This is a genomic window from Providencia sp. PROV267 (genome assembly GCF_028477825.1).
Taxonomy (GTDB): domain Bacteria; phylum Pseudomonadota; class Gammaproteobacteria; order Enterobacterales; family Enterobacteriaceae; genus Providencia; species Providencia stuartii.
The window spans coordinates 1-57,671 of the sequence record NZ_JAMPLX010000021.1 but is presented as its reverse complement, the minus strand read 5'-3'; the positions used below and the strand labels follow the sequence as shown (position 1 = coordinate 57,671).

The 57,671-nt window shown below is 40.7% G+C and carries 52 protein-coding genes, 1 tRNA gene and 2 pseudogenes (1 of these 55 running past the window's edge); 27 read left to right on the top strand and 28 right to left on the bottom strand.

Annotation, left to right across the window (positions count from 1 at the left end; genetic code table 11):
* Window positions 1-1,147 carry the 3' portion of a glutathionylspermidine synthase family protein gene (locus PR709_RS14240; RefSeq protein ID WP_004915847.1) on the top strand. 50 nt of this gene lie to the left of the window's left edge, so only the last 1,147 of its 1,197 coding nucleotides appear in the window; its start codon lies off the left edge, out of view; it ends in the stop codon at window positions 1,145-1,147.
* A gap of 138 nt (window positions 1,148-1,285) precedes the next feature.
* On the opposite strand, the gene PR709_RS14235 is transcribed toward PR709_RS14240, so the two are convergent.
* Window positions 1,286-2,161: a U32 family peptidase gene (locus tag PR709_RS14235; RefSeq protein WP_014657333.1), complete on the bottom strand. Its 876-nt coding sequence runs from the start codon at window positions 2,159-2,161 to the stop codon at window positions 1,286-1,288.
* 13 nt (window positions 2,162-2,174) lie between these two features.
* Window positions 2,175-3,170 (bottom strand): ubiquinone anaerobic biosynthesis protein UbiU, encoded by a 996-nt coding sequence (gene ubiU / locus PR709_RS14230; protein WP_004915849.1) that lies wholly within the window; start codon window positions 3,168-3,170, stop codon window positions 2,175-2,177.
* A gap of 347 nt (window positions 3,171-3,517) precedes the next feature.
* Here ubiU and ubiT point away from each other — a divergent pair, with 347 nt between their 5' ends.
* Both ubiT and PR709_RS14220 read left to right on the top strand, forming a co-directional pair.
* A complete protein-coding gene (ubiT, locus tag PR709_RS14225) occupies window positions 3,518-4,042 on the top strand; it encodes a ubiquinone anaerobic biosynthesis accessory factor UbiT (protein ID WP_014657334.1) in 525 nt (174 codons plus the stop codon).
* Complete coding sequence (locus PR709_RS14220) at window positions 4,036-4,539, top strand: GNAT family N-acetyltransferase (protein ID WP_036942691.1); 504 nt, start codon at window positions 4,036-4,038, stop codon at window positions 4,537-4,539. The genes ubiT and PR709_RS14220 overlap by 7 nt, the downstream gene beginning before the upstream one ends.
* Here PR709_RS14220 and PR709_RS14215 read toward each other — a convergent pair.
* A complete protein-coding gene (locus PR709_RS14215) occupies window positions 4,512-4,823 on the bottom strand; it encodes a GIY-YIG nuclease family protein (RefSeq protein ID WP_004915852.1) in 312 nt (103 codons plus the stop codon). The two genes, PR709_RS14220 and PR709_RS14215, sit on opposite strands and share 28 nt — an antisense overlap.
* A 296-nt stretch (window positions 4,824-5,119) precedes the next feature.
* Between PR709_RS14215 and PR709_RS14210 the strand changes: the two genes are divergently transcribed.
* Both PR709_RS14210 and PR709_RS14205 read left to right on the top strand, forming a co-directional pair.
* A complete protein-coding gene (locus PR709_RS14210; RefSeq protein WP_004915853.1) occupies window positions 5,120-5,371 on the top strand; it encodes a DUF1471 domain-containing protein in 252 nt (83 codons plus the stop codon).
* Window positions 5,372-5,485: 114 nt separating this feature from the next.
* A complete protein-coding gene (locus PR709_RS14205; protein WP_060561476.1) occupies window positions 5,486-5,923 on the top strand; it encodes a YhbP family protein in 438 nt (145 codons plus the stop codon).
* On the opposite strand, the gene nrdG is transcribed toward PR709_RS14205, so the two are convergent.
* Window positions 5,920-6,384 carry an anaerobic ribonucleoside-triphosphate reductase-activating protein gene (gene nrdG, locus PR709_RS14200; RefSeq protein WP_014657338.1) on the bottom strand — a complete coding sequence of 155 codons (465 nt, stop codon included), beginning with the start codon at window positions 6,382-6,384 and terminating at the stop codon, window positions 5,920-5,922. The genes PR709_RS14205 and nrdG overlap by 4 nt on opposite strands.
* Before the next feature lie 4 nt (window positions 6,385-6,388).
* Window positions 6,389-8,527 (bottom strand): anaerobic ribonucleoside-triphosphate reductase, encoded by a 2,139-nt coding sequence (nrdD, locus tag PR709_RS14195; protein WP_014657339.1) that lies wholly within the window; start codon window positions 8,525-8,527, stop codon window positions 6,389-6,391.
* 1,778 nt (window positions 8,528-10,305) lie between these two features.
* Here nrdD and PR709_RS14190 point away from each other — a divergent pair.
* The 8 genes from PR709_RS14190 to PR709_RS14155 all read left to right on the top strand — a co-directional run bounded on the left by PR709_RS14190 (window position 10,306) and on the right by PR709_RS14155 (window position 17,650).
* Window positions 10,306-10,857 carry a fimbrial protein gene (locus PR709_RS14190; protein ID WP_004915868.1) on the top strand — a complete coding sequence of 184 codons (552 nt, stop codon included), beginning with the start codon at window positions 10,306-10,308 and terminating at the stop codon, window positions 10,855-10,857.
* A 214-nt stretch (window positions 10,858-11,071) separates the two neighbouring features.
* On the top strand, window positions 11,072-11,650 hold the full coding sequence (locus PR709_RS14185; protein WP_004915870.1) for a fimbrial protein: 579 nt from the start codon (window positions 11,072-11,074) through the stop codon (window positions 11,648-11,650).
* A gap of 57 nt (window positions 11,651-11,707) precedes the next feature.
* The gene (locus PR709_RS14180; protein ID WP_272570954.1) at window positions 11,708-14,233 is read left to right on the top strand and encodes a fimbria/pilus outer membrane usher protein; all 2,526 of its coding nucleotides are present in this window, start codon (window positions 11,708-11,710) and stop codon (window positions 14,231-14,233) included.
* A 28-nt stretch (window positions 14,234-14,261) separates the two neighbouring features.
* Window positions 14,262-14,993 (top strand): fimbrial biogenesis chaperone, encoded by a 732-nt coding sequence (locus PR709_RS14175; protein WP_014657341.1) that lies wholly within the window; start codon window positions 14,262-14,264, stop codon window positions 14,991-14,993.
* A gap of 31 nt (window positions 14,994-15,024) precedes the next feature.
* Window positions 15,025-15,453 (top strand): hypothetical protein, encoded by a 429-nt coding sequence (locus tag PR709_RS14170; RefSeq protein WP_014657342.1) that lies wholly within the window; start codon window positions 15,025-15,027, stop codon window positions 15,451-15,453.
* Complete coding sequence (locus tag PR709_RS14165; protein WP_272570953.1) at window positions 15,446-15,979, top strand: fimbrial protein; 534 nt, start codon at window positions 15,446-15,448, stop codon at window positions 15,977-15,979. Before PR709_RS14170 ends, PR709_RS14165 begins: the two co-directional genes overlap by 8 nt.
* Complete coding sequence (locus PR709_RS14160) at window positions 15,979-16,512, top strand: fimbrial protein (protein WP_272570952.1); 534 nt, start codon at window positions 15,979-15,981, stop codon at window positions 16,510-16,512. Before PR709_RS14165 ends, PR709_RS14160 begins: the two co-directional genes overlap by 1 nt.
* A 13-nt stretch (window positions 16,513-16,525) precedes the next feature.
* Window positions 16,526-17,650: an adhesin gene (locus PR709_RS14155; protein ID WP_306169839.1), complete on the top strand. Its 1,125-nt coding sequence runs from the start codon at window positions 16,526-16,528 to the stop codon at window positions 17,648-17,650.
* Between the two features lie 604 nt (window positions 17,651-18,254).
* Here the strand turns inward: PR709_RS14155 and PR709_RS14150 are convergent.
* From PR709_RS14150 to PR709_RS14110, 9 genes and pseudogenes are all read right to left on the bottom strand, one after another.
* Window positions 18,255-19,208 carry a hypothetical protein gene (locus PR709_RS14150; RefSeq protein WP_036942710.1) on the bottom strand — a complete coding sequence of 318 codons (954 nt, stop codon included), beginning with the start codon at window positions 19,206-19,208 and terminating at the stop codon, window positions 18,255-18,257.
* Between the two features lie 165 nt (window positions 19,209-19,373).
* The gene (locus PR709_RS14145) at window positions 19,374-19,541 is read right to left on the bottom strand and encodes a hypothetical protein (protein WP_004915890.1); all 168 of its coding nucleotides are present in this window, start codon (window positions 19,539-19,541) and stop codon (window positions 19,374-19,376) included.
* Window positions 19,542-19,960: 419 nt separating this feature from the next.
* Entirely contained in the window at window positions 19,961-20,410 is a 450-nt protein-coding gene (locus tag PR709_RS14140) for a GNAT family N-acetyltransferase (RefSeq protein WP_004915894.1), read from the bottom strand.
* A gap of 278 nt (window positions 20,411-20,688) precedes the next feature.
* The gene (gene ridA / locus PR709_RS14135) at window positions 20,689-21,075 is read right to left on the bottom strand and encodes a 2-iminobutanoate/2-iminopropanoate deaminase (RefSeq protein ID WP_004915899.1); all 387 of its coding nucleotides are present in this window, start codon (window positions 21,073-21,075) and stop codon (window positions 20,689-20,691) included.
* A gap of 104 nt (window positions 21,076-21,179) precedes the next feature.
* Window positions 21,180-21,644 carry an aspartate carbamoyltransferase regulatory subunit gene (gene pyrI / locus PR709_RS14130; protein WP_004915901.1) on the bottom strand — a complete coding sequence of 155 codons (465 nt, stop codon included), beginning with the start codon at window positions 21,642-21,644 and terminating at the stop codon, window positions 21,180-21,182.
* 13 nt (window positions 21,645-21,657) lie between these two features.
* Window positions 21,658-22,593, bottom strand: a complete 936-nt coding sequence (gene pyrB, locus PR709_RS14125) for an aspartate carbamoyltransferase (RefSeq protein WP_004915903.1) — start codon at window positions 22,591-22,593, stop codon at window positions 21,658-21,660.
* A 15-nt stretch (window positions 22,594-22,608) separates the two neighbouring features.
* Window positions 22,609-22,758 (bottom strand): hypothetical protein, encoded by a 150-nt coding sequence (locus tag PR709_RS14120; protein WP_004915905.1) that lies wholly within the window; start codon window positions 22,756-22,758, stop codon window positions 22,609-22,611.
* A 469-nt stretch (window positions 22,759-23,227) separates the two neighbouring features.
* A pseudogene (locus PR709_RS14115) lies at window positions 23,228-23,364 on the bottom strand (IS6 family transposase); the annotation flags it as partial.
* 170 nt (window positions 23,365-23,534) lie between these two features.
* Complete coding sequence (locus PR709_RS14110; protein WP_105874313.1) at window positions 23,535-24,524, bottom strand: LacI family DNA-binding transcriptional regulator; 990 nt, start codon at window positions 24,522-24,524, stop codon at window positions 23,535-23,537.
* A gap of 347 nt (window positions 24,525-24,871) precedes the next feature.
* Between PR709_RS14110 and PR709_RS14105 the strand changes: the two genes are divergently transcribed.
* The 4 genes and pseudogenes from PR709_RS14105 to PR709_RS14090 form a co-directional block, all read left to right on the top strand.
* Window positions 24,872-26,116 carry an MFS transporter gene (locus PR709_RS14105; RefSeq protein ID WP_060561471.1) on the top strand — a complete coding sequence of 415 codons (1,245 nt, stop codon included), beginning with the start codon at window positions 24,872-24,874 and terminating at the stop codon, window positions 26,114-26,116.
* Between the two features lie 30 nt (window positions 26,117-26,146).
* Window positions 26,147-27,355, top strand: a complete 1,209-nt coding sequence (locus PR709_RS14100; RefSeq protein WP_004915914.1) for an adenosylhomocysteinase — start codon at window positions 26,147-26,149, stop codon at window positions 27,353-27,355.
* Window positions 27,356-27,439: 84 nt separating this feature from the next.
* Window positions 27,440-29,317 (top strand): metallophosphoesterase, encoded by a 1,878-nt coding sequence (locus PR709_RS14095; protein WP_272570951.1) that lies wholly within the window; start codon window positions 27,440-27,442, stop codon window positions 29,315-29,317.
* A 111-nt stretch (window positions 29,318-29,428) separates the two neighbouring features.
* Window positions 29,429-29,797: pseudogene (locus tag PR709_RS14090) on the top strand (HAD-IA family hydrolase); the annotation flags it as partial.
* 107 nt (window positions 29,798-29,904) lie between these two features.
* Here PR709_RS14090 and argF read toward each other — a convergent pair.
* Window positions 29,905-30,930, bottom strand: coding sequence for an ornithine carbamoyltransferase (gene argF / locus PR709_RS14085; protein WP_004915921.1), 1,026 nt, complete (start codon window positions 30,928-30,930; stop codon window positions 29,905-29,907).
* A gap of 163 nt (window positions 30,931-31,093) precedes the next feature.
* Between argF and rraB the strand changes: the two genes are divergently transcribed.
* A complete protein-coding gene (rraB, locus tag PR709_RS14080; RefSeq protein ID WP_036944087.1) occupies window positions 31,094-31,507 on the top strand; it encodes a ribonuclease E inhibitor RraB in 414 nt (137 codons plus the stop codon).
* Between the two features lie 172 nt (window positions 31,508-31,679).
* On the opposite strand, the gene PR709_RS14075 is transcribed toward rraB, so the two are convergent.
* The 6 genes from PR709_RS14075 to PR709_RS14050 form a co-directional block, all read right to left on the bottom strand.
* On the bottom strand, window positions 31,680-31,877 hold the full coding sequence (locus PR709_RS14075; RefSeq protein WP_004915936.1) for a heavy-metal-associated domain-containing protein: 198 nt from the start codon (window positions 31,875-31,877) through the stop codon (window positions 31,680-31,682).
* Window positions 31,878-31,938: 61 nt separating this feature from the next.
* Entirely contained in the window at window positions 31,939-32,400 is a 462-nt protein-coding gene (gene cueR, locus PR709_RS14070) for a Cu(I)-responsive transcriptional regulator (RefSeq protein WP_014657352.1), read from the bottom strand.
* 66 nt (window positions 32,401-32,466) lie between these two features.
* Entirely contained in the window at window positions 32,467-32,715 is a 249-nt protein-coding gene (locus PR709_RS14065) for a glutaredoxin family protein (protein WP_154635371.1), read from the bottom strand.
* A 58-nt stretch (window positions 32,716-32,773) separates the two neighbouring features.
* Window positions 32,774-35,272: a heavy metal translocating P-type ATPase gene (locus PR709_RS14060; protein WP_004915943.1), complete on the bottom strand. Its 2,499-nt coding sequence runs from the start codon at window positions 35,270-35,272 to the stop codon at window positions 32,774-32,776.
* 203 nt (window positions 35,273-35,475) lie between these two features.
* Window positions 35,476-38,616: an efflux RND transporter permease subunit gene (locus tag PR709_RS14055; protein WP_004915945.1), complete on the bottom strand. Its 3,141-nt coding sequence runs from the start codon at window positions 38,614-38,616 to the stop codon at window positions 35,476-35,478.
* Window positions 38,616-39,836, bottom strand: coding sequence for an efflux RND transporter periplasmic adaptor subunit (locus tag PR709_RS14050; protein WP_040132521.1), 1,221 nt, complete (start codon window positions 39,834-39,836; stop codon window positions 38,616-38,618). The genes PR709_RS14055 and PR709_RS14050 overlap by 1 nt, the downstream gene beginning before the upstream one ends.
* 308 nt (window positions 39,837-40,144) lie before the next feature.
* On the opposite strand from PR709_RS14050, the gene PR709_RS14045 reads away from it, so the two are divergent.
* The 3 genes from PR709_RS14045 to PR709_RS14035 all read left to right on the top strand — a co-directional run bounded on the left by PR709_RS14045 (window position 40,145) and on the right by PR709_RS14035 (window position 41,478).
* Window positions 40,145-40,435, top strand: a complete 291-nt coding sequence (locus tag PR709_RS14045; protein ID WP_223854648.1) for a YdgH/BhsA/McbA-like domain containing protein — start codon at window positions 40,145-40,147, stop codon at window positions 40,433-40,435.
* Window positions 40,436-40,464: 29 nt separating this feature from the next.
* Window positions 40,465-40,818, top strand: coding sequence for a helix-turn-helix domain-containing protein (locus tag PR709_RS14040; RefSeq protein WP_060561468.1), 354 nt, complete (start codon window positions 40,465-40,467; stop codon window positions 40,816-40,818).
* A 261-nt stretch (window positions 40,819-41,079) separates the two neighbouring features.
* Window positions 41,080-41,478 carry a MerR family transcriptional regulator gene (locus PR709_RS14035; RefSeq protein WP_004915954.1) on the top strand — a complete coding sequence of 133 codons (399 nt, stop codon included), beginning with the start codon at window positions 41,080-41,082 and terminating at the stop codon, window positions 41,476-41,478.
* Window positions 41,479-41,553: 75 nt separating this feature from the next.
* Here the strand turns inward: PR709_RS14035 and PR709_RS14030 are convergent, their stop codons facing one another.
* From PR709_RS14030 to pepA, 4 genes are all read right to left on the bottom strand, one after another.
* Window positions 41,554-42,054: a GNAT family N-acetyltransferase gene (locus PR709_RS14030; RefSeq protein ID WP_154625917.1), complete on the bottom strand. Its 501-nt coding sequence runs from the start codon at window positions 42,052-42,054 to the stop codon at window positions 41,554-41,556.
* 217 nt (window positions 42,055-42,271) lie between these two features.
* Window positions 42,272-45,166, bottom strand: coding sequence for a valine--tRNA ligase (locus PR709_RS14025; RefSeq protein ID WP_004915958.1), 2,895 nt, complete (start codon window positions 45,164-45,166; stop codon window positions 42,272-42,274).
* Window positions 45,167-45,179: 13 nt separating this feature from the next.
* Complete coding sequence (locus tag PR709_RS14020; protein WP_004915959.1) at window positions 45,180-45,629, bottom strand: DNA polymerase III subunit chi; 450 nt, start codon at window positions 45,627-45,629, stop codon at window positions 45,180-45,182.
* A 239-nt stretch (window positions 45,630-45,868) separates the two neighbouring features.
* On the bottom strand, window positions 45,869-47,380 hold the full coding sequence (pepA, locus tag PR709_RS14015) for a leucyl aminopeptidase (protein WP_004915960.1): 1,512 nt from the start codon (window positions 47,378-47,380) through the stop codon (window positions 45,869-45,871).
* A 278-nt stretch (window positions 47,381-47,658) separates the two neighbouring features.
* Between pepA and lptF the strand changes: the two genes are divergently transcribed.
* The gene (lptF, locus tag PR709_RS14010; RefSeq protein ID WP_004915961.1) at window positions 47,659-48,756 is read left to right on the top strand and encodes an LPS export ABC transporter permease LptF; all 1,098 of its coding nucleotides are present in this window, start codon (window positions 47,659-47,661) and stop codon (window positions 48,754-48,756) included.
* A complete protein-coding gene (gene lptG / locus PR709_RS14005; RefSeq protein WP_004915962.1) occupies window positions 48,756-49,832 on the top strand; it encodes an LPS export ABC transporter permease LptG in 1,077 nt (358 codons plus the stop codon). Before lptF ends, lptG begins: the two co-directional genes overlap by 1 nt.
* A gap of 79 nt (window positions 49,833-49,911) precedes the next feature.
* Here the strand turns inward: lptG and PR709_RS14000 are convergent, their stop codons facing one another.
* Both PR709_RS14000 and ampH read right to left on the bottom strand, forming a co-directional pair.
* A complete protein-coding gene (locus PR709_RS14000; RefSeq protein ID WP_004915963.1) occupies window positions 49,912-50,334 on the bottom strand; it encodes a hypothetical protein in 423 nt (140 codons plus the stop codon).
* A 592-nt stretch (window positions 50,335-50,926) separates the two neighbouring features.
* Window positions 50,927-52,153, bottom strand: coding sequence for a D-alanyl-D-alanine-carboxypeptidase/endopeptidase AmpH (gene ampH / locus PR709_RS13995; RefSeq protein WP_004915965.1), 1,227 nt, complete (start codon window positions 52,151-52,153; stop codon window positions 50,927-50,929).
* Window positions 52,154-52,617: 464 nt separating this feature from the next.
* Here ampH and PR709_RS13990 point away from each other — a divergent pair.
* The 4 genes from PR709_RS13990 (at window position 52,618) to PR709_RS13975 (ending at window position 57,099) form a co-directional block, all read left to right on the top strand.
* A tRNA-Leu gene (locus PR709_RS13990) sits at window positions 52,618-52,702 on the top strand.
* A 197-nt stretch (window positions 52,703-52,899) separates the two neighbouring features.
* Window positions 52,900-54,147, top strand: a complete 1,248-nt coding sequence (locus PR709_RS13985) for a tyrosine-type recombinase/integrase (RefSeq protein WP_272570950.1) — start codon at window positions 52,900-52,902, stop codon at window positions 54,145-54,147.
* Between the two features lie 322 nt (window positions 54,148-54,469).
* Window positions 54,470-55,561, top strand: coding sequence for a DUF262 domain-containing protein (locus tag PR709_RS13980; RefSeq protein WP_272570949.1), 1,092 nt, complete (start codon window positions 54,470-54,472; stop codon window positions 55,559-55,561).
* Entirely contained in the window at window positions 55,561-57,099 is a 1,539-nt protein-coding gene (locus tag PR709_RS13975) for an ABC transporter ATP-binding protein (protein ID WP_196735843.1), read from the top strand. The genes PR709_RS13980 and PR709_RS13975 overlap by 1 nt, the downstream gene beginning before the upstream one ends.
* Window positions 57,100-57,250: 151 nt before the next feature.
* Here PR709_RS13975 and dndE read toward each other — a convergent pair whose 3' ends face one another.
* Window positions 57,251-57,613 (bottom strand): DNA sulfur modification protein DndE, encoded by a 363-nt coding sequence (dndE, locus tag PR709_RS13970; protein ID WP_272570967.1) that lies wholly within the window; start codon window positions 57,611-57,613, stop codon window positions 57,251-57,253.
* Window positions 57,614-57,671 lie beyond the last annotated feature (58 nt).

The window sequence follows — 57,671 nt, the reverse complement described above, 5'->3', positions numbered from 1 at the left end:
AGATTATGGTTTTGACTTCCATATTATCGACAATGAAATTTATTGGGATGAATCGCATGCTTATTGTTTTACATTAGCGCAAATTGAATCTGGCATCGAAGACCCAACCGAAGAGTTGCACCAAATGTGCTTAGAAGTAGTCAATTCTGCTATCAATGATGAACGTATTTTAGAAGCATTAGCCATACCTGAATTATATTGGGATGCGATTGCAAATAGTTGGCGAAATAATAAATCATCACTGTATGGGCGAATGGATTTTTCATGGAATGGATATCAGCCTGCAAAGTTGCTGGAATATAATGCAGATACCCCGACATCACTTTATGAATCGGCATTTTTTCAATGGCAATGGTTATCTGACATGACAGATAGAGGTATGCTTCCTGCAAATGCCGATCAATTTAATTCGATACAGGAAAAGCTTATCCAGCGTTTTTTATTGTGGCGCAATGAGCACCCTTTTTATTTTTGTTGCTGCGAAGGCTCCATTGAAGATAGAGGAACTGTTTTATATTTGGAAGATTGTGCGCGTCAAGCAGGGCTACAGACACAATTTATTTATGTGGAAGACATCGGATTAGGCTTAGGTGGTGTTTTTACGGATTTACAAGATCAAATTATTCACCAAGGCTTTAAATTATATCCATATGAATGGATGTTCCAAGATGATTATGGTCCGGTATTACGTAGTGAACGAACAGAATGGGTAGAACCTTTATGGAAATCCATTTTAAGTAATAAAGGACTATTACCGTTATTATGGCGTTTTTTTCCTAATCACCCTAACTTACTTCCTGCCTATTTTGCGGATGAGCAGAGCGATATTGTGGGAAAATTAAAACAGGATATGGGGAAAGCGTGGCAAGGGTTTACGACAAAGCCATTATTTTCACGGGAAGGCGCTAATGTTTCATTATTTTTTAATAATGAGCAAGAAGTGATCACGCAAGAATTAGGGATGTATGCTCATGAGCCTAGAATTTATCAGGCGAGTGCTTTTTTGCCTAAATTCGGTAATGACTACACTTTAATTGGGAGCTGGGTGGTGGGGGATGCCCCAGCAGGGATAGGTATACGTGAAGATAACTCTTTAATCACAAAAGATACTTCTAGGTTTGTTCCTCACTATATTATGAATGAGTGAGTGTGAGGTAATGCTGTGAACCGTGCAATTTATTCATTTTTCAAAAATAAAATCAATGAGATGCTTTAGGATGAATACACAGCGGGAAGCTGGTGTTTGCTCCCGCTTTTTATCCAATGGCGCTGATTGATATTGCGGCTAAGGCAGCATTTCTAATCCTGCCACTTGCCTCCAATAACCATTACAACTCTTGTCATTGATGACCAGTGGCGCTTCTCCGGTTTGATTCGCTTTAAATTGCGCCAATATGTCTAGAGACTCAATGTTCTCCGGCGAAATACGTACAATATCAACCAAATCAATCATAGATGTTTGCTCATTACCTAGGTTGTAGCAATAGCCACTTTGTGTCTGTAACCCGTTGAGAGTAAACACTTGCTGTTGTTCTTGAGAGAACACCTTTCGCCCCTGAGGATAGTGAATGCAGCAAGTTTCACAATCATCTTTGGCACGATTTTCTGAGCGGGCAGTAAAACAGCGAGCAGAGTAGGCCAGCGGTAAATGACCATAACTCATCACTTCTACTTCAAATTTGCCACGTATCCCCAATTCATCGCATTGATTGAGTAAATTGATCAACCAGTCACGAGAAAGCTCTACAGGCATACACCAACGCTGCATGCCTTGGCGTAATAATATATTGAGGGTCTGTGCGTTATAACAATTCAAACCATGACCAGCAATAAAAGGAAGATGGCGCTCAGTGAGCATATTGACGACACCAAAGTCATGGGCTTCAACCAAAAAATCGCCATTATCAACGAGTTTACTTATTTCTTTAAGTTCGGAAGGTGCCTGCAATAGCGCTAATGTACTTAAGATAATCTGCTTGCCACTTAGCGCTAGCGTTTTTGCTAATTCAATCCAATCAGCCGGTTTCATTTCACGGCGCTTGCTACAAACCGTCTCACCAAGATAAATAATATCGGCTTCACTTTGTGCTGCTTGCTGATAAAAATCATATAGCTCTTGTTTAGGCCAGTAATAAAGAACTGACCCTAATGCATACTTCATCATCTATTCCTTATTATTGCCATTTACGATGGTAAGCGCCTAATGTGGTTTGGCTGCCTTCAGAAAGCCCACCCAGTACTTTTATCCATTGTGGATCTGCAATAAATTGCTCTGGGTTTGCATGATATGTATCGATAGCTTTTCGCCAGATGCGTGTCACTTCGGTGACGTAAGCAGGGCTGCGCTGGCGGCCTTCAATTTTGACCGAGGCGATATTCGCCGCCATTAGGTCTGGTAGTAATTCGATGGTATTGAGGCTAGTTGGCTCTTCGAGTACATGATATCGATGGTCATCCACCAAATAACGCCCTTTACAGAGAGTGGGGTAGCCTGCATTTTCATGACTTTGGTAGCGATCAATAAGCACTTCATTTAAGCGTGACTCCATGCCATGAGGCGTTTGTTGCCAACGAACGAAACGCGCGGGCGAGCATGCCCCAACAGTATTGGGGGATTCACCCGTTAAATAGGAAGAGAGATAGCAGCGTCCTTCCGCCATAATACATAGGCTACCAAAAGCAAAGACTTCTAAGGGGACAGGGCTACTTTTAGCGAGTTGTTTGACTTGATGAATAGATAGAACCCGAGGCAGTACAATCCGATGAACATTAAAATTGCGGGCATAAAAGCGAATCGCTTCGGTGTTGGTTGCTGAAGCTTGAACGGAGACATGACGTTCAATATGAGGATATCGGTGTGCAGCATACTCAAGCATCGCGAGATCGGCAAGGATCAGGGCATCAGCCCCTAGCGAAGCCGCAAGATCGACCGAATCTTTCCAACGTTGAAAGCCATCTGGGTGAGCAAATGTATTGATAGCAATATGAAGTTTACGCTGATGTTGATGTATGTAGCGCTCTGCTTCTTGCAATTTTTTTTCAGTAAAGTTGAGTCCAGCAAAATGGCGTGCGTTAGTATCATTTTTCAAGCCAATATAAACCGCATCGGCACCGTTATCGACAGCGGCTTTAAGGGCCGGTAAGTTGCCTGCTGGGCAGAGTAATTCCATGGTATCTGTTCCAGTTTAAATTTTCGACAACTTAGCATTCTAGTCAACTCATGCGATGTAAATTTTGATTTAAGGCATTGAATTGGCTGTTGGCTATCTGTTTTTGTGGCTTATGAGGTCATGACTCCATGAGCTTTTTGGCATAATAAAAAATAAATGCTGGCGAGAAGTGTAAACCTTGATATAGGATCAAGTGAGTATTTATTTTCTCTGGCATGATATGACTATTCTATTATTGAGTATGTCGATATAAATGCCTGTTCTAATACTGATTTGCTACCGAGAGGCCGTAGCTGATGCTGGGGTGTGTATTTAACGGGCAGGCAATTGATACGGGAGTCAGTGCTGTGTTAGCTAAAATTCGTTCTCAACTTATTTCAAAAGGGCCTTCATTATTGAAGTTACCTTTAAAAGTGACCCCATTTGCAGTGCAGCGTCAAGTACTTGAGCAGTTACTGAGCTGGCAGTTTCGTGAATCGGTCAAAGAAGGGGAATTGGATTTTCTCGAAGGGAAATGGCTGAAAGTTGAAGTCAGTGACCTTGATTTAGTCTGGTTCATTAGTTTGCAAAATGGCATGTTAATTGTGCGTAATCAAGAGCAAGCCGATGTCAGTGTCTGTGCTACAGCCAATGACCTGATCCTTATCGCGGCGCGTAAAGAAGATCCTGATACGCTGTTTTTTCAGCGCCGTTTGGTCATTGAAGGTGACACCGAATTAGGGCTGTATGTAAAAAACCTTATGGATGCTTTTGAGCTAGACAATATGCCGACACCCCTGCGTTTTGCATTACTACAATTGGCCGACTTGATTAAAACGACTCAACAAAATGAGGACACAGAGCATAAAGGCTCCGTGGTTGCCTCATGCTAATTCGTGTTGAAATTCCTGTCGATGCTATGGGGATCGATAAGTTACTGCGTGACACTTTCCCGACGGAAGCAGAAGCCGATCTGGTACAAAAGCTACGAGAAGACGGCTTATTGACTCTGGGTGTTGTTGCCACGAATGACAACGGCGAAGTGATCGGTTATGTCGGCTTTACACCTGTCGATGTCAACAATGAAGACGTTCAATGGGTTGGCCTTGCACCGCTTGCAGTGAGTAAAGCGCACCAAAAACAAGGCATTGGTGGGCAACTTATTTATGAAGGGCTAGATAGTCTTAATGAGTTTGGCTATGGTGCGGTTGTGGTATTAGGAGATAGCAACTATTACCGCCGTTTTGGCTTTGAACCTGCCTCAAAATATGAAGTTTTCAGCCAGTGGCCTGAATTGCAAGAGCATTTTATGATTTGCGGGCTAGAAAATGGCAGCTTGAGTGATCACAAAGGGCAGGTGACTTACTCTTCACACTTTGATGTATTCTGATGCGTTAAGTAATCAAAGATATTAATGGGCTGGTCAATAACCAGCCTTTCTTTGGCGGCTTTACTCAGTTGTTTTATCTGATATTCCAATCTTGACGCGGTAGCGCGATCCCCGGCTAAACAATCAAATACTAGCGTGAGCGGCATTTTCCCCTTCAACGCTTTTGCGCCTTTTCCCTCTTTATGTTGGGTAAAGCGGCGCGAGACATCTGTGGTGATCCCACAATATAACCTGTTATTTTTCTCTCTAATTAGGTAAATGTACCAGTTTTTCTGCGTAGACATTTTATTTTGTTGCCCTATTTTTGACTTTCTGTGCTGAAATTTAAGGGGAAATAATTCATAAATAGACTAAAAATCTCGCGAACAAGGATAGCCATAACTTATTAAATTATAAATAAAAAATGACACATTAAAGTCATAAATTTGTAACCTAAAGCGTGGTTTTGATTCAAAATATTTGAACTATAACAGCAAAATTAGCTAATTTTCATCGTAACTAAAAGAGCATAATATGATCCATATCACAGGGGGAGAACAAAAGTCCCTGATAAAAATGAATATACAATGAGGAAAACATTATGAAAAAATCAACATTAGTCGCTGCAACTTTGGCTTTAAGTGCTATTTCATTTGGTTCAATGGCTGCTGAAGAAGTTCAACATTCTAGCCAACCAGCTGCGGGTTATGTTTCTGTATCAGGTGCTGTTAGTGTTAATGACCTGACTGAAAAGTTAGCCAAAAAAGCTGATGAAGCTGGTGCAACTTCATTCCGTGTTATCTCAGCTGGCGGTGAAAACTCAATGAATGGTGTTGCTGCAATCTATAAATAATTTATAGTACCTAGCAAATGTAATACCAAACGTTCAGAACAGCTTAAGCACGCTCAGCGATAGGATGTACATATTCAAAGAGCGTGTTCTGAACGGTCAATATGGGCTTTTGCTATGAATGATGAACACGCCTTACAACATATCCAACGTTACTTTTCTCGCCAACACGTCTTTTCTCTATTTACTTGCCACGGCAATGATATCTGGCCTGCCAGTTGTTATTATGCATTTGATGCTAAGTCGATGAGTTTATTCTTTATGACCGATCCTGCTTCACGCCATGGTCAACTGATGACTGAAAATTCTCACGTCGCAGGGACTGTCTCTGCCCAAACGAAAGTGGTTAGCCAAATCCAAGGGCTACAATTTATTGGGCAAGTGATAGCGCTGGATGGGAGCTTACGACAGCAAGCCCATCAATTTTATTGTCGTCGCTTCCCTGTGGCATTGACGGCAAAACTGCCTGTATGGCGTTTGCAGTTACAAGAAGTCAAAATGGTCAATAATAAATTGGGTTTTGGCAGCAAGCTCTATTGGTCTAGAAATCGCTAGCGTAATTTATGGATCACTTGATTACTGCTTCCTCGCCAAAGTAACGCGGGGTCATGCAGCGCTTTTACAAATTTCCCATCAACCAGTACATTGATCAAACTCACCACCTTATGTTGCTCGGCGGTCAGTTCGGCAAATTGATAGCCTGTCCATAGCCAAATGTCTTTATCTGGACAAACGGTTTTTACACGTTTAACCAACTGAAAGATCGCTGATAAGTTAGCGGGATGTAGTGGATCCCCGCCGGAAAGGGATAAACCTTGCCGACGGATACGGGTATCTTGTAAATCTTGAATGATCCTATCTTCCATTTCCTGAGTGAATGGAATACCCGAATCGAGGCGCCATGTGCTTTGGTTATAACATCCTCGGCACTGATGAACACATCCTGAGACGAACAGTGTGCAACGCGTGCCTGGACCATTCACGACATCAACAGGGTAATATTGATGATAATTCATACTATTAACCTAACTGCCCATTACCTAGGTGTTTGATACGTCGCTTCACTTCTTCTTGCTTGCCTGCATTAAATGGGCGTGCATCAGGGCTGCCAAGGTAACCACATACTCGGCGGATCACTGAGACACGGTTAGTATCATGGTTACCACAACGAGGGCAAACAAAGCCTTTACTGGTACAGTTAAATTCACCCGTAAATCCACACTCATAACATTCATCTATGGGCGTATTTGTTCCATAATATGGAACATGCTCATAACTGTAATCCCAAACATCTTCAAGCGCTTTGAGGTTATGCTGCAAATTAGGATACTCGCCATAGCAGATAAAGCCCCCATTTGCGATGGCAGGGTAAGGTTGTTCAAAGTCTATTTTGTCGTATGGGTTCACGCGTTTTTCAACATCAAGATGGAAGCTATTTGTGTAGTAGCCTTTGTCTGTCACACCAGCTATTACGCCAAATTCAGCAGTATCAAGGCGGCAAAAACGATCACATAAGTTTTCACTAGGTGTACTGTACAGGCTAAAACCATAGCCAGTTTCTGCTTTCCACTCATCTGTTGCTTGGCGTAGGCGGTTAACAATCGCGATGGCTTTTTCCCTTAAGTGCTCACTGTCGTAAACATGGTTTTGCGTACCAAATAGTGCATTGATGGTCTCATGTAGTCCGATATAGCCGAGCGAAATTGAGGCTCGACCCTTTTTAAAGATTTCTGCAACGCTATCATCAGCGGCTAATCTTACACCGCAAGCCCCCTCCATATAGAGAATTGGCGCGACACGTGCTTTGACGTTTTCAAGGCGTGCGATCCGTGTCATAAGGGCTTTTTTAGCAATAGATAAACGTGCTTCCAACAGTTGCCAAAATGCGTCTTCATTGCCTTGTGCTTCAATGGCAATGCGAGGCAAATTAAGGCTGATCACCCCTAAATTATTGCGACCATCATGAATTTGTTGCCCCGCTTCTTCGTAGACCCCTAAGAAGCTACGGCAGCCCATGGGGGTTTTAAACGATCCGGTCACTTTAACAACTTGGTCATAATTAAGGATATCGGGGTACATGCGCTTGCTAGCACATTCAAGGGCTAACTGTTTGATATCATAGTTAGGATCACCAAATTGGTGGTTTAACCCTTTTTTAATGGCAAAGACCAACTTAGGGAATACGGCTGTTTTACGATTTTTGCCTAAACCTGCAATACGATTTTTCAAGATGGATTGTTGGATTAAGCGCGCTTCTTTCGAGGTGCCAAGACCAAAACCAAAGGTGACAAAGGGGGTTTGCCCATTCGCGGTATGCAATGTATTGACTTCATATTCTAGGGATTGGAAAGCATCATAGCACTCTTTTTCTGTTTGGCAGTCAGCATAACCTTGAGCATCATTGATCCCCCACGTTTCAGCCGTTTTAAGATGTTTTTCATAGCTGATGCGTACATAAGGAGCCAGAATTTCATCGATGCGATTAATCGTCGTACCACCATAAATATGGCTAGCAACTTGCGCAATGATTTGTGCAGTCACGGCGGTTGCTGTTGAAATTGATTTTGGCGGTTCGATCTCTGCATTACCCATTTTAAACCCTTGCGTAAGCATGCCTTCAAGATCGATCAACATACAGTTAAACATCGGGAAAAAGGGGGCATAATCAAGGTCGTGATAGTGTATTTCTCCTCGTTCATGAGCGATAACGACATCACGAGGCAAAATATGCTGTTTGGCATAGTGCTTAGCCACAATACCAGCAAGTAAATCACGTTGAGTCGGGATCACTTTACTGTCTTTATTGGCATTTTCATTAAGCAGTGAAACGTTGCTTTGTTCGATAAGGCCGCGAATATCATGGGTAAGTTGGCTGCGTTTTTCGCGAGCACTATCCCTATCATGGCGATATTCAATATAGGCTCGAGCGAGGTCTTTATAAGGGCCTGACATTAGTTGATTTTCAACAGCATCTTGGATCTCTCGAATATCGACTTTTTCACGGTTGCCAAGTTGCTCTGTGACCGTTGTAGCAACTTGAAGGCAATAGTCATCATCCTGAATATTCACAGCCGCTGATGCACGTTTTATTGCCTCTTGAATTCTTTGGAAGTCAAAGTTCACTTGGCAACCATCTCGTTTAATCACAACCGTTTTCACTGAAATGCTCCTTGTTGAGTTATCCACAACCTTAAACCTAGCGATAAGTTTCCGCTGCATGTGCGAAGGGAATGTGGATAAAACTGTGAATAAATACTATATGTAGTGTTTGATTATGTAATTAAAGCACAATATATAGTTTATTGCTCTTTTTTAGCTATCGATAATTTGATCCACAACAAGGAAAAAAATAAATTGTATGAATATCAAAAGCGGAGGAGATGAAAAATAAAAACGCCCCTAATTATTTAGGATGATGGCAACCTTGAGCACTCGATAGGTTTTCGAACAAATGGTTTTTTCCAACAGCGCGATATATCGAACGGTGACCTAAGTTGTGTCATTACTGCAATTGGCAACTTAAATGAGACTCTCCTATGCCATCATCATTGGATGCATGGAATATCACGCTCCCCCTGAACTGGCTTCTGCTCTTTCCCACGGAAGAAGCCATATTTCCCACTTTTTGCCGTTCAAGAGCTAGCGCATTTCTGACAAGATTTGGCGGGTTATACAGGCAAAGTGGCCACCAAAACTGCGGGCCAAATTATTTTGTTGACCATTATCAGAGCATAGGCGTGGCTCTGGATATTAATATCCAGTTGATAATCGATTAGTCGTATTGTCGATGGAGGATTTGAGTCGGTGAAGATTTTGAGGATAGGGCTTTGATAAGGGTATTGTTGGCATTTAAAGAGCGCTGATATGCGATGATGAGTAATATTTTTATTTCACTGTTAAAAAACAATAAATTATCATTAAATAAATTTAATAGCGAAAAGTGATAACGCATTTAATGAGTAATTAAGGTGGGTTATATTGTATTTAATGGGTTACACCTATGTTTATTATGGGTGTTCTTAGAGTGCGTCTAAGTTTATGAGTATTTTTTCTATTTTTTAATGGCGCCAAAAAATAAGCAATATTGAGGTTTTTTGTTTTATTATTGAAAAAAATAAAGCTATATCTCTTATAAAAATATCAAAATAATTAAATATGTAACAAAATGAAAATAGCGTTAAATAAAATCAACATACTCTCATTAAGAATAAGACATTGTTTGGAGATTTATATGGTTTTGATTATCATGATTTATTGTAATCCATTGATATATAGGAACCAAATTAATATTTGGTTATGTCGATGCCATTAATAACAAATATTTAATAGTTATCACCTATCGAAATATGGAGACTTATCGTTAAAAACGTATTTACTCTAAATGGGGTTGGTTCTATATTCGCCATCAATTTATTATTTCAAAAATATCAAAATAATAGTTTTATTTTATGAATTTTTATTTGAGAAACTAAATTTAATATGGCAATAAAAATTCATTAAATATAAATATTGAGATTGTTTAAATAAAATAAGTTAGTGTAATTATTTCACGGAATGTTAATAATTAAATGTTAGATGTTTCTCCTATTTTAAGTCGATGAAATCAGTAATTAATATTTTAATTCCGGATACTATGCTCAACATTTTCGGGGAAATCTAACAGAATTTATTCTGTTCAGTCATGGTTAACTATGACGGCAAAATGTCAAATTAATTAATTCTATTTTAAGATTATATATAAATAAATTATATGGGTTAGCCTTAGCCTATAAGGAACTATTTGTCTCTTAGATATGGATAAGGGATAGGTAGCAGCAGGGACGATGTTTTTATTAATGATGTAACCTTTGCTTTATCAACAAAAAATGAAATTAACACTCTTCAATTTATGTGTGGTGACTGGTTTCTATTGTCTTTTTACTAGAAAGGAAAAATAAATGAAATTAACAAAATTAGCAGTTGCAACTGTATTTGCGGCGTCTGTTGTGTCATTTAGCGCAATGGCGGATAACACCGGAACGATTAACTTTGTGGGTACAGTTGTGAACACGCCTTGTAATATCGAGCAGTCTTCTCTGAAACAAACCGTTGATTTCGGTCAGCTGTCTCGTAAAGCGTTGGAAAGTGGTAAGCCTGCGGAAGCAGAGTTCGAGATCAAATTCACTGGCTGTGACTTTGCTAACTTTGGTAAAGATACTGAAGGTAACCCTGTTGCGGTGAAATCAATGGAACTCGTGTTTACTGGCCAAAGCTATGCAGATAAAGGCAACACGCTGCTGGCAACTTCCGCGGGGAATTCGAACAACCTCGGTATTTTGATTGATGGTTTTGAGTTCGGTAAAGCCACAGACGTTCTCCCTCGTATTGCCAACACAAATGGTGAAAATACTTTAATTTTTAAAGCATTGGCGAAAGCGGTTGATACCACTAAAGATGTTGCGGAAGGGCGATTCAGCGCCATCTCTAACTTCCGTATCACGTACCAGTAAGTCGATACATTGACCGTCAGTGAACGCTGGCGGCCAAGGGGCTCACGAAGAGGGGTAAAGTGCAATCTCGCCCTCTTCGTCTTCTCAATCGAAAGTCAATAAATTGATTTTCTTCATGGAGTTAACAACCTCTAACGACTGCCGTCAAACAGTATTTGTTTGTTAACAGTCATAACACAGGTGGATTTTTTTACTGTCTGCAAGGGAGAAACGGGTGGCTGTTTATCAACGCGTGAGTTTGCAAACAACAGGGATCCTCTTTTCGCTGATTTTGGGGGGCACATCGGCTTTTGGCGCCAACGAGGTGGGCATGCGCCATGAAGGTGTCACTCAACTGGTTGGCAGTGTGATCTCAACACCATGCTCGATTGTGATGTCAAATCGCGACCAAACGGTCGATTTTTCGTCGTTAACGTTGACGATGCTCTCAACCGCCGTGGCGCGTGAACAACAAACACGCCCTTTTGACATTGAGCTTCGTGACTGTGGCAGTGTGTACAGCACCCTTGACAGTAAAACATGGACAATACGTTTTGACGGGCAAGGGGCCGATAATATCGACGCATTTGCCTTGCAAGGGCCTTCTCAGGGGTTGGGCGTATCCGTGCTGGATAACACGAAAAATATCGTGATCCCTGGGGAAACCTATCCTTTGTTTGACAGTGTGTTACGGCAAGGTCAATCGGGGCAAACCCTCTTTTTGCGCTATTTTTTACGGCTCGAGCTGACAGGAAAGCCGCTACAAGCAGGACGTTATCACGGGCTGGTTCGTTTTTTTATCGATTATCAATAAAGCACAGAAGCACGTCTTCAATGATGACATTGAGGAGGCATTCTTGCTGTCTTTGGGATGGTACAGAGCATGATGTTCAAACTTAGCAAAGTCAGGCAGGCCGTTTTATTGGCGGTGAGCGTCAGTGCATGCACGGTGTCTGCAACAGAGTTCAATACTGACGTATTGGATGCGGAAGATATGCAAAACGTCGATATGAGCCAATTTTCCGTTGCGGGTTATGTACCTCCCGGAGACTATGTGTTAACCGTGTTTGTTAACGGCCAGCGCTTAGGGGCGCCTCGTGATATCACGGTCTTAGCACAACATGCCATTTGCATACCGGCGAACTTACTGGATCTGATTGGCCTGAAAGATTCGGCAAAACAAAAAGTCACCCTTTCCGAGGCGGGGCAGTGCCTTGATTTTTCCGCGTTAACAGGGGTGCAATCGACGGTTGAATTGTCCACACTCTCACTGAAAATCACCATTCCCCAGTTATGGATGGAATACCGTGATCCGAACTGGACACCCCCGGCGTTATGGGAAGAGGGGGTGAATGGTGCCTTTGTGGATTATAGCGCCAATGCGTCTGTTATCGAAGAAAGTCGCGGGAGCAAACGGGTCTATTTATCCACCAATGGTACAACAGGTCTTAACCTCGGTGCTTGGCGTTTTCGTGGTGACTATAACGCGAACTACCAAAAACAGCACGGTGGCAGCAACCCCCAAGAAACCCACCGTTTTGATTTTAGCCGGCTGTATGCGTTTACCTCCTTGAAGAAATTAGCCTCTATTTTGACCATTGGGGAAAACTACTTCTATTCTGATGTGTTTGAGTCATGGCAATACAGTGGTATCGCCCTCGAAAGTGACGACCGCATGTTACCGCCTAAATTGGTGGGGTACGCGCCGGAAATTATTGGCGTGGCGAACACGAATGCCACGGTGATTGTGCGTAGCCAAGACCGCGTGATCTTAGAAACCACGGTGCCCCCGGGGCCGTTTCGCATTCAGACCTTGGACAGCGGCGTACGAGGGGTGCTCGATGTCACTGTGCGTGAAGAAAATGGCGAAGAGAAAACATTTAGTCTCAACACCGCCTCACTGCCTTATTTAACCCGCCCGGGGCGCATTATTTATAAGTTAGTGGCGGGTAAAACGCGCTATGACGGTCATCGCCTAACTGGTAAGCCGGTGATCAGCGGCGAGTTGTCTTATGGGTTATCCAATGCGTGGTCACTGTATGGGGGGACGCAACTGAATGGGGATTACCAAACCGCAGCGATAGGGATTGGGCGAGACTTGTTTGCATTTGGGGCATTGTCACTCGATATGACGCAGTCTTTTGCCCGCTTTACCCATCACACGCTGCAAGGCCGCTCCTATCGCCTCAACTATGCAAAGTCATTTGATGAGTTACGCACGGATATTACCTTTGCAGGGTATCGATTTGCCGATAGAGATTACCGCACATTAAGCCAATTTATAGATCAAAGCCGTAGCGGTCATGTGGCGCGTGTGGCAAAAGAAAACTACCAAATCTATCTGAACAAGTATTTTGATAATTTCAGTTTATCGTTGAATTATCAATACAGTACTTATTGGCAAGATAAACCGCAAACGCAATATGGTTTATACGCCAGTACCAATATCAGCATACCTAGGCTATCGCAGCAAGATGCCAATATTTCATTATCGGCGACGCGTACCGAGCGTGATAACGGCTATAAAGATGATGCTATCAACCTGTATTTAACGGTTCCTCTGTATCGCGGGCACAATATCACCTTCTCCGAACGCTATTCACGTGCCGGTGAGTATAACCAATATAGCCACAGTGTCGGGTATAGCGGCTATAGCGATCGTGATAATTACAGCCTGAATGTGGGGTATAACCACGGACAGCATATGCAGAGTCAGTCGAGTTTCAGTGGCTATTATTCACGCGATCTGTCGCAGGCTAACTTATCCACGAACGTCAGTTATGTGCCACAACAATATCGCAGTTTTGGCGCCTCGATTAACAGTGGGATCACGGCGACGGCTCACGGGGTAGCACTGCACCGTTCAGCAAATGGCGATACCCGCTTAATGATTGAAACACCGGGGGTGGGGGATGTGCCACTGGACAGTGGCGTCATCAAAACCAACCGTTTTGGGATTGCGGTTATTCCTAACGTGAACAGTTACCGTAAATCGACGGCGTCGATTAACACCAGTCAGCTGCCAGAGAATTTAGAAACGTTACAGTCAACGACCGACATTACCTTAACCAAAGGCGCGATAGGTTACCGCCGTTTATCGGTGATGAAAGGGGAAAAACTGTTCGCCATCGTATCGTTGAGTGATGGCAAAAATCCCCCGTTTGGGGCCAGTGTGCGCAATGCTGACAACCGTGAATTGGGCATTGTGGGTGAAGAGGGGGTGACGTGGTTGGTCGGTATTTCCCCTCAAGAAATCCTGTCTGTTTATTGGGCCGGAAAGAAGCAGTGTGAATTACGCATGCCTGACAATGTCACGTCATTATCCAGCATGTTATTGCTGCCTTGCGCTGCACCCGCGCCCGCGCTGTCAACGGCAAATGTAACGCCAGCAAAATAAGTCTTTTATTCGTTTTATGAGGTCAATGATGTTGAATTTAGGTCAAAGATTATGCCATATGTGGGTGGGTATCGCGGTATTTGTCTCAATGAGTGCCTACAGCGCAGTCACATTAGATAGAACACGCATCATTTTTCCGGGAACGGAAAAATCGATTAACGTCACCATTTCGAACGATAACCCTGAAGAAGCTTACTTAGCCCAAAGTTGGATTGAAGATTTACAGGGAAATAAGCTCACCAAAGGGGCTATTTTGGCGACGCCGCCGTTGCAACGCATTGAGCCCATGAGCAACAGTTTAGTGCGTTTAAGCACGACGCCGGCACTGAGCCAATTGCCACAAGATCGTGAGTCGGTGTTTTACTTCAATTTGCGTGAAGTGCCCCCTAAATCCACCGATGGCAATACCTTACAAATTGCCTTGCAATCACGGGTCAAACTGTTTTATCGACCGGCCAGTATTTTGCCTGAATCAGACACTAAGTGGGCGCATCAAGTCACATTAACAAAGATAGCGAAAGGTTATCGCATCAATAATACCACGCCATTTCACTTAACGGTGATTGGGCTAGGGAACAGTCAAGCCGCGGCTGAGCACAATTCATTTGATGTGGTTATGGTGCCGCCTAAGTCAACACAGGATGTGGTATCCCCCGCACTGTCCACACCGTATCTGACGTACATCAATGATTATGGTGGTAAGCCCACGCTGGCATTTCGTTGCCAAGGTGAGACTTGCACGGTAACGGGTGAGCCGTAATTTTCAGCGTATGAGCGAACGGGAAAGGACGATGCGTAAACACAACATGTTCATCAAAACAGCCGGGTACAACGCGGTACTGTTTGTTCTTGGCAGTGTCTTGAGCCAATGGGCGATGGCTAATAGCCCTGTGGCGAATACACCGGTTAATCAATCGGACTACGAACCGCAGCATCAAGGCCAAATACAGGTGAGTGCCACGCTATTTAATGCCCCCTGCAATTTGTCGTTAGATAACACGCTGCGTTTGATTGGGTGTGGCGCGGGAAACAAGTACCAAGAAATGGCGGTGTTTAATGCAGCAGCCAATACCCCAGCGAGTGTGCGGCTTTACGATGTACAACGCGGGGTGTTTTCAGTGCGTTACCCGCTGTCTTTGCTAAATGGGGATAATCCAATCGACCTACCGACATGGATGAAAGATGGGCACACGGTGCGTTTAGAGGTGAGCTATGAATAGGGCAGCAAAGTATATTTGGCTGTTTTCGGTGGCGCTTTTCGGGGGAGCTTCTCAGGTACGCGCGGCCAATAGCTTAGATATTGAGTTGAGTGGTGAGCTGGTCAACACGGCATGCCAAGTGGCAGCCGGCTCTCTCCATCAGAAAATCACACTGTATAACTTGCGTTGGCAATTGATTAATGAAAATGGCACCAGCGCGGTGACGCCCTTTACCATTGCCATCGATAAGTGTAGTGCAACGGATTTACAAAAAAGTATTCAATTAACGTGGAAAAGCAGCGAATTAGTTACGATTGGCGGTGAGAGTTTTTTAATCACCAAAGGCGACAGTGGGGTCGTCTTGGGGCTGGTCGATCATGATGAAAAACCCCTTGTGTGGAATAAGCCGATGACGATGGGTGATGTCAGTGTGGTTGACGGCTTACAACAATTTGATTTTGGTGTTTTTGTCCGTAAACCCGCCACTGGCGAAGCTAATGTGGGCGATTTTTCCGGGATCGTGACCTTTCAGGTGGAGTACGAATAGTGATAAAACTGAATAAACTCAAACAGCCTCTCGGGTTACTCCTGTTATTGACCGTATTAGAGAGCCACGCTGACGTTTTGGTGGATGTGACCGCCACCATGGTAGATCCCGCTTGTAATATTCGCAGTGAAAACAGCAGCTCACCACTGAAAATTGGTTTCGGCACACTTAACCCAAACTCACTGAATACATCGGCGGCAGTGAACGATTTTTCACTCTATATCACGGGGTGTAATTTCAACAATACGTTAGCTATCGTGTTGAGCCCCAAAGGGGGCAGCAGCGTGTTATATAACGGGAAAAATATTTTAGCGACCAGTATCAATGGGCTGAGTATTGATTTTAAAGAGGTGACGGGCGGCACGGTGCGTGCATTGGAAGTGAGTAAAAAGCAACGAATTTACCCCGAACGGGTGGACGCGACATTGTATCGCATGGATTTACAAGCGCAATTAGTGAGTACGGTGCCGATCAATCAATTGGCTCTGGGGAAATTTACGTCAACCGTCACCCTTTCTGTGACTTATCATTAGTAGGATCATGATTATGTTGAACTTAAAAGGCATTATTCTTACACACGGGTTGCAGTCTTTTAAAAAAAAGAAAATCGGCTGGGGGGGCATTGCATCAGGCGGTTTATTACTTCCCTCGATTGCCCTAGCAAACTATGCACCGATGATCCAAAACCCAAATGATGGCTATTTGATCACACTGGCGAGTAATAGCGCAATCGTTTCGACGCCTGTCACCGGCTCTGATGGTAAAAATTATTATCGTGTGGGGGAGCCGATAGTGATTAGTAGCATTGACTCAGCGGTTAAAGCAACGGGAGCGGCAAAATGTATTGGTAGAACTTGGGGGGGAACAAGTACGAGGATTATTGGTAGTGATAGTGCTTACCACAGGCTATTCATGTATGTCCCTGAAGCCGCTACGATAGAAGGCAAACCAGGTTATCGCATCAATAGTAACGTCGTGATGACCGTTGAGAGTAGAATGCTTAATTGGATCAATATTACGGGAGCTGGAGTTTGTGCGAATGCTTCGAGTACAGCGATGATAGCGTCGGCATCTAATTTTGGAGTACAGTTTCCCATCACCGTAACATTTTATATTAATGAGCGCATTATTGATGGTCAGGTGATGATTGCTGCTATGCCTCTTGGGGGGTATGTACGTGCATTTATGAACCCTAAAGTACCGCCAATCTATACATCTTGGCCATTAGAGGAAACAACGGTTCCAATGCGCTTACTCTCTTCAACATTAAATGTGGGCTCATCGTGTAATACCACCACGACCACTGGGCAAGCGGGGACAGTAAACTTACGGCATGGACACTTAAACACATTAAATTACGATAGTGTTGTCACTGAACAAGTGACTTATAACTGCAAGTTCGCTATTCCAACAAATGTCAGGTTACGCCTTGATTATGCAACAGACAATGACCCACAGAAACGTTTACCAATGACGAGTAGCCAAAATAGTAATCATAAAATCTACAGTAACTTGACCATGACCGATGAAACAACGGGTCAAACGGGTAAAGATTTTAAAATTGAGATTAAAGACCTAAGAACAATTAAAATTACGAGTCATATCCAAGGAACAAATGCCGCCGCGGGGGATTATAAAGGTTCTGCTTGGTTGATAGCGACATTTGATTAATTGTTTATGTTTTTTCTCGATAAGATAAAAGTAAGTTAATAAACGGCCTTGATAAAATATCAAAGCCGTTTATTGACAGGGGCAGGAAATGAGAAAATCTTCCTTAGCTAATTTTGAATATTTCATCAATATCAGCCCCCTAAGGGGATAACTGTTTTTCTTTTTCAGCGCTAATTAATAGCCAGTCATCACTGACTGTTAATTGCCAATTCATCAAGAGTACTATTTAACTATTGTAACTTTACCATCAATAATGGATAGATAAGGCGTTGTTGTAAAGATTTCACCATCTGCATATTTTTATAATTATAAAATGCAATATTTAACTTGGTGATAGTTTTAGTCTAGAAAGAACAATGGGTTATCAATAATTAATAGCTTCCTACAACTGTGTATTACTGATTAATTCTTTTTGAATTTTGCTATTTTTAGCATTGGATTTAAACTAACCCTCTTTAACTGTTGTCTCTTGCTCTGCTAATAATGTCTATTCTTCATTAATGGTGAGGGAGTGGACATGGCTCTATCATCATTTGTGTAGGGCCATGTTTAACATGGCCCGAGTTTGAATTACTAATGAGGATTATTGATGTTTAAAGTATTATTATCTAGAAATAATAAATTTTTCACCATCAAAGCGTAATTTAGGATTAATACCAATAGACTGACCAGACTCTAAATCTTTAAAAGCGATTGGTGACTTAAAAACTGAAATAACACGATTATCAAGGTATTTAGAGATCTCACTATTACTAGAAATATTGAGTGGTTTTAACTGATACTGCTCTTTGTCGAAAAGCATAGAAAAACCAAGGGAGTTATAATATGATTCAACGCTCCCTCCATCTGCGGAACTTGATTCTTCTAACATCTCATTAAACAATAGTTTTATTTTTTTCTCATCTTGTCGGTTAAAAGCATCCCATATTTCGGTGTAAATCTCTTTTAATTTAGCTTGCTGATCAAGAGGGAGGTCATTAACAAACTCGATGTTATCATTAAATTGGTATGATGTAGTCCACTTCCAAGCTGGAAAATCTTCTCTGATATTAAATTGTTGAGTCATTCTATAATAATTATCATCGTTACCAATGAATTCAACCTTTAAATCATCCACTAGTTCTCCCCAGCTAATGTTCGAATTTTTATAGTGAGATGCTTTTTTTATGTTAAAATCAATATCTTCGTTTGGTCTGTAACTAATAAGTGAAATATGGTTTAACTTATCACTTTCAAATCTATCTCTAGCTAGAAACTCAAAATTACACTCAGCACCTGTAGTGAAAATTTCGGAATTTTTATTTAGTGAAAACAATACAATTCTGATTTTATTATTTTTTTCTTTAAGAAAAGAACCAATACCAAATGTAGTGTTAAATTTATTCATATCAACATTATATATTAGCTTTACATCATTAATATATAGTTCTATCCCACATTGATTTAAATCAATACCTATTTTATAGTCATATTTTTTTAGTTCATTATCATGCATTTTTGTGGCAGCAACATTAGATGAAATGAAGATCAACATTAATAATAGTATTTTCTTAATCATAATTTACCCGTTAAAATGATAAATAGGTATCGTACCTTCAGCCTTAGGAGCGAGAACTATATCTTCTGGGAGAAATTCTCATTTAAATTTATTGGTAGTAGAACCTGTTAATTGACTTGTTCATTTCCCACTATACCAGCTTTAACCTCAAATTTATAATTGAATTTAAGTTACGGTTAAACCGATCCTATTTTTATCCACCACTAACCTAAAGTTAATACTGCCACTAAATTCCCCTTCTAATTTAGAAGTGAGCTTCATTTCATTATCAAAAGTTAGTTTTAATCCGCTGTCTAAGAGCCGAGCTTCAATGAAAAGGCCTTGTATAGCCATTCAAGTCTGGCTTATTGCGTGATTCCTCTTTTTCTTCCATATGCAGACAGAACTTACGCCATTTTTCTCCAGTTCCTGTACGAGTGAAAACAACATTAATAATATCAATTCATAATCCTAAACCAATAAGTGGTCCGAAGGAGAAGTCAAAGGGGTTGTTGTTAGCATTGTAATTAATATCGCTAATAGATATTTTCTAATGCTCGACTATATTTTAATACATTGATATATAAGTGAATTATTTTTAGATAATCAAGGGTGACTCTAAAGATAAACCTCAATAGCATATTATTTGAGCAATACTTATTATCCTTTGTGATGGCTTTAATTGCCAATCCCATTGAATACAAAAAGACCCCCAATAATTGGTTGCCCAGTTATTGGAGGTCACTTCAAGTCACGCTTTTAAATCAAAAGGGTTATTGTTTGATTAAATCAAACTTAGCTAAATACTCCCCCCAATCAGCTAGGCCTTGAAATTCAAACCCGACACTCTGATAAAAGTGGTGTGCACCCACGTTATCGGTGTGATAGCCAATCATAATGGCAGGAATATTATCCTTATTTGATGACTTTATCTCATCAATTAATAAAAGCATGGCCTGCAAACCATAGCCTTGACGCTGATGAGATTCATCTATCATAAAGCGATAAATCCAATAATTCCCATCGTCAGGGTCAATGCCATACATGACTAACCCAACGAGTGTTTCTTGATGCTGGATCCCTTTAACGATAAACCGTGGTAAGAATTGGACTTCAGCAATTGAATATAAATTGGAAGCAATAAATTGTGATTGTTCCTCTGATACTTGCAAATCAGCACAATCTTCCCAGTTATCTTGATTCAGCTCAACAAGTGTTACCATTAACTTCTCCTTTTTAGAGAAGTAAACCTTCTCTAAATTATGAATGAATAGAATATGCAGTGAATTTATTTAGATTGTTTTTACGCATGGTAACCCCCTTAGTGAAATTGATGGCATAGCCGAATTGGCAATTTAAAATGCGGCTCAAATATGCCGGAATGGCGGTGAAATAACAAGATAGCGCACAAAATATTTTATTGTGTCGGTAGGAAATACATTGGGGCATTGATAAAAAAACCTGCCAATTTTATTTAGCAGGTTTTCCAATGATAGGTAAATTATTTACGAACAGCGATCGCTTCGATCTCGATTTTTACATCTTTCGGTAAACGGGCAACTTCAACGCAAGAGCGCGCTGGGAATGGTGCATTATGCTGCTTGAAAAACTCTTCATAAGTTGCATTTACGGTTGCGAAATCGTTCAAATCTTTCACAAATACCGTGGTTTTCACGATATTGGCAGCGCTAAGGCCTGCTTTTTCTAAGATAGCTGCCACGTTTGCGAGTGATTGACGAGTTTGTGCCGCGATATCTTCAGGCACTTCACCTGTTTTTGGATCAACAGGGATCTGGCCAGATGTAATGACCATACTGCCTAAGTCAACACCTTGAACATAAGGGCCAATAGCTGCCGGTGCGTTTTCTGTACTGATTTCGTATGACATAAATACTCCGTTTAATCAGGTAAAAAAGTGGTAACTTTCGCTTATAGAAGTTCAGTATAAAGCTTTGAAGCTCACATACAAAGCCGTGGTCACACGAATCTCATTTATTGGTTATTAATAACGGCGTCTCTGTCGAACTCTTTTTCACAAAATTTACAGGTTAGCGCCACTTCTTTGCCCATTTTTTTCACCTTAAAGCTACTAGACACCGGCTCATTATGGCTAATACAGTTACTATTTGGGCAAATCAATACATTGTCGATATATTCAGGTAATCGTAACTCTAATTTTTCAACCACTTGGTAGTCTTCGATACGATTAACGGTTGCTTCTGGTGCATACATCGCTAATTGGTTGGCTTGCTCTGGTGTCAAAAAAGTATTTTCGATTTTGATTAAATCTTTTTTCCCCAAGTTATTCGAGGGTAAATTTAAACCGATGGTAATGCGCTCATCTGTTAAGGTGAGTTTAAATAGACTCAATAGCTTAAAACCAATTTGAGCAGGAATATGGTCGATGACAGTGCCACAACTAATTGCTTCAACTTGTAATTTATGATCGTGTGTCATGATGTGTTTCTCCTCAGATGGCCAATTCTTTATTTAAAACCAGAGACAACAAAGCTTGCCTTGCGAAAATGCCGTTACCCGCTTGTTGGAAATAGTAGGCGTAAGGGGTCTTATCAACATCAACAGTGATTTCATCAACGCGCGGTAATGGATGTAAAACTTTAAGATTGGGTTTGGCATCTTGTAAATCTGCGGCACGGAGTACAAATTGCGCTTTGACATTGGCATATTCAGACGGGTCTAAACGTTCTTTCTGTACTCGTGTCATATAAAGGATATCCAACTCAGGCAGCACTTCATCAATATTGTTATGTAAGCTGTATGTGGAGCCTTTTTCTTCAAGAAGATGCAGGATATGGATTGGCATAGATAGCGCTTCTGGCGCAATAAAATAAAAGTGATTGCCTTCAAATTTAGAGAGGGCTTGTGTCAGTGAATGGACTGTTCTGCCGTATTTTAAATCACCCACCATTGCGACTTGTAGGTTTTCAAGACGACCTTGGGTTTCTTGGATAGTAAAGAGGTCGAGTAGTGTTTGTGTTGGATGTTGGTTTGAACCATCACCAGCATTGATAATGGGAATTTCCCCCGCAAATTGGCTGGCTAAGCGTGCAGCACCTTCTTGTGGGTGGCGCATCACGATAGCATCGACATATTGGCTGATCACCGAAATGGTATCTGCGAGTGTTTCACCTTTTTTCCCCAGTGACGTGTTGGTGCTGTCAGAAAACCCCACAACAGATGCTCCTAGGCGGTGAATTGCGGTCTCAAAGGATAAACGTGTGCGAGTCGACGCTTCGAAGAAACAACTGGCGATGACTTTATGTTTTAAAAATTCTGGCTGAGGTTGCTGTTTTAGGGAGGCAGCCACTTTGAGCACAAGTTCAAGGTCGGTGCGATCTAAATCATTAATTGAGATTATGTCGCGTAGGTATAGAGGGTTCGGCATCGTTGTTCTCCTGTGTCAGCAAGACGTATAAGGTGAAAGGCCAAAAAAAAGCCCCTCAATGAGGGGCTTTTCTTGAAATACGGAGGGAAAAAACAGGCTGTCCAGACCGCCAGAAGGCAGTGCAGTGGAGGTGTTCTTTGAAACAAATAGAGCAACAGCGTTCATGTTTTCTCCCGGCAAATTGTGGCGCATTATACGCGTGTCTTTTCATGACGCAAGCGTTTGCATACAGAAAAATAGATTTTTTTGCGTCTAAGTCCACTTACGTTTCCAGTTATTTTGTATAAAAACAGTCAAATCAGAGAGATATTTGTCATTGACTGAGTCGCTTAGCGAGTCGTTCTAATTTAACCATCAATAACACCCTGACCTTTATCTAAAATATCAGGCTCATACATTTGCCACCATGCTTTTTCTTTGAGGTAAATTTCGTTAAACGGATCACCCTGTTGGGGTAGCAATAAATCCGTCACTCCATTAGGACTGCCTTTTTCTATCCGCAATCACGGCTGACCATGATTATATTTCGGAGAAGGTAAGAGTTGCAGAGGTGCTGGAGATTGCGCTAACACCGACATTATGCGCATAGCACTCATGCCCAGCACTAATCCCATCGGCATCGAATGCTCCCCAAGAGCTGCCAAGAAGAGACAGCTCGAATAAATTGATATTTTTTGAGTTTTTACGGAGTATCGGTGCATATTCAATAAACCAACGATAATTCGTCGAGCGATGAACCGACATACCGTGTTCGGCCAGCATATCACTGACTTTAGTGACATGACTTTTCCTAAAGAAGCGAGCAATGACCTTAATGTTGTTCACTTCGACAATTTTTGCAACAAGCCCACAAAAAGTGCAGTTTATCCTATAATCAACGCATCGAATACTCGACCGTCTCCTTTCACTTAAAATCAAGTTTCTTGATATTTATTCGAGGATTAAGCTTGTGTCGACCCTCTAGTAACAACTTTTAACGTAACGAACTGTTTTTCTATGATTTGTGGATTATTTGATATTTTTTCCAATAGCATTTTGATAGCGATTTCCCCTATGTATTGAGTCGGAATTTGTACGGTAGATAATTCTGGGTTCAAATAGCTGCAAAGATCTGTGTCATTGAATCCTATTACTGCCACATCGTTAGGAATATGAATGTTCAGGTGTTTTGCTGCCCGATAGATAGCGCCTGCTAAAATATCGTCATCACAAAAAACAATATTGGGTTTTTGCTGCAGTAATATCTCTGCATTCTCAGTTGATTGCGCGAGATTGAATGATGAATACACGATATGCTTAGATTTTTCTGGATTTTCTAATGAATTGAATTGCTGATCAAAAAGTTCATGTCGCGTTAAGAAGTGTTGCCTTGGAAGATCAGTTCTAAAAGAACCAACTCTGAATCGTTTCATTTTACTTGCAATGTAAAATATAGATTCGATCGCTTTTTTTACCTCTAAGCAAATATCGTTGTTTTTTTCGTCATCAGACTCAATAAATATCAGTTTTTCTCGGTAATATCTTAATAATTCGATGTTTTTCTTGTCACATGAGTAAATTATACCGCCACTGATAAGCTTACTTTGAAATAATGATATTAGATGCTCATGCCATTGTTTGTTAGCATAACTATCTAAAAGAATTAAAGAATAACCAGATTTGGTTGCGAAAATTTCTGCTGCGTGAACAACTTTTGCAAAATAAGGTTGCTGAATATCTGGGACAATAAAGGCGATAGTCTTAGAATTCCCACTGCGTAAAACTTGCGCATTAATATTGGGATGATAACCAAGTTCTTTTGCAACGCTGAGAATTTTTTCGCGCGTTTTATCAGATACTCTGCCATGATAACGACCACTGAATACGAGAGATACTGTTGATTGTGATACATTCGCTAAACGGGCGACATCTTTGCTATTAACCGTAGACATTTCCTCTCCAACAATAAAAAACATAATCAATAGATAAATAATAATATATTCTTATATCAAATAGGTAATGACCGCATGTATTAATACTAAGGGATAAAACCTATTTGAGCCTACTAATTTATCAGTATTCTTCAATGATATGATCACCATCAAGTCATACGTATAACCTATTGTGAAGTACATCACTTTATTCTTACTAGTTAGTGAGTATATTAATTGAACATGATAAGCGTTTATGGGATAGACTGTGATTAATTTAAGTTAAAAAATATTTTTAAGTGCAATGCCTCGGCTCCCATAATAAATAAGTGTATTTATATATTATTTCGTGAGGTAAAAAGACTATCATGAGTATAATCACTCGATTAAAAATAGTTTCATTTTTACAGTTTTTCATATGGGGCTCTTGGTTAGTTACCTTTGCATCATATATGCTCAATACCCTTCATTTTAAAGGTGGGGATGTAGGGTTAATATTTAGCACACTAGGAATAGCATCATTATGCTCACCTATTTTAATCGGTCTAATAGCAGATAAAATCAACAATAGAAAATTAGTTTATGTCACAACTCATTTGATATCAGCATTTTTTCTAATTCTAATGGCGCATAGTTCTTCATTTAGCTTACTTTTTTTAATGACATTGTTTCATCTTCTTTTTTATATGCCAACAATGTCGATATGCAATAGCATAATTTTTGAAACTATTGGTAAGGAAAAATTAAATTCAGAAGAATATTTTCCTAAAATTAGAGTGTATGGGACGGTTGGGTTTATATCCGCAATGTGGATAATTAGTTTATTGGAATTAGAAACTAGCTATTATCAACTGTACATTGCTGCAATTGCTTCTGTTATTTTGAGTATTTATTCTATTGTTTTTATCTCAATAAATAATCACAGTAAATCTGTAATAGATGCTCCTCATGCTTTTGAATTTAGCGACTTAAAAATTCTATTTGGAAAGCCTCAAGTGGTTGTTTTTCTGTTTTTTTCTATGCTCTTAGGATCTGTTTTACAGATCACAAATACATTAGGTGTACCTTTTTTACAAGACCTTTCTGAATTACCTGAAGCCAAAAATTCAATTTTTTCAGCGCATCCGACAATATTCTTATCAATATCGCAATTTTCTGAGGTCTTGTTTATATTGCTACTCCCATTGTTATTAAGGTACATAAAAATAGAGAAAATTTTATTACTAAGTATGATTGCGTGGATATTACGTTTTGGATTATTTGCTTATGGCGATTTTACATATATAGGAACCATGGTGTTATTTCTTTCTATGATAATTTATGGTTGTGCATTTGATTTTTTTAATATATCTGGTTCTTTATTTTTGGAAAAAGAAATAACCCCGGAATTTCGATCTACCGCGCAAGGTGTATTTACTACATTGGTTAATGGTTTTGGTACTTTTTTAGGGGCAATACTGAGTGGTTGGGTATTAGACCTTAATACAACGAATGGTGTTGTTGATTGGAAAATGTTCTGGATTATATTCACTAGTTATACGCTTGTATTTACACTAGCTTATGTGGTCTATCTGATTTTTACAAAAAACAATGTTAAAAAAATTCATGTTTAATAAAAATGTAAAATTTTTGAGGTATATATTATGTTAGATATCGATCAGTACTCTATTCAAGATATGAGTTTGGCAGAACTTGGGATGAAGCGTATTAATTGGGCAAAAACACATATGCCTATTATGAAGCATTTAATAAAAAGACTTGAACAGGAACAGCCTTTTAAAGGAATGACTATTGGCATTTGTTTGCATGTTGAAGCGAAAACAGGAGTATGGCTTGAAGCTTTAACAAAAGGTGGCGCAAGAATTGCCATTACAGGCTCTCCTGGTTCGACACAGGATGAAACAGCCGCAGCATTGGTTAAGTATATGAATGTCAGTGTTTTTGCGAGAAGAAACGAGTCATTTGAGGATCATATTACCTATTGTAAAAAGGTATTAGAAATGAACCCTTGCATCATTGCTGATAATGGCGCTGATTTGCATGAACTAGTCCTGACTGATCCTAAATTTAAGTCGTTACAAAAGACAATTATTGGTGCAACTGAAGAGACAACAACAGGGGCAAATCGTTTACGAGAAAACTTTGTTTCTCAACTTTGGCCAACACTCATTATTAATGATACTCAGTCTAAGCGAATTATAGAAAACAGATATGGCGTCGGTTCATCAGTTGTTGAAAGTATTGCTCATGCGACTAATGTGATGATACACGGTAAAAAGGTTGTCGTTATCGGATATGGATATTGTGGTTCTGGTGTAGCGCAGCGCTTCAGAGGAATGGGGGCTCATGTTACTGTTGTTGACACAAATCCACTGACTCGGTTGGAGGCACATTTAGAAGGTTTTCAGACCGCGGAACTTTTGGATACTTTGTGTGATGCTGATTTTGTTGTCAGTGTAGTGGGACGAGATAACATACTGACCTCGAAGCATTTTACGGCAATGAAAGATAATGTCATTGTGGCAAATGCAGGGCACTTTCAACGTGAAGTTGATATAAAAGCGCTGAATTCCATCACATCTAGTTGCGAAGACGTCACGCCTAATATCAACAGATACCAACTGAAAACAGGTAAAAATATATTTTTAATGTCTGATGCAAATTTAGTCAATTTATCCGCAGGTAATGGTAATCCTATTGAAGTGATGGATTTAGGACTGGCGCTACAAACATTAAGCTTAGAAAAAATAGCACTCAGTAGTAAAACATTAAAAAATATCCCACAACCAGTTCCTTTTGATATAGAAATGAAAGTGGCGCAACTCGCCTGTGATAATTGGATCACGCATTAATTTGAGTCAAGGTGTAATGACTTAATAAACATTAATGTTTAGTGCAAAAAAATTATTATAATAAATTAATTTTGAGATAATAATATGAAGAGAATATTTCTTGGTTCATTATTAATAAGCGTTTTAATCTCATCATCGTATGCTGATAATTTAGTTGAGGTTAATATACTCAGTACATCAGATATCCATTCTTTTATTAGTGATGATAACTATTACAGTAATACTAAAAGCGAAAATTATGGTTTGATATCATGGATAGGCACTATTGAAAAGTTTAGACGTGACCATAAAAATACTTATTTAGTTGATACTGGCGATCTTTTATCAGGAAACCCAATCGGTAATCATGTCATTAAACGTTATAATCAGAATGATGCCTATTATAATATTTCTCCTATTATATGCAGCTTGAATGCCCTAAATTATGATGTCGCAACTCCAGGTAATCATGATTTTGATAATGGCGTTGATTTTTTAAAGAAGTCTTATTCAGGTGCAAACTTTCCTGTGGTTTTAAGTAATGTTATTGATAAAGAAAAACAGGAAAGCCTTTATCCTGAGTATATTATAAAAGAAAAAAATGTAATCGATGACGTAGGTAAAAATCACTTATTGAAAATTGCTTACATAGGCTTGGTTCCTCCGCAAACAATGCTTTTTAATAAAAGTAAACTGGAAAATAAAATTATATTTTTTGATATGCTAGAATCTGCCAATAGCGCAGCAGATAAGGCTAGAAAGGATGGTGCAGATCTTGTAATTGCTTTATCCCATTCAGGGATTGATGTATCACCAATTGAATATGGAATGGAGAATGTAGCATATTATCTTGCAAGAAATCCAAATATTGATGGTGTTTTATTTGGTCATACTCATGAAATATTTCCTTCTAAAAAAACGATAGCGCATGAAAATATTAATATTGAATCAGGAAAAATATTTGATAAGCCAGCCGCACAACCAGGGAAATGGGGGGAGTCAGTATCTGCAATAACCTTTAACCTTGAAAAAAAGAATGGGCAATGGCTTATAAAAAGTAGTAAAGGTTATCAGTTAGAAAAAAGTGATGTGCCTGCTGCGGAAAATACTATTAAAAGTGTATTATCATGTATAAATGATACAGAAATAGACTTAAAAAAAGATTTAGATAAGGAGGTCAGTCTTGATCAATTTAAAATTGATAATAATTTTAATTTAATAGGAAATGAAAGTTTAACAACACTCCTTGTTGATTCAATTCATGATTATATGAAAAATTACACAAATGAAAATGATAAACTGCTTGTTTCTATTTCACCTTCTTTTTCATTAAATGACGATAATTATATCATTGATATACAGGATAGAAAGCTTACGAATAGAGACTTAAATCAAATTTTCTACCCTGCTTATTTATCCGCCTTAAGAGTAAATAAACAGCAGATAATTGAATGGTTAGAAATGAGCTCAAATATATACAACTCCCCTGATGGTGAATCTACTCCTTTGATAAATAATCAGTTTCATAGTTTTCTATTTTACCCAATAATAGGGTTGACATATGATGTAAATATTAGCAATCAGCCGTTATACGACTTGTCTGGTAAGCGGAATGAACAGGTGAAAAAAGGAAGGATATCTAATATTCGTTATAATGGTATAGAAATAACGGACGAAGATTCCTTTATTATTGTTGCTAGTAAATATGCGCCTTTTTTTCAAAATAATAAAGATAGCCCTTATTTAGATATTGGAAATGAAAGAAATATTGATATTTTCAGTAAATATATTTCCTCACACCATGAATATTCTAAACCTAAAAATAATTATCGCATAATTTCTGACTTACCAGTACAAATGCATTTAGTATTACCGCATTACACAGACAAGTCAGCGACGTTCTTATGGAATAATCAATATGAACTGAAGTTGAATAGCCAAGATAAAAAGTGGATGACTTACCAAATAAAAATAAGCAAGTGACATTTGGAGACTATTTTAGGTCGTTGAGAATGGCTAAGGTAGTCTCCATTTTTAGTTGACCGTTACAGCTTACCTGTATTTAAAGTTTTTGGTTGCCGTTCGGTCGGATACTATTGGATTGCGAGTGAGGATTTAGCGGCGGGTGGTCGCCCTGGCTCATGGATGGCGCTACAAAATGTCATTGAATTGGGTATCGATTCAGTTGCCCATTGCATTAAGGTTGATGATGCGGCACCGGGTATTGAAGAAGGGCGTAATGCGGGCATGTGGAGTGTTGGTCTTGCTTTATCAGGTAATGAGTTTGGTAAAACATGGGATGAATATCAAAGCATGTCAGCCGATGACACCACACAATTACGCCAGCAAGCAGCTAATAAATTATTTACTGCGGGCGCGCATTATGTGATAGGGACATTAGCTGAGCTACCTGATCTTATAGAGAAGATAAATATTCGACTGGCTAATGGCGAAAGACCTTAAGTCACCGTATCGCCGATTTCAATTAGGCTGAGTTCGAGTCTGTGCGATATTGTGGTGCCTATTACCTCAACTTTTATGAGTAGGCACCACCGACCTAAGCCACTCAATTAAATAACACCACGAGGTAATTCAGGTGCTAATGTTGCAACCATTACCGCTTTGATTGTGTGTAAACGGTTTTCTGCTTCATCGAACACAATGCTGTAAGGGGATTCAAAAACCTCTTCCGTGACTTCCAAACCTCCCCACATATCAAACTCTTTAGCGAGTTGTGCGCCAAGGGTAGTATCTTCATTATGAAATGCAGGTAAACAATGTAGGAATTTGACATCTGGGTTACCAGTGAGCTCAATGACATCCATATTCACTTGATATGGCTTAAGTAAATGAATTCGTTCAGCCCAGACTGCTTTTGCTTCACCCATTGACACCCAAACGTCGGTATACAGGAAATCTGCACCTTTGACCCCTTCAGCGACATCCTCAGTGAGCGTGATTTTCCCTCCCGTTTTCAGCGCCGCTTTTTGGCAAATTTCAACTAATTCAGCTTCCGGCCAGCAACTTTTTGGTGCAACTAAACGCACGTCCATCCCCGTCAGTGCGGCGGCTTCTAGCATGGAATTCCCCATGTTGTTACGCGCATCGCCTAAATAAGCAAATTTAATTTCGGATAGAGGCTTGTTCGGTTGATGTTCTCGGATAGTGAGTAAGTCGGCTAATAACTGTGTGGGATGGAATTCATTCGTTAATCCATTCCATACAGGCACTCCCGAATGTGTTGCTAAGGTTTCAACCGTTGACTGACTAAACCCCCGATATTGAATACCATCATACATCCGACCAAGCACTCTCGCGGTATCTTTCATGGTCTCTTTATGCCCGATTTGACTACCGGAAGGGCCAAGGTAAGTCACTCTAGCTCCTTGATCAAACGCTCCAACTTCAAAGGCACAGCGTGTGCGTGTAGAGTCTTTTTCAAAGATAAGGGCAATATTTTTACCCGCGAGTAGCGGTTTTTCGAGGCCAGCTTTCTTCTGTGCTTTTAGCCATGCTGACAGTTTCAATAATGAATGAATTTCGTTAGGTGTAAAATCAAGTAACCTAAGAAAATGCTTTTTATAGAAGGGGTTCATAAAATTCAGCCTTTTTTATTTGAATTAATATTCAATTTATATTCATAAAAATTCAAAATCAACCCCCAATAGAAAAGAAATTATTCATTCAGGTATGGTGTCACTGGCAGCCCTATGGGAGAATGGCCTAGAGACTAGCGATAATGAAAAAAGAGGTGTGGATATGGTGGATAAAGCTGAGTTAGAGGCACAATACGAAGAAACGCGTCTAATTATTGAAGAGTTACTGGAAGATGGCAGTGATCCTGATGCATTGTATGCAATTGAACACCATTTCTCAGCAGACAATTTTGAACTACTAGAAAAAGCAGCGGTAGAAGCCTTTAAATTAGGCTATGAAGTCACTGATGCGGAAGAGCTGGAAGTCGAAAATGGTGTGACGCTAATGTGTTGTGATGTGATCAGCGAAAGTGCACTTAATGCAGAGTTGATCGATGCGCAAGTTGAACAGTTGATGAAGTTAGCTGAAAAATTAGGTATCAACTATGATGGTTGGGGAACCTATTTTGAAGACCCTGATGCTGAATATGATGACGAAGACGAAGACGGCGAAGAAGGTGGAGAACGTTTCCATTAATTCGGCAAAGGCTGTAATTTAAACCGTGTAATTGCCTGCTTTTGATATGTTGATCCTAACAACAAAGCAGGCACATGATGACCGAAAAATAGTTAACGATTCAATCCATATCCTAAATAACTGGCTAACATGGCATATCTATCTTAGTCAGCCAGCTATCAATAAACCTTTCTTAAGCTGGATCTGCTGGGTACCCTGCTGTACTGAGTGCGGTACGGAAAATACTTTCATCAATACGGCTGTTGATCTGCACTTTTTTCGTCGCAGGGTCTGCTTCAACCTGTGCTTGCGCATCAATATCTAATACCACTTTTTTGATTGATTTCGCGCAGCCATCACAAGCCATTTTTGGGATAGTTAAATTAATCATTTTTACACTCCTATTATCAATACGTTAATCAATATAAAGCTTCCCCCTATTGGAAGGTCAATCAATTTTTTACCATACGCATTGAGAAATTATCGAATCGACGATTTTTAGCTGGCGGCGTCTCATCGCGCTTTGTTGGGTTCACTAAATTTTCAATGATCGGACAATCAGGTTTATTGTCGCCATGGCAATGTTGAGTCAGTGTTTCTAATGTTTTAGCGATAGCTTGTAGTTCATTGATTTTTCTTTTTAGCTCGGAAAGATGGGTGAGTGCCATCGCCTTAACATCGGCGCTAGTGCGTTCTCTATCCCGCCATAAGTACAGTAAAACAGAAATTTGTTCAGTGGAAAAACCGAGTGCTCGAGCGCGGCGGATAAGATTAAAGCTATCGACATCGGATTGATTGTAATAACGGTATCCTGCATCGGTACGCTTAGCCTTGGGGAGCAAACCTGTTTGTTCATAATAACGGATCATTTTTGCTGAGATACCAGAAAGTTTGGCTGCTTGACCAATATTCATAATTTTACCTCTCCAACAGTATGATACCCCTTGAAACAAGGTGCTTATGACTTCTCTTTTGCCCGTTTAAGAGCGGCGATAATGTTTTGGTTTTTGTGAGGCAAAAGTGCCGTAAAATAGATGCTCTCCAATTAAGGTAATTGGCGCGACGCGTACACCAGTACGCGCCTTCGCCTCGGCCATAATTTGTGGGTCGGTCAGATCCCGCTCGTCAAATGTAAGTTGCTCTTTAACCAACCACTCTTTGAGCAATTGGCAATCGGGGCAGGTGGGGGTGGTGTAAATTGTAATTTTAGGTTGAGATGTCAGCGCCATCATGTTCTCCTTTCGATTGGTATAGCCAGACCTGAGCAAGGCCTGGCTTGTCGATTGTTTATTGAGTGATGCCTTCTTTCATCGGTGCTTGGAAGCGTTTAAGACGTAAGGCGTTACCTAATACAAAGACGCTAGAAAGAGCCATTGCCGCCGCCGCTAAAATCGGTGAAAGCAAAGTGCCATTAATTGGGTACAGTAAGCCTGCTGCCACTGGGATCAAGAGCGCGTTATAAGCGAACGCCCAAAATAGGTTTTGTTTTATATTACGGATAGTCGCTTGGCTTAAGGCAATTGCATCGACAACACCACGCAAGTCACCTGACATTAAGACCACATCTGCCGCTTCAATGGCGACGTCTGTTCCCGTACCGATAGCCAACCCAACATCGGCTTCGGCAAGTGCAGGAGCATCGTTAATACCATCTCCCACAAAGGCGACTTTATTGCCATTACTACGGAACTGTTTTAGTGCTGCGACTTTGCCGTCAGGCAGTACTTCGGCAGCCACTTCATCAATACCGAGTTGCTTAGCGATTGCAGCAGCCGTTGCCGCATTATCACCGGTGATCATCGCCACTTTTAAGCCTAATGAATGTAAGGCTTTAATCGCTTCTGGGGTGGTCTCTTTTATTGGGTCAGCAACGGCAATAATTGCTGCTAAACGCCCATCAATTGCCGCATACAGCGGGCTTTTGCCTTGTTCGCCTAAACGTAATGCGGTTGGTTGGAAATGGCTCACTTCTAAGCCGAGTTGTTTCATAAAGCGGTCAGCCCCGACAGAAACTGAACGGCCTCCTACTTTCGCTGAAACACCAAACCCAGGTACGGCTTCAAACTCTTCGATTGCGGCAAATGAAATCCCTTTTTCTTTTGCGGCAGCCACAATGGCTTCGGCTATCGGATGCTCGGAGCGGGTTTCAATCGCAGCAACTAAGGCTAAAACTTCATCATATTCAAATCCTTCTGCTGGAACGAGATCGGTTAATTCAGGGCGACCTTTTGTTAACGTACCGGTTTTATCCAGAGCGACGACACTGACATCACGCAGAGCTTGTAAGGCTTCACCTTTACGGAAAAGAACACCTAATTCCGCTGCACGACCAGTACCGACCATAATAGATGTTGGTGTCGCAAGGCCCATCGCACACGGACATGCAATAATCAATACCGCAACGGCGTTGATCAGAGCAAAGGTGAGCGCAGGATCTGGGCCAAAAATCAACCAAATAAAGAAAGTGATAACTGCACCTGCCATGACCGCTGGCACAAACCACATCGTGACTTTATCCACTAATGCTTGGATCGGTAGTTTGGATCCTTGCGCTTCTTCAACTAAGCGAATAATTTGTGCTAATACGGTGTTTGAACCAATTTGGGTCACACGGAAACTGAATGCCCCTGTTTTATTGATAGTACCGCCGACAACCTCAGAGCCTATTTCTTTTGAGACAGGAACAGGTTCACCGGTGATCATGCTTTCATCGACATAAGAAGCCCCTTCGATAACAACACCATCAACAGGAATTTTTTCACCCGGACGAACGAAAACAATGTCGTCGGTGGCGACTTCATCGAGTGGAATTTCGATCATTTTGCCATCACGTTCCACTCGTGCTGTTTTGGCTTGTAAGCCAACAAGGCGTTTAATGGCTTGAGACGTCTTCCCTTTTGCTCGCGCCTCCAATGTGCGACCAAGCAGAATTAATGTCACGATAACGACCGCGGCTTCGAAATACACATTCGCAGTGCCAACGGGCAGAATTTGTGGCATAAAGGTGGCAACAACGGAATAGCCGTAAGCGGCTGCCGTACCGACTGCAACCAGTGAGTTCATATCCGGTGCAGCACGCAGCAACGCGGGAACCCCTTTTTGGAAAAAGCGCAAGCCTGGGCCGAATAAAACGAGAGTGGCTAACACAAATTGGATATACCAATTGAGTTGCTGACCGAGAGTATTTGCAACCCAATGATGAATACCCGGAATAAAGTGAGAGCCCATTTCAATAATAAATACTGGTAGCGTAAATATTGCGGCAGTAAATAGTGAACGGCGCAGTGAACGCTCCTCTTGTTCACGACGTTCATCCGCTTGCTCATTCACATTGGTGCTGGCATCGGATAAGCGACGAGGCTTATAACCGGCTTGAACAACGGCAGCTTCTAAGTCAGCGACAGTGACGGCTCCAGACAAATGGCGAATGCGAGCGCGCTCGGTGGCTAAATTGACACTCGCTTCAATAACACCGGGTATTTGAGTAAGTGCTTTTTCAACACGACCAACACAAGATGCACACGTCATCTCTTCAATGGCTAATTCTGTGATTTCTTCTCTGACTTTATAGCCTGAACTTTCAATCGCACGGATCGCGGCGTCTACATCAACATGCTCTTTAAATGTAATGTCTGCACGTTCAGTTGCTAAGTTCACGACGGCGGTGTCAATATTATCGACCGCTTTTAAGGCACGTTCGACACGGCCTACACAGGATGCACAGGTCATTCCTTCGACTGGTAAACTCAGCCTATTGGCTGAAGATTGAGATAGATTAGTAGTCATTGATTTACCCTCTTAAGTATCATCATGCGTAAAGCCTAACGTTTACCTTAAGGGGAAGGTCAAGCATTTTTTTTATTATTATGTTCAAAAAAGAGATAGCCACAGTCAAATGTAACTATCTCTTTGTTTTATATGCAATATAATAGGTTTGTATTATGAGTTCGCTAAACTATCGTTGTTTAGCGAACTGTTTTTGAGGTCGATTATGGGGATTTTTTACCCGCTAATTTACGTATCATCATGTAGAAAACAGGGGTTAATAGTAAACCAAATAGCGTTACACCTAGCATGCCGAAGAACACCGCAACCCCCACGGCTTGTCTCATCTCTGAACCCGCTCCCGTCGCTAAAACAAGCGGGATCACGCCAGCAATAAAGGCAAAGGATGTCATCAAAATAGGGCGTAATCGTAGATGAGCGGCTTCTGATACGGCGGCTAAAGGATCTTTTCCTTGTTTCTCTTGGGCGATCGCAAATTCAACAATCAAAATCGCATTTTTTGCAGCAAGGCCGACCAGCACAATGAAAGCGATTTGTGTGAAGATATTATTATCTCCATTGAGCAACCATACGCCGGCAATAGCAGAAAGTAGAGCCATTGGCGCGATTAATAGTACAGAGAATGGTAATGACCAACTGTTATATTGAGCAGCCAAGATCAAGAAAGCAAATAGCACTGCTAATGGGAAAATATAGAGTGCTGAATTACCCGCTAACTGCTCTTGATAGGTTAGATCTGTCCATTCAAAGCTCATGCCTTCGGGCAATGTTTCACGTAAGATCTTCTCCATCGCATCAGTGGCTTGTCCTGAAGTAAAGCCAGGAGCCGCGTTGCCGGTGATATCGACAGAAGGGTAACCGTTATAGTGGATCACGCGATCAGGGCCATTTGTACGGGTAATCGTCACTAAGCTACTCAGAGGGATCATCTCCCCATGCTTATTACGTACCTTGATGAGTTCAATATCTTTAGGATCCATTCTAAAAGGTGTATCTGCTTGCACAATGACGCGATAGGTTCGACCAAAACGATTGAAATCATTGACGTAGAGTGATCCCAAATTAATCTGTAATGCATCAAAGATATCGGTGAGCGTAACACCTTGCGCTTTGGCTTTTTCGCGATCAATATCCACATCGATTTGTGGCGAATTGGTCTGGAAACTTGCCATCATGCCAGTTAATTCGGGGGCTTGCATTGCTTTCATCAACACTTGCTCTTGCACTTGCGCTAACGCATCAAAGCCAAGATCAGCCCTATCTTCTATTTGTACCTTAAAGCCCCCCATCGAACCCAAGCCGGGAACCGGAGGTGGAGGGAATATGCCAACAAAACCATCCGGTATTTGACTAAATTTACCCATTAGGCGTTCGGCGATGGCATTTGCTGATAGTGAAGGATCTGTACGCTCATCAAACGGTTTGAGCATTGCAAACATGAGTGCTGAATTCGGTAAGTTAACAGGGCCATTTACAGAGAGGCCAGGGAACGCTACCACGTTTTCAACACCAGGCTCCATCAGTGCGAGGCGTGACATCTCTTTCACAACCGCTTCTGTTCTATCGAGAGAAGCACCCGAAGGCAATTGCGCGACGCCAATTAAGTAATATTTATCCTGTGCAGGAACAAAGCCATTAGGAACCACTTTAAACCCGAGTGCGGTTAGCCCAACAAAGCCAAGATATAGCACAAGAATAATTAAACTTCCTCGTATGCAGCGGCGTACAATCTGAACGTATTTGTTGGATAATGCATTGAAAAAGAGATTAAATTTAGCGAAAAAGCGACTAAATATCGCATTGATAATGCGAGTCAACCAGTCTGGTTTGCTATTTTTATCATGGGGCTTCAGTAAGATAGCACTGAGAGCAGGAGATAAGGTCAATGAGTTAATCGCAGAAATAATCGTTGAAATCACGATCGTTAATGAAAATTGTCGATAAAACTCACCTTGTAAACCGGATAAAAATGCGGTTGGAATAAAAACAGCCGCTAATACTGATGTAATGGCAATAATAGGGCCTGTGACCTCTTCCATCGCTTTAAAGGCGGCTTCTTTTGGTGTTAATCCTTCCGTGATATGCCTTTCAACGTTTTCAACGACGACTATCGCGTCATCCACCACTATCCCTATTGAGATAACTAAACCGAATAGCGATAGTGTATTGAGAGAAAAGCCGAATAGGTACATAAAGGCAAATGTTCCCACGAGTGATACGGGAACAGCTACTAACGGAATGATTGATGCTCGCCAACTTTGTAAAAAGAGCACCACGACAATAACCACTAATATGGTGGCTTCAAGTAAGGTGATAGCGACCGATTTTAGTGAGGCGCTGACAAAAATAGTTGGATCGTAGGCAATTTTATAGTCGATCCCTTCGATAAAGTTAGCCTGTAAACGAGCCATGGTTTCTCGTACCGACTCCGCCACTTCCAACGCATTTGCTCCGGGGCTCATGACAATCTGTAAGCCAACCGCGTTTTGCCCATTCAGTAAGCTGCGAAGTGAATAATTATCGGCACCTAGCTCTAATCGAGCGACATCTTTTAAATAGGTCGACTGCCCATCTTCGCCTGTTTGAATAATAATATTGCCAAATTGCTCCTCGGTTGTGAGTCGACCAAGTGCATTGACGCTGATTTGAAATGAGGACGTTGAGTTCGGCTGCTGCCCAATCGAACCTGTAGCGACTTGAATATTTTGTTCGCGAATAGCCGTAACGATATCATTTGCCGTTAAGCCTAATGATGCGACTTTTGTGGGATCAATCCATGCTCGCATCGCATATTCACCTTCCCCCCAAACTAATGCGCTGGCAACACCGGGTAATCTAGCAATTTCATCACGCACATTGAGTAAAGCGTAATTAGAGACAAACAGTGGGTCATAGACATTATTGGGTGAGTACATATGGACGACCATTAGGACATCCGGTGACGTTTTTTCCGTTGTGACGCCAATTTGTTGAACTTCTTGAGGCAAGCGAGGAATGACGCGCGAAACTAAGTTTTGCACTTGAATTTGTGCAATATCGGGGTCGACATCTTGCCTAAAAGAGATGGTCAGTACCATTTTTCCATCGGTCGACATTTGCGAGCTCATATAGAGCATGCCTTCTACCCCATTAACCGCTTGTTCGATGGGGGAGGCCACCGTATCAGCAATCACCTTGGGTGTTGCACCTGGATAACTGGCGATAACCTGAACCGTAGGGGGAGTCACGGATGGATATTCGCTTAGGGGCAATTTATAAAAGCTCAAAATCCCTGCTATCAATATAAATATTGATAAGACCATGGCAAAGATAGGGCGCTGTATAAAGAAACGGGGAAAATTCATTATCTGTTTTCCTCTATTTCATCTGAAGGTTGATGTTGAGTTTGGTGAGGCTCTTTTGTTGATGAAGGCTCCATTGAGGTGTATTCAGGCATCACCGCCATACCCGGTCTAACAAGGCCTTTAATAATGACCTTTTCACCCGCTGTTAAACCCTCATTGATCACTCTAAGGCCATCAACTAGGGCACCTAACTGGACAGGGCGATATTCAGCTTGGTTATTGTTATCAAGAACCAAGACATAGTTTTGCCCTTGATTAGAGCCGATTGCTTGGTCATCAATTAAAATGGTGGTTTTTTTAGGGCCGGTAGGAAGTTGTGCACGAATAAAAGCGCCGGGAATCAGTTTCCCCTCTTTGTTAGCAACGACGGCGCGCACTTTTACTGTGCCTGTTGTCCGCTCTATTTGGTTACCAACAAAATTCAGGCTTCCTAAATAGTGGGTACTTTTTTCATTCGGTAATTGTATGGTAACGGGCGGTAATGTGGCCTTAGTATTGCTTATTGTTGATGATTGTAACCCCGCTAATTGATGAAAAGTGGCTTCATCAATATCAAAATAAGCATATATTGGGTCAATTGAAACAATCGTAGTTAAACGTGTTGCACTACTGGTGTCGCCACCAGTCACTAGGTTCCCTTCAGTAATAAAGGCTCTATCGACTCGGCCTGCAATAGGGGAACGAATTTGCGTATAAGATAAATTGAGTTTGGCGGATTCTACCGCGGCTTTTGCTGATTTTACTTGTGCATTATTTGCGGTCAGCGTGGATAAGGCATCATCATAATCTTTCCGCGAAACGGCACCTTTATTTACTAATCCTTTGAGGCGTTGGTAATTTCTACTAGCTTGAGCCGCTAAGGCTTCTGCTTGGCTTAATTTTCCCTCAGCCTCAAGCAAGGCGATTTGAAATGGATGAGGGTCGATTTGGAAGAGTAAATCGCCTTTTTTAACCAGTTGCCCTTCAGGAACGTCTACAGAATTAATCCGTCCACCCACGCGAGAGCGTAAATCAACCGTTTTGGGTGAAGCTAAGTAGCCTGTAAATTCAGAAAAAGGAGTCATTTCTCGTTGGATCACTTCCGCGACAGGCACTTTAGGGAGCATCGTAGAACTTGTCGTTTCGGGTTTATTATCATTATTAGCATCTTGTGCGATAGCGAGGCCGCTTATCCCCATAGCCACAACAAATGTCGCATATATTCCGATTATCATCTTCATAATAAACTTTACCTAATTAATTGATTTCATTGTTAGCTTTAATGTTGAATAACCAATGTTGTGTAAGGGTAAAGGTTACAGTAGTTGTAAGGTCAACCGTTTTAATGCAAGCAGGTGTGGGAATATATTGAAGGACAGTGTTTACGTTTATTTTTAATTAAATAAATTGAATACTCTCAATAAGGTTATCTTAGAGATAGATATAAAAATAAGTTTGCAAAAGCCAAATAAGTTATTGACCTTGTATCTACTTTAAGGTTTTTAATATTCATCATTAATTAAAACACGGACATAAATAAGGATTAATGATGAAAAAGATTATCGCTTTATTTGTATTAAGCCTAGTTAGTTATCAAGGCGTCGCTGCAAATAATCAAACATATTCTCAACAGGCATCAAGTAAGGTTACTGAGAATTATTTATCTGTAGATACGCATAAAAAAATACTCAGCTCAGCCACATTTATTGGTGATGCGAGTTTATCATCAATAGAAACGCAAGCTCAGGAAACGGCAAAAAAGATAGGGGCGAGTAGTTATAAAATTGTTGGAGCAAGTGGCGAAACTAAACTCCGAGGACATGTTATATTTTATCAATAAAATCCTTTGATTTTATAAGGAGATGAGCGATGAGTCATCACACCATTAGAGAAAATGTGATACAAGATATTCTTTTATGGATTGATATGAATGTGGATAAGCCACTGAATATTGCGGAAATCTCTCATAGGGCTGGCTATTCAAAATGGTATTTTCAACGTATTTTTAAAAATACCGTGGGCGTCAGCTTAGGGCAATATCTTTTAATTAAGAGGCTATTAAAGGTGTCATCTGATTTGAAACAGACAAATGACAAGATTATTGATATTGCTTTTAGATACGGTTTTGATGGACAGCAAGGGTTAACAAGAGCTTTTAAGCGTAAATTGAAAGTAACCCCTGCTAAATATAGGAGAGAAACCGCACTCAGGTACCATGCGTAGTATAGCGTATTTTGATAACAATCGTGTCATAAAGTATTAAGCCTAGCTAGCCAGCTAGATAATGCAATAAACTAAAACTTGTTGGTCTAGCGGCTAGCTGAATAGGTTAACCTTTGATGGTTTTACTTTTAATTTGTTGAAATAAAAAAATTAAATAAGAAAAATAATCAAATCATCGTTTTTCTTGACCTTACAATAATGGTAAGGATTAGCATTATTGAAAATTTAAAATAACCTATCTCTGTTTTTAGGTGGAAGAATATGAAAATAGGTGAAGTATCAAAATTATTCAATATTCCAAGAGAGACAATACGGTTTTATGAAAAAGAGGGCCTAATCGTTCCTCCGAATAGAAATGATAATAACTATCGCAGTTACAGTGAAAACCATATTGAACGACTCCGTTTTATAAAAAATTGCCGTAGTCTTAATATGTCTCATCGTGAAATAAAAAAACTATTAGATCTGGTGGATAATAATAGTGATGATTGTGAGCTCGTTGAGGGAGTGATTAACTCACATCTATTTAATATTAGAGAAAATATCGAAAAGCTGAAAAAGCTCGAAAGAGAATTGATTATCTTACAAGATCATAGCAATGAAATGAATAGCAATCATAAGTGTGGGATAATAAAAAACTTATTATCTAAAGAGATTTGATCTTTAACGTTATACGATTTTCTATCTATATAGGTAATAAGGATAGCAGCTTGGCTATCCTTATGGAGACTGTGATTACAGTGCTTTTAGCATACGGATTTCACAATCGCTGTGGCCTGTATTGCCGAGTGGCTCATCGATAAATTCAAAGCCTAATTTCTCATACAGTTTAATGGCTGCTTGTAAATCTGCGGTTGTTTCTAGGTAGCAGCGTGTATAACCTTGTGCTTTAGCAAACTCTAATGACATTAGTACAATCTGCTTAGCGACCCCTTTACCTCTTAATACCGAAGATAGATACATTTTTTGTAGCTCGGCTGTGTCATTATCACCGCCAGCTAATTGTGATATGCCACCACCACCGACAATTTTACCGTCCATTTCAACGACCCAGTAAGCACTACGAGGCTTGCTATAGACTTCATAGAGCGTATCTAAAATAGGATCGGCTACCGCAAAACCTTTATCAGCCGTTAAGCCATGTTCTGCTGAAACTTCACGGATAACCGCGGCAATCCCCGCATTATCTTTTTGTTCGATTAAACGAATAGTGTGGGTTGTTGTATTTGTTGTCATGAGAAACTCTCTTTATTTATTGTTTTGTACTACTCAGTGAGAGAGAACCAGAAGGGAACTTCAATCTGAGATCTGCGAACGCAGTCGTATCATAATAATCGATTAATTAACGTGGGTATAGGGTTCGGGATTGATTTACTTATTTAGATAGATGTTCTAATAAAAAACCCCTATTGGCGAACCAATAAGGGTTTTAAGTCAATGTGAAAGAGGCAGATTATAGCGACGCAATGGTCACTTTTTGTGCTTCTAACTTACCTTTAGCTTCAATGTTAGCCGCTAGGCGCTCGCGCTCTTTCTCAACAACGGCAGCAGGTGCACGGCTGACAAAACCTTCATTAGCGAGTTTGCTTTCGATAGACTCAATCTCTTTGAGTACTTTCTCTAACTCTTTATCCAAACGCGCTAACTCGGCATCTTTATCAATCAGGCCTGCCATTGGGATCAATAGCTCAGTACCGCTAACCAGTTTTGTCACAGAAACTGGCGCTTCTTCACCGTCTGCCAGTACCGTGATACTTGCAAGGCGTGCCATGGATTTAATAAAGTTTTGGTTTTCTGCAACGCGACGTTTCGCATCTTCAGAAGCACCACGCAGTAATACATCTAGTGGTTTACCCGGCGAAATATTCATTTCGGCACGAATATTACGGACAGCAATGATAGCTTCTTTGATCCATTCCAAATCACTCAGTGCTTGCTCGTCCACTTTAGCTGCATCAAATTCAGGGAATGGTTGTAGCATGATGGTATCTGCATCAATCCCTTTGACGACTTTCACACGTTGCCAGATAGTTTCCGTGATAAATGGAATAATAGGGTGTGCTAAACGTAATAGCGCTTCTAATACTTCGATCAGCGTGAAACGTGCTGCACGAGCTTGCGCTTCATTACCTTTGTGAACAGCAGGTTTTGATAGCTCCAAGTACCAGTCACAGAATTCGTTCCAAGTGAAATCATACAAAATACCCGCGGCAATATCATAACGATGGGTATCGAGGGCTTCACGGTACGCTTTGATGGTTTGGTTGAACTGAGCCATGATCCAGCGATCAGCCAAAGAGAAGCTCATTTCACCACCGTTCTGACCACAGTCTTGATTTTCTGTGTTCATTAGGACAAAGCGGCTTGCGTTCCATAATTTATTACAGAAGTTGCGGTAGCCAGACAGACGTTTCATATCCCAGTTGATATCTCGGCCTGTTGAGGCAAGCGCCGCTAAGGTAAAGCGTAGTGCGTCAGTACCATGTGCTTCAATACCGTTTGGATACTCTTTGCGAGTACGCTTGGCAATTTTTTCAGCCAATTGTGGCTGCATCATATTGCCAGTACGTTTCTCAAGCAGATCTTCTAACGAAATACCGTCGATCATGTCCAGAGGGTCGATAACGTTCCCTTTGGATTTAGACATTTTTTGGCCTTCTTCATCACGGATCAAACCCGTCATATAAACGGTTTTGAACGGTACTTGCGGTACGCCGTTCTCATCTTTAATGAAGTGCATGGTCATCATGATCATGCGGGCTATCCAGAAGAAAATAATGTCGAAACCACTGACCAACACATCGGTAGGATGGAACGTTTTCAGTGCTTCGGTATTTTCAGGCCAGCCTAATGTTGAGAAGGTCCATAAACCGGAAGAGAACCAAGTATCCAATACGTCTTCGTCTTGGCGCAGTGCAATCTCTGCCCCCAAGTTGTTTTCACGACGAACTTCATCTTCATCGCGACCCACATAGACATTACCTTTGTCGTCATACCATGCAGGAATACGATGACCCCACCACAATTGGCGAGAGATACACCAATCTTGGATATCACGCATCCAAGAGTAATACATATTTTCGTATTGGCGAGGTACGAATTGAATACGACCATCTTCAACCGCTTTAATGGCATCTTCTGCTAGCGGCTTAGTACGAACATACCATTGGTCAGTTAGCATTGGCTCGATAACGACGCCACCGCGGTCACCATAAGGCACTGTTAAGTCATGCGGCTTAACTTCAACTAATAAACCTAACTGCTCAAATTCCGCGACAATCGCTTTACGTGCGGCAAAACGCTCCATACCACGGTAAGCTTCTGGGATTTCACTGCTATATGCGGTTGATGGGTTACCGTGAGTATCAAAGACTTCTGCTTCACTACGGACATTACCATCTAAATCCATCATGTTGATCATAATGAGCTGATGACGTTTACCGACTTCATAGTCATTAAAGTCATGAGCAGGGGTAATTTTCACGCAGCCAGTGCCTTTTTCCATGTCGGCGTGTTCGTCACCGACAATTGGAATACGGCGATTGACGATTGGAAGAATAATTTCTTTACCAATTAAATCTTTATAACGGGGATCTTCTGGGTTAACCGCCACACCAGTATCACCCAGCATAGTTTCTGGGCGTGTGGTTGCGACAACCAGATAATCTTTACCTTCGGCTGTTTTTGCACCATCTGCAAGTGGATAGCGTAAATGCCACATGGAGCCTTTGATTTCACGGTTTTCGACTTCCAAATCAGAAATCGCAGTGTGGAGTTTAGGATCCCAGTTAACGAGGCGTTTACCACGATAAATTAAGTTATCTTTATAAAGACGAACGAAGGCTTCTTTAACGGCTTTTGATAGGCCTTCATCCATTGTGAAGCGCTCGCGCTCCCAATCAACAGAGTCACCTAAACGGCGCATTTGTTGTGAAATGGTGCCACCAGACTCTGCTTTCCATTGCCAAATTTTGTCAATAAACGCATCGCGGCCGTAATCGTGACGAGTTTTGTTCTCTTCAGCCGCGATCTTACGTTCAACAACCATTTGGGTTGCGATACCAGCATGGTCAGTACCTGTTTGCCACAGCGTATTTTTACCTTGCATGCGTTGGTAACGGATCATGGTATCCATAATCGTTTGCTGGAAAGCATGCCCCATATGCAGGCTACCTGTGACGTTTGGTGGTGGAATAACGACACAGAAACTCTCTTTGCTAGTATCCCCGTTTGGTTTGAAATAACCGCTTTTTTCCCAATGAGCATAGCGTGCTTGCTCTATCTCAGCGGGATTATAAGTTTTATCGAGCGAAGGCTCGGCAATCGCATTATCTGGTTTCTTATCCATTTTTATATCGTATTCAGTTAGTTGGCGGCGTCGCCATAGTCAAATTGAAGCCGACGCTGCGGTAAATTTTATACCGTTCACGCGCCAACTGTTTTAAAGTTTCATCAATAGGCACAAAGTCTATCACTTCATGGAATGCAGTGGCAAAGTCTGCAAACTGGCTCTGAAGATTGATCAGAATATCGCGTTGGGCATTTCCACGTTTCCCCGGCCAGCAAATTTCAATCGGTGCGCCATAACGAGGCCCTTCACCAGCGAGGTTATGAGGCACGAACTGATGAGGATCTCTTTGCCAAAGTGACTCATCCAGTTTTTCTGCTTGCTCAGCGGTTTCACACGCGACTAAAACACGCTTACCATCACGCCACATTTGCGCCGCAAGTTCGCAAGCAAGCCATTCATGGGCTTCTAACTCCACTTGCGGCGATGGTTGTTCAAGCAAATAAAAGGTGGCGTTTTTCATCTCTTTCTTTGTGGAATAGAAAAATGTTATGCAAAAAGGGTATTGCGACAGGCAATACCCTGAAATGAAGATGGGGCTATTTTAGCGTATCGCACTCTTGAGTGCTATATACTCGTCATAGTTCAAGTTGCAACGCCAATTTGACTCGCTACACCTTGAGCTATTTAGCGTCTAGACCCATGACGCGAGTTACAACGCAATGGTCTGTAACTCGCGTCATTATAGGACATCAATTAAGACTAATCGTCGCCGTTCAGGCCAGCGCGGTTCAGTAAGAACTGTGACAACAATGACACAGGACGGCCTGTTGCGCCTTTTGCTTTACCTGAACGCCATGCTGTACCAGCAATATCCAAGTGCGCCCAATTGTATTTGGTCGCAAAACGAGCGAGGAAGCAGCCCGCAGTAATTGCACCCGCAGGACGACCACCTGTATTGGCTAAGTCAGCAAAATTAGAGCTGATTTGCTCATAGTATTCATCAGCTAACGGTAAGCGCCATGCACGGTCACCCGCTTGCTCAGAAGCGTTTAATAACTCATGAGCCAGAGGGTTGTGGTTTGACATTAAGCCAGTGTAATGGCTACCTAACGCAATCACACAAGCCCCTGTCAATGTGGCGATATCGATAACCAATTCCGGCTCAAAACGCTCGACATAGGTGAGGGTATCACATAGCACTAAACGACCTTCGGCGTCAGTATTAAGTACTTCAACCGTTTGCCCTGACATCGTGGTGAGGATATCACCTGGACGATAGGCTCGTCCTCCTGGCATATTTTCACAGCCAGCCAGCACACCGACCACGTTGATTGGCAATTGCAATTCGGTGATAAAACGCATCACACCGTAAACCGTTGCAGCACCGCACATGTCATATTTCATTTCATCCATGCTATCTGCTGGCTTGATAGAAATACCACCTGAGTCAAATGTGAGGCCTTTACCGACTAATACAATAGGTTTCGCTTCAGGATCAGGGTTACCTTTGTACTCCATGATAGACATCAGCGATTCATTTTGTGAGCCTTGACCAACAGCGAGGTAAGCATTCATGCCTAGCTCTTTCATCTGCTCTTCACCGATAACACGTGTTGTCAGCCTATTTTCAGAAATGTCAGCTAATTGACGTGCTTGTGATGCTAAATATGCCGCATTACAAATGTTTGGTGGCATGTTGCTGAGATCTTTCGCGGCCTTAACACCGGACGCAATGGCGAGTCCATGGGCGATAGCACGCTCACCGCTCGTTAATTCACGGCGTGTTGGCACATTGAAAACCAACTTACGCAGTGGACGGCGATGTTCCGTTTTATTGCTTTTCAATTGATCAAAGACGTAGAGCGACTCTTTTGCCGTTTCAACAGCTTGACGTACTTTCCAATAATTATTACGGCCTTTAACGTGTAACTCAGTTAAAAAACAGACGGCTTCCATTGAACCAGTTTCATTCAATGTGCTGATTGTTTTCTGAATAATCTGTTTGAATTGACGCTCATCTAGCTCACGTTCTTTACCACAGCCGATGAGTAGAATACGTTCAGACAGGATATTTGGTACATGATGGAGTAGTAGGGATTGCCCTACTTTACCTTCAAGTTCCCCGCGGCGCAGCAGGGCGCTGATATATCCGTCACTTATTTTGTCCAGCTGTTCAGCTATAGGGGACAGACGGCGTGGTTCAAAGACTCCGACAACGATACATGCGCTACGTTGTTTTTCCGGGCTACCACTTTTTACACTAAACTCCATGCGTTCTCCTGAATCTTAAAGACAAAGGCCCATGCTCCCGCTAAAATTAGCGTTACAGCATAATCTACCTCATAGAGAATGAACTCTTTATGTTAAACTGAGCAGATATCTGGTATTTCAATAATATTAAGCATGTTCTGATTGGGTAATCAGTATAGAGAATGCTTTTATATCATTCTAGTCATACAATGAGCCAGAGTATATGTTAACAAATGGTAGATATTGAACGAACTTAGCCATTTTCCACCCAAAAGACAAGTTTTCACAGGCGTATAAGCGTGATCATTATTAGATATTTGGTACGGGAGACCCTGAAAAGTCAGCTAGCTATCCTTTTTGTGCTAATGTTGATTTTTTTTAGTCAGAAGTCCATCGATATTCTCGGGGCTGCTGTTCAGGGAAATATTCCTTCAGATTTAGTATTACCGTTACTGGGATTGGGCGTGCCTGAAATGGCGCAATTGATCCTCCCTTTAAGCCTATTTCTTGGGCTACTGATGACATACAGCAAACTGTACACCGAAAGTGAAATTACGGTGATGCATGCATGCGGACTCGGGAAAAGCGTTCTGGTTAAGGCCGCTCTGGTGCTTGCAACGTTGACCGCATTGGTCGCAATAGGCAATATTGCGTGGATGCTTCCTTGGTCGTCGCAATATCAAGAACAGGTGCTGGCAGACGCTAAAGCTAACCCTGGGCTAGCTGCCATGGTGGAAGGGCAATTCAAAACCACCAAAGATAGAAACATCGTATTGTATATTGGCGACGTCAAAGGTAATGACTTTAAAAATGTCTTCTTAGCACAATTGCGCGCCACTAATGAACAGCGCCCATCGGTAGTGGTCGCCGATAGTGGCTATATGCGAGAAGATGCCGATGGCCGACAAATTGTGGTATTGGATGAAGGAACTCGCTACGAAGGAACGGCATTATTACGTGATTTCCGCATCACCGACTTTAAAAATTATCAGGCGGTTATTGATCACAAACCAAGTGATGCCCGCAATGATAGAGTCGAACAAAAAAATATGCTTCAGTTATGGAAGGCGAATGACTTTGATTCCAATGCAGAATTCCATTGGCGCTTGACGATTGTCTTCTCGGTGGTGGTGATGGCATTAATGGTAGTGCCGCTGAGTGAAGTGAATCCTCGTCAAGGGCGGGTATTGAGCATGCTGCCAGCCATGTTGCTGTATCTTATTTTCTTCCTATTACAAAGTACATTGCGTAATAGCGCAGAAAAAGGGGATGTCGATCCGAAATATGCAATGTGGGCAGTTAACTTAGGGTATTTGGCTTTAGCGATTATCCTAAACGTATGGAATACCGTGCCAATGCGCCGTTTACGCGTCAAATTTAATAGAGGGGCTGCCTGATGTTTGGTGTTTTAGACAGGTACATTGGACGAACCATCCTCAACTCTATTTTAATGACCTTGTTTATGTTGGTGTCCCTTTCAGGGATCATCAAATTTGTCGAGCAACTACGTAAAGTTGGTGATGGTGAATATACGACCCTAGGCGCAGGGGTATTTACGTTATTAACGATCCCAAAAGATATCGATATTTTCTTTCCGATGGCGGCGCTGCTCGGAGCGTTACTAGGGCTAGGTGCTTTAGCATCACGTAGTGAGCTGGTGGTTATGCAAGCTTCTGGCTTTACACGCTTGCAAATTGCACTGTCCGTGATGAAAACAGCGATCCCTCTGGTTATTGTGGCGATGTTGATTGGCGAATGGGTTGCCCCAAGCGCAGATCAATGGGCGAGAAATTATCGCGCAGAAAAAATTGTGGGTAACTCATTAGTTGTGACCGATGAAGGGATGTGGGCGAAAGATGGCCCTGATTTTATTCATATTCAACGCGTCTCTGATACCACATCGATTCAAGAAGTGTCTATCTACCGCTTTAATGAGCAGCATAAGTTAACATCGGTGATGTTTGCTTCAAGCGGCGCTTATGACAAAGACAATCAATTGTGGGTGCTGTCTCAAGTCGATGAGTCTATTTTAAGTAGTGAGAAAAAAATTACGGGCTCCCAGCGCTTAACTTATGAGTGGAAAACGAATCTGACACCCGAAAAACTCGGTATCGTTTCCTTGAGTGCAGACTCCCTTTCGATTCGCGGGCTTTATCAATATATCGCTTACTTAAAAGAGAGTGGGCAGGTAGCCGCAGTCTATGAATTGAGTATGTGGAAAAAGATCTTAGCGCCTCTATCCGCAGCAGTGATGATGTTTATGGCCGTTTCATTTATCTTCGGTCCATTACGTACTGTACCGATGGGGGTACGTGTCGTCTCTGGGATTGTTGGTGGCTTCCTGTTTTATGTCCTAAATGAAGGGTTTGGTAAGTGGAGTTTGGTCTACTCGATACCGCCTATTATTGCGGCGTTACTACCAAGCGTCCTATTCCTTGGGGTCAGTATTGTCTTGCTGGTGAAACGTAAGTAAGCCAATTTTAAAATCGATAATATTCCAATAAGCCATCGTATTGAGTAATGCGGTGGCTTATTTATTTGTATTAAACCAATCAATACTTGAAAGGCTCAGGGAGAGTTGGATGAGTAATAAAAATTCTAATTTTGAGTAAGTTACCAATAAATCGATTACCTAGCTCACTTATTTTGGCATTTAATTTATTTTCTTGAGGATGGAAAATAGGGTGTGCTTTTTTATTGCCAGTAGCTGCTTTTACGATATTCTCGTGCGTGATGCCATAAAACCCCATTACAGGGAGTTTTAATTGATTGGCCATGACTTGTGCATTTGAGAATCGCCCCCCTTCAGCACTATGACAACTGCATAGTTTTATAAGCGAAGGGCTCTGTTTTATGCCTTTAATTTTATCCGCTAGCAGCGCATGGCAATTGGCGTTAGTCACTTTCGCAAAAGTGCCATCTCGCATTTGCAGCAACCCTTTCTCACCATGCGTTTTAATAATAATTGATGACATAAAATTCTCTCCTTGAATTGTTTATGTCACTAGTATTGCGATGAATATGTCTTGGTGCTTGCAAAAACCAATGATTGATAGTTATACAGTAAGAACAGTATTAATAAGCCATCAATATAATATAAAAAGATTTGTGCCGTGATGCGTGCTGTCACTCTATTAAATAGGCTCTTACTGGTTATTATCGTGATCACAAAGGATAAAAATTAATCGCGTAAGCACCGTTACCGACCAAAATCGCTCGGTAACAGTCGAGAAAACTTGCTGTTTAGCAATGACAACACGCAGTTATTTATCAACCCATTGCTAATTTAAGGGCATTTAGAGTTAGTATCACTCGCCGTGCATTCAATACATTATGGTTGGCGATAACAAAGGATAAAAGTTAAGCACATCTGGCTCTTTTAGCGCTGCAAGCACCGTTACCGACCAAAATCGCTCGGTAACAGTTGAGAAAACTTGCTGTTTAGCAATGACAACACGCAGTTATTTATCAACCTATTGCTAATTTAAGGGCAACAAGTTGAATAAAATAGTGTCTTAGGGTTGGGGCATAACTCGCCAGTGCATTCATTGCGTCGGCGGTACGCTTTCAATGTTTTCCATACGCATGGTTAGCCGATAGAGCGGCCACCATATCATTAACCCCCACGGTTAACTTACTAAACTTACTGCTGTCTTTGCGGGTCATCACCACAAAAACGCCGATATTTTGTTGTGGGATCATCGCCATATAGCTATTAAACCCACCTCCACCACCCGTTTTCTGATAAATCCCCGGCCGACCATTTTGTGGCTTCATATAAACCCAGCCAAGGCCAATACCATCCGCATGACCTGCAACATCCATGCCTTTGACATCAAGTAATTTTTCTCTTGGGAAGTAAATACCTTGCTCACGTGCTGCTGTGGCTTTTCTTAGGTTTTTATCCGTCGATAAAAATTGCTGCATCCACTTTTGCATATCCGCAGGCGTAGAATAGACACCACCGCTTCCTGCCGCCGCTAAAGTGTTATGGCATGGGCTTGGCTTAGTGCCTTCCATCAACCTTGCGCATTGAGAGGCGTTAGGCGTATAGGTTGTTTCGGTCATTTTGGCTGGAGAAGTTACATAACGACTGAACAACTGTGGATAGGACTGCCCCGATGCTTTAACCATTGCATCAGCAAGCAGATCATAAGCAAGGTTTGAGTAAGCAGCTTCGGTTCCCGGTGTCGCATCGAGTTTACCATTTTTTAGCCAGTTCCAACGATTATCCTGCGTTGGCCAAATAAAAACAGGTCTACCCCATTTCCCCCCCGGCTGCTCACGTGGTAATCCGCTGGTATGGCTTGCTAAATGGTATAAACGGATAGGGTGACCACTACTATTATCAGGTACAGTGACGCCATGATAACTGTATTGTTGTAGAGGATCCGTTATCAGTAATTTTTTATCCTGCTCCAGCTTAATTAAGATTTCACTGGTCATTAACTTAGTGATAGAGGCAATCCTAACTAGCGAATGAGGGCCCGGTTTTTTACCATTTCCGGGGGCGGTTTCCCCATAATAGCGTGATAGTGTTTGGTTATTATCAATAACAATGATTGCCATGCCCCGAGCATCGCTTTCGTTAAAAATGCGATTTGCATACAGATCGACAATCTTCGCAACCCGCTCATAGGTTCTTCTATCGCCTTCAAACACTCGCCAGTCATTCGACTCAGCGTCATTATTGCCTTGTAAAAACTTAGGTTGTTTTTCTGTCGTCGTTGAGCAAGCTGCTAATGCGAGAGACAATGCAGACACTGACAGAATTTTTAGAAACGATCTCTTCATGTTTAGGAGCCAGCCGATAGGTAATTTTGCAGATGGTCGAGCAGACCAAGGTTATTTTTTCTTAGCGAAGACCTTCATTAATGCACCTATTAGGATGCCAATAACTACGCCAGTCGCTATCCAGCCTATAAAACCCATGTATAAATACCTTTACTAATTCAACAATGTGCATACGCTAGCAAAAATCGTATGAAGTCGCCAGCAGCCTTGATGAAGCAAATGATTAAATCAAATATTTGACTAAAGTAACATATGTCTAGGCTGATCATTAAGCAAAAAGCATTAAATGGCTAATAGAGAGAGTAGTTATTCAATTTTAGAAAGCAGGACGGTATATCAATCAGGGAGATATTAAGCAACATGCTTTTTTTTTAATCGAACAAACTGAATAATCAAGATAAATGTTGCTAGTCGAGACAAGGCAAGTATAATAGCCACGTTTTCCAAGAAACACATCACTTCGTGCCGGAGTGGCGGAATTGGTAGACGCAGTTGATTCAAAATCAACCGCCTTCGGGTGTGCCGGTTCGAGTCCGGCCTTCGGCACCATAAGAACATCAAGAGACGTCAACCGACGTCTTTTTTTGTATCTAAAATCCAGTGTTTGCAAGGTTCCTCTCGCATTTTAACTCTACCAACGTATACTCAACTCAACCGACATCAAGTTAATGATGTGGGTACATTTGCGGGTATATGCCGATTCGATAAAGTTTTGTACCCGCAATTCGGCTGCGAGGATAGTTAAAATGGCACTTTCCGATACTAAGGTTCGTTCTGCAAAATCTGAAGATAAGGCGTATAAGCTGACAGATGGTAACGGACTATTTCTTCTGGTTCACCCCAATGGTTCTAAATATTGGCGCTTCCGTTATCGCTTCGGCGGTAAAGAAAAGATGCTAGCATTTGGCGTGTACCCTGATGTCTCCCTCGCGAATGCTCGCGAAAAACGAGATGAAGCAAGAAAGCTTGTTGCTAGCGGGATAGATCCCAGCGAAAAACGCAAAGAAGTGAAAGAAGAGCAACAAAAGGAATTTAATACATTCGAGAAGGTTGCTCGTGATTGGCATGCAACCAATAAGAAGTGGTCAGAAGGCCATAGCCATCGAGTACTTAAAAGCCTTGAGGACAATATTTTTGCTGCTATTGGTAAACGCAATATTGCCGAACTAAAAACTCGCGATCTCCTTGAACCGATTAAAGCCGTAGAGATGTCTGGGCGTCTTGAGGTAGCGGCACGTTTACAACAGCGCGTAACTGGCATTATGCGTTACGCCGTACAAAGTGGTTTAATTGACTATAACCCAGCACAGGATATGGCTGGCGCAGTCGCCACAGGCAAACGAGTCCATAGAGCAGCCTTAGAGCTTAAACGCCTACCTGAGTTCTTACAACGCATCGATGATTATAAGGGAAGACCGTTAACTAAACTTGCAGTTAAACTTACCTTGTTAGTCTTCATTCGTTCCAGTGAATTGCGCTTTGCTCGTTGGGATGAAATCGATTTTGATAATGCCATGTGGACGATCCCCGCTGAACGTGAAGCGATAGAAGGGGTTAAACATTCCCATCGCGGATCAAAAATGCGCACTACTCACTTAGTCCCTTTAAGCCGACAAGCCATTGAGATCTTAAAACAGATCTATCAATTCAGCGGTAACCATGAGTTGCTCTTTATCGGTGATCATAACCCTAGAAAACCAATGAGTGAAAACACGGTGAACAATGCATTACGTGTGATGGGCTATGACACTAAGACGGAAGTTTGTGGGCATGGTTTCAGAACGATGGCGTGTAGTTCGTTGATTGAGTCAGGGCTATGGTCGAAGGATGCAGTAGAAAGGCAGATGAGCCATCAAGAACGCAACTCAGTGAGAGCTGCTTATATTCATAAGGCAGAGCATATTGAGGAAAGGCGGCTGATGGTGCAGTGGTGGGCGGATTATTTGGATGCGAATAGGGTAGGGCATGTGGGGGCGTTTGGGTTTGGGAAGTGATATAGCTAGACTGTGATTATTATTTTAATATGTTTATAAATTATATTGTTAACCACTGGATAGTTAGTAAGGGCAGAATATAAAATTTTAATACTCATACATATCGGTCTTCTATTTATAGTAACAGTTGATATACTAATATTCATTAGTAAAATTAATGTAAATATTAGGGTCGTTATGCTAATTGTAGTTATTTTAAAAAAAACAAATAATTAGGTGGATTTATGATGATTAAGAATATGAATTCTATGATAAAAAGTATTTATGAAGAGATCGATACAGGTTATCTTGATTTAAGACCTAATTTCCAAAGAGGAGAGGTTTGGAGTTTAAAGAAAAAAAATTACTTATAGACTCAATATTAAGAGAGTGGTATGTCCCTCCTATACACACAGTGTCTTTAGATCATGGTAAGTCAGAAGTGTTAGATGGGCAGCAAAGATTAACTGCAATTAGAGATTTTATGGAAAACCAATTTTCCATAGATGGTACTATTGAGCCTAAAGATGAGGATATTTATTTATTAAATGGTAAAAAATATAAGAGTTTACCACCAGAGGTTAAGATTAAGTTTGAAAGATTTATTATAGTAGTGAATGAGATAACTCAGTACAACCAAGGTGAACCAAATGAGCTATTCTATCGTTTAAATCAAACTGTTAAATTAACTTCTTCAGAAGCAAGAAATGCTATTTTTGGTGAGGTTAGAGATGATATATCTTCGATGGTTATATATATGGAGGAAAGAAAATTAGATAAAAATTTACTTGGATTTAGCAACTCAAGAATGGCTTATAATGATTTATTGTCTAGAGTGTGTCTTCTCTTAGAAAAAGAAAGTATAAGATATCAACTTAGTGATTCAACATTAACTGAGCGTTTTAGGCTAAATAATAAATTTAATGAAGATATATCTAGTAAAATAAAATATGCTATTGATACGTTAGCAAAAATAGAGTTATTTAATAATGAGGAAGATATAAGTGCAAACCTAACCAAGGCATCATCTTTAAATTGGATGTATATTATTTGTTGCATTAAAGACCTTAACGAGGATTTTGACTTTATATATAAAGCATTTATTAATTTGGAAGTTGCAAAAACTTGCATAAAGATAAATCAAAAAATACCGGTTGATATTATTGAGTTCTTTAATATACCAGAAAAAAACCTTAAAGAATTGTTAATGATTTATATAGAAAGATCATCATCTAGAGTTATGTCAATTGGCTCTATAATCATAAGGGACATTATTCAAAGCTATGCTTGTTACATGTCTGGAATTCAGATTTCTAATTTACTATCAGATAGGGATAATTACTTTTTAATTAAAATTAAAAACAGTCTACTGAGTGAATGTGATGTTAAATCATTAATAGAGAGTGTATCAGAATCGTGGAAGGAGCCTGAATAATGAGACTGGCAAGTATTAATGATGGATGGAGGCAAATACTCAATTTGTCTAACTATGATTCTCAGTTAAGGTTAATTTCCATTGAAAATTCTAATCAATTAGGAGTTTCAGATAAATTTTGTCTTGAGCTTAATAGTGGTATATCTGCCATTTGTGGTAAAAATGGTGTTGGGAAGAGTTCTATTTTAAAATTAATTTATTATCATGTAAATCCAACTTCGGAAGTTAAAGTTAGATTATCAATTGATAGTTTGAAGTTACTTATATATGATAAAAATAATAATGAAAAAAATAATGCTATAGTGAATTTTATTGAGCCATCAGTAGAATGTAATAAAATCATTGGCTTTTTGAAATCATCTAATAATATAGAAGATTTTATTGAAGGTATTGAGCCTCATGGAGTGTTAGGATGTGATAAAAATATTAAGGAGCTGGGAGGGATAATTGGGAAAAGGTATAATAAAATTGAATTTTATGAAGTGGAAGGGGTATTAGAACCTGATTATACATTTCCCTTTATAAAAGTGGAATTACCAAACGGAATAGAGTATACATGTTTGGATATGGGGGCTGGAGAGTATTTATGCATGTATATATTTTGGTATGTAAATTGGATTGATAAAAACTCTATTTTATTAATCGATGAAATTGAGAACTGTATTTCAGTATATAGCCAAGAATACTTAATGGATTATTTGGCTCATGCATCAGTTAAGCGTGGGATATGGATTCTATTATCTAGTCATTCTGAGGCTGTTTTAAAGAAAATAGGAATTAAAAACACTCGCCTTATATCATGTATAAATCAAAATGGGATTGATGTTGTAGCGCCTAAGCATGAGCGTAAGTATTTTACAGCATTAGGGATAAAGCCCAGAAAAAAAGGTGTCATTATTGCTGAAGATAAGTTTTCATGTTTATTCATAAAAAATATTTTAAATAAAGACCATTCGGATTTTTTATATGATTATCATATTGTGAGTTTTTTTGATGGTGAGTCTAACATAGAAAAAATTGTTCAAAATTTCAAGCCTCATGAAAAAATAGAATTTGGTTTTTTGGCGGTTTTTGACGCAGATATGAGAAAAAAAATAGAAAAGTTAGTTGGTAAAATAATACCTGTTATTTCATTGCCATCAGTGAATGAGTTTAATCCAGAGGATGAAATTTGGAGAGTAATAGAAGATAATATTCAGTCTATATCTAATAAATTGAATGTTGATCCTGAAGATTTTTATCAACAGTATGATATCTGTAATACAATTGATCATCATGATAGATTTATGAATTTAGCTAGAAGTTTAAATAAATCAGAAGAATCTCTTTTTGAGTGTATATTTTCTTTCTGGCGTGATGCCAATACACGACTGATGAATAAATTTATTTTATCATTTGTTAATAATGTTAATAAGCTAACACCAGAAGATGCTCTTCAGCTTTGTAATGACTTAGATATAACTGATGAAAATATAAGTGTTGAAAATTTTAAAAATAAGGAAATGTTTTTTGATGGGTTTGAGCTATGCTTTAAGTAAGATATAAAATTATACTGAGGATTTAAGGATTTTATATTCATACTTAATTTTTCTAATGTTAGTTGGTTATGTTAGTTTTATAATTTAGTCACCACCTGCTGGAACAGGTGGTGACTAAATAATAATTAATATTACTGGTAATGGTCATTATTTAAAGAGCGAATGAAAAACTATTTAGACTCTTATGATTTCGTAATGATGCAATACCATCTTCAACATGGGCAGCCCATGCTTTAACCATCTCTTTTTGTTCTAGCTGTGGGTAAAGCATCTTTAGTACTAGTTCCGTAACTTGAAGAGTCTCACCTAGCCATGTAATTTTATCTAGTGTTAAAGAACCATCTAGTTTCTTATTATCTTGTTCAGGTGAATACCGAAATTCACTTTCTATTGAACGGAAAAATGCTATGCGTGTGGTTATATTGGGCGTGATCCCGGTGTACCCCTTTAGCTTTTTTAGCTGTTCTTCTGTTTGACGGCTGAGCTGCTGTCCACTCCCCCTAAAATAAGACAGCTATAATTAGAGGGTAATCCCCCCGAAAAATCGGTGTATTAATAAGTAGAATTTTCTC

What these genes read in the sequence shown, in the direction of transcription:
- PR709_RS14205 (WP_060561476.1), top strand. Translation starts at nt 5,486, where the DNA reads ATGAATGATGAACACGCCTTACAACATATCCAACGTTACTTTTCTCGC.
- argF (WP_004915921.1), bottom strand. Translation starts at nt 30,930, where the DNA reads ATGAACCCCTTCTATAAAAAGCATTTTCTTAGGTTACTTGATTTTACA.
- PR709_RS14055 (WP_004915945.1), bottom strand. Translation starts at nt 38,616, where the DNA reads ATGAATTTTCCCCGTTTCTTTATACAGCGCCCTATCTTTGCCATGGTC.
- PR709_RS14040 (WP_060561468.1), top strand. Translation starts at nt 40,465, where the DNA reads ATGAGTCATCACACCATTAGAGAAAATGTGATACAAGATATTCTTTTA.
- lptG (WP_004915962.1), top strand. Translation starts at nt 48,756, where the DNA reads ATGTTTGGTGTTTTAGACAGGTACATTGGACGAACCATCCTCAACTCT.
- PR709_RS14170 (WP_014657342.1), top strand. Translation starts at nt 15,025, where the DNA reads ATGCGTAAACACAACATGTTCATCAAAACAGCCGGGTACAACGCGGTA.
- PR709_RS14175 (WP_014657341.1), top strand. Translation starts at nt 14,262, where the DNA reads ATGTTGAATTTAGGTCAAAGATTATGCCATATGTGGGTGGGTATCGCG.
- PR709_RS14030 (WP_154625917.1), bottom strand. Translation starts at nt 42,054, where the DNA reads ATGACAACAAATACAACAACCCACACTATTCGTTTAATCGAACAAAAA.
- rraB (WP_036944087.1), top strand. Translation starts at nt 31,094, where the DNA reads ATGGTGGATAAAGCTGAGTTAGAGGCACAATACGAAGAAACGCGTCTA.
- PR709_RS14105 (WP_060561471.1), top strand. Translation starts at nt 24,872, where the DNA reads ATGAGTATAATCACTCGATTAAAAATAGTTTCATTTTTACAGTTTTTC.
- ampH (WP_004915965.1), bottom strand. Translation starts at nt 52,153, where the DNA reads ATGAAGAGATCGTTTCTAAAAATTCTGTCAGTGTCTGCATTGTCTCTC.
- PR709_RS14215 (WP_004915852.1), bottom strand. Translation starts at nt 4,823, where the DNA reads ATGTCTACGCAGAAAAACTGGTACATTTACCTAATTAGAGAGAAAAAT.
- PR709_RS14220 (WP_036942691.1), top strand. Translation starts at nt 4,036, where the DNA reads ATGCTAATTCGTGTTGAAATTCCTGTCGATGCTATGGGGATCGATAAG.
- PR709_RS14120 (WP_004915905.1), bottom strand. Translation starts at nt 22,758, where the DNA reads ATGAACGCTGTTGCTCTATTTGTTTCAAAGAACACCTCCACTGCACTG.
- PR709_RS14060 (WP_004915943.1), bottom strand. Translation starts at nt 35,272, where the DNA reads ATGACTACTAATCTATCTCAATCTTCAGCCAATAGGCTGAGTTTACCA.
- pepA (WP_004915960.1), bottom strand. Translation starts at nt 47,380, where the DNA reads ATGGAGTTTAGTGTAAAAAGTGGTAGCCCGGAAAAACAACGTAGCGCA.
- PR709_RS14095 (WP_272570951.1), top strand. Translation starts at nt 27,440, where the DNA reads ATGAAGAGAATATTTCTTGGTTCATTATTAATAAGCGTTTTAATCTCA.
- PR709_RS14150 (WP_036942710.1), bottom strand. Translation starts at nt 19,208, where the DNA reads ATGATTAAGAAAATACTATTATTAATGTTGATCTTCATTTCATCTAAT.
- PR709_RS14235 (WP_014657333.1), bottom strand. Translation starts at nt 2,161, where the DNA reads ATGAAGTATGCATTAGGGTCAGTTCTTTATTACTGGCCTAAACAAGAG.
- PR709_RS14165 (WP_272570953.1), top strand. Translation starts at nt 15,446, where the DNA reads ATGAATAGGGCAGCAAAGTATATTTGGCTGTTTTCGGTGGCGCTTTTC.
- PR709_RS14110 (WP_105874313.1), bottom strand. Translation starts at nt 24,524, where the DNA reads ATGTCTACGGTTAATAGCAAAGATGTCGCCCGTTTAGCGAATGTATCA.
- PR709_RS14035 (WP_004915954.1), top strand. Translation starts at nt 41,080, where the DNA reads ATGAAAATAGGTGAAGTATCAAAATTATTCAATATTCCAAGAGAGACA.
- PR709_RS14050 (WP_040132521.1), bottom strand. Translation starts at nt 39,836, where the DNA reads ATGAAGATGATAATCGGAATATATGCGACATTTGTTGTGGCTATGGGG.
- pyrB (WP_004915903.1), bottom strand. Translation starts at nt 22,593, where the DNA reads ATGCCGAACCCTCTATACCTACGCGACATAATCTCAATTAATGATTTA.
- PR709_RS14210 (WP_004915853.1), top strand. Translation starts at nt 5,120, where the DNA reads ATGAAAAAATCAACATTAGTCGCTGCAACTTTGGCTTTAAGTGCTATT.
- PR709_RS14045 (WP_223854648.1), top strand. Translation starts at nt 40,145, where the DNA reads ATGAAAAAGATTATCGCTTTATTTGTATTAAGCCTAGTTAGTTATCAA.
- PR709_RS14100 (WP_004915914.1), top strand. Translation starts at nt 26,147, where the DNA reads ATGTTAGATATCGATCAGTACTCTATTCAAGATATGAGTTTGGCAGAA.
- PR709_RS14155 (WP_306169839.1), top strand. Translation starts at nt 16,526, where the DNA reads ATGTTGAACTTAAAAGGCATTATTCTTACACACGGGTTGCAGTCTTTT.
- ubiU (WP_004915849.1), bottom strand. Translation starts at nt 3,170, where the DNA reads ATGGAATTACTCTGCCCAGCAGGCAACTTACCGGCCCTTAAAGCCGCT.
- PR709_RS14065 (WP_154635371.1), bottom strand. Translation starts at nt 32,715, where the DNA reads ATGGCGCTGACATCTCAACCTAAAATTACAATTTACACCACCCCCACC.
- PR709_RS14025 (WP_004915958.1), bottom strand. Translation starts at nt 45,166, where the DNA reads ATGGATAAGAAACCAGATAATGCGATTGCCGAGCCTTCGCTCGATAAA.
- PR709_RS14020 (WP_004915959.1), bottom strand. Translation starts at nt 45,629, where the DNA reads ATGAAAAACGCCACCTTTTATTTGCTTGAACAACCATCGCCGCAAGTG.
- PR709_RS14180 (WP_272570954.1), top strand. Translation starts at nt 11,708, where the DNA reads ATGGTACAGAGCATGATGTTCAAACTTAGCAAAGTCAGGCAGGCCGTT.
- PR709_RS13975 (WP_196735843.1), top strand. Translation starts at nt 55,561, where the DNA reads ATGAGACTGGCAAGTATTAATGATGGATGGAGGCAAATACTCAATTTG.
- PR709_RS14145 (WP_004915890.1), bottom strand. Translation starts at nt 19,541, where the DNA reads ATGGCTATACAAGGCCTTTTCATTGAAGCTCGGCTCTTAGACAGCGGA.
- PR709_RS13985 (WP_272570950.1), top strand. Translation starts at nt 52,900, where the DNA reads ATGGCACTTTCCGATACTAAGGTTCGTTCTGCAAAATCTGAAGATAAG.
- PR709_RS14140 (WP_004915894.1), bottom strand. Translation starts at nt 20,410, where the DNA reads ATGGTAACACTTGTTGAGCTGAATCAAGATAACTGGGAAGATTGTGCT.
- PR709_RS14190 (WP_004915868.1), top strand. Translation starts at nt 10,306, where the DNA reads ATGAAATTAACAAAATTAGCAGTTGCAACTGTATTTGCGGCGTCTGTT.
- PR709_RS14075 (WP_004915936.1), bottom strand. Translation starts at nt 31,877, where the DNA reads ATGATTAATTTAACTATCCCAAAAATGGCTTGTGATGGCTGCGCGAAA.
- PR709_RS14000 (WP_004915963.1), bottom strand. Translation starts at nt 50,334, where the DNA reads ATGTCATCAATTATTATTAAAACGCATGGTGAGAAAGGGTTGCTGCAA.
- cueR (WP_014657352.1), bottom strand. Translation starts at nt 32,400, where the DNA reads ATGAATATTGGTCAAGCAGCCAAACTTTCTGGTATCTCAGCAAAAATG.
- ridA (WP_004915899.1), bottom strand. Translation starts at nt 21,075, where the DNA reads ATGTCATACGAAATCAGTACAGAAAACGCACCGGCAGCTATTGGCCCT.
- nrdG (WP_014657338.1), bottom strand. Translation starts at nt 6,384, where the DNA reads ATGAATTATCATCAATATTACCCTGTTGATGTCGTGAATGGTCCAGGC.
- pyrI (WP_004915901.1), bottom strand. Translation starts at nt 21,644, where the DNA reads ATGACACACGATCATAAATTACAAGTTGAAGCAATTAGTTGTGGCACT.